Raw genomic sequence first — 56,612 nt, 5'->3', positions numbered from 1 at the left:
TCTTTTCCCTCGATGGCCTCGGCCTGCTCGGCTTCCGGTCGGTGGTCGAGCGCGACTATCCCGTGGTGTTCGCCAACCTCTACATCTTCTCGCTGCTCGGGCTGTTCGTCGGTCTCTTGTCCGACCTGCTCTACACCTGGGTCGATCCGCGCATCGATTTCGAGCGGAGAGACGTCTGATGTCGGAGGCTACAGTCCCCGTGGACGCGGCACCCGCGCGGATAAAGCGGCCGTTTCTGTCGCCGCTCAACAAGCGGCGCCTGCAGAACTTCAGAGCCAACCGGCGCGGCTACTGGTCGCTGTGGATCTTCCTCGTCCTGTTCGTGCTGTCGCTGTTTTCCGAGTTCATCGCCAACGACAAGCCGATCATCGCCTCCTACAAGGGCGAGATCCTGTTTCCGGTGCTGGTCGCCTACCCCGAGGAAAAATTCGGCGGTTTCTATGCCGTCACCGATTATCGCGACCCGGTCATCCAGGACGAGATCAACGCCAATGGCTGGATGATCTGGCCACCGGTGCGCTACTCCTATCAGACCGTCAACAACGCCATTCCGGAAGCAGCGCCGGCCAAGCCGTCGTGGCAGTATGACGCCACGAAGCGCTGCAACCAGTATCCGCAGGGTGCCGCCGACCCGGCCTGCATGGTCGGCAACTGGAATTGGCTCGGCACCGACGACCAGGCGCGCGACGTGCTGGCGCGCGTCATCTACGGTTTCCGCATTTCGGTGCTGTTCGGCCTGATCCTGACCGCCGGCTCGGCCTTGATCGGCGTCGCGGCCGGCGCCGTGCAAGGCTATTTCGGCGGCTGGACGGATCTCTTGTTCCAGCGTTTCATCGAAATCTGGTCCGCCATCCCGGTGCTCTATCTCCTGCTCATCGTCGCCGCCATCCTGCCGCCGGGCTTCTTCATCCTGCTCGGCCTGATGCTGCTGTTCTCCTGGGTGGCGCTGGTCGGCGTGGTGCGGGCCGAGTTCCTGCGCGCCCGCAATTTCGAATATGTCAACGCGGCCCGGGCACTCGGCGTGCCCAACCGCACCATCATGTTCCGGCACCTGCTGCCCAACGCCATGGTGGCGACATTGACCTTCATGCCCTTCCTGCTCTCAGGCTCGATCTCGACGCTGACCTCACTCGACTACCTCGGCTTTGGCCTGCCGCCCGGCTCCGCCTCGCTCGGCGAACTGCTCAAGCAGGCGCAGCGGAACCTCAATGCGCCGTGGCTCGGCATCTCCGGCTTCGTCGTCATCTCGCTGATGCTGTCGCTGCTGGTCTTCGTCGGCGAGGCGACGCGCGATGCCTTCGATCCGCGCAAGACCTTCAGATGAGCGAAGCCCCCTTGCTCAGCGTACAGGACCTCAGCGTCGCCTTCAGCCAGGGCGGTAGCCAGTCGACGGCCGTCGACCACATCTCGTTCGACATCGCCAAGGGCGAGACGGTGGCGCTGGTCGGCGAATCCGGCTCCGGCAAATCGGTCTCGGCGCTTTCGGTGCTGAAGCTGCTGCCCTATCCAAGCGCCAGCCACCCCTCGGGAAAGATCCTGTTCCAGGGCGCCGACCTGCTGGCGATGAGCGAGAAGCAGTTGCGGCAGGTGCGCGGCAACAAGATCACCATGATCTTTCAGGAGCCGATGACCTCGCTCAATCCGCTGCACACGATCGAGCAGCAGATCGTCGAGATCCTGAAGCTGCATCAGGGCATGGCCGACCGCCCGGCCAAGGAACGCACACTGGCCTTGCTCAAGGAGGTCGGCATCCGCGATCCGCACAAGCGCCTCGATGCCTATCCACACCAGTTGTCCGGCGGCCAGCGTCAGCGCGTGATGATCGCCATGGCGCTGGCCAACGAGCCCGAACTTCTGATCGCCGACGAGCCGACGACGGCACTCGACGTCACCGTGCAGGCGCAGATCCTCGAACTGCTGGCCGGCTTGAAGAGCCGCAAGGGCATGTCGATGCTGTTCATCACCCATGATCTCGGCATCGTGCGCAAGATTGCCGACCGCGTCTGCGTGATGACCAAGGGCAAGATCGTCGAGACCGGGCCGACCAAGGAGATCTTCGCCAATCCGCAGCATGCCTATACGCGGCATCTGCTGGCGGCCGAGCCGAAGGGCAAGCCGCCGGCCGCCAATGCCGGTGCCAAGCCTGTCATGACCGGCAAGGACATAAAGGTCTGGTTCCCGATCAAGCAGGGCTTCTTCCGCCGCACTGTCGACAATGTGAAGGCGGTCGACGGCATCGATGTCACCGTGCGCGCCGGCCAGACGCTTGGCGTGGTCGGCGAATCCGGCTCCGGCAAGACGACGCTCGGCCTGGCGCTGGCACGCATGATCTCGTCGACCGGGACCATCCAGTTCAACGGCCGCGATATCAACCAGCTGACCTTCAACGCCATGCGGCCGCTCAGGCGCGAATTGCAGATCGTCTTCCAGGATCCGTTCGGCTCGCTCAGCCCGCGCATGTCGATCGCAGAGATCATCGAAGAAGGCCTCAAGATCCACGAGCCGAAGCTGTCGCCCGACGAGCGCGACGACAAGGTGGCCGCCGTGCTGAAGGAGGTCGGGCTAGACCCTGCGACACGCAACCGCTATCCGCACGAGTTTTCCGGCGGCCAGCGCCAGCGCGTCGCCATCGCACGCGCCATGGTGCTCAACCCGCGCTTCGTCATGCTGGACGAGCCGACATCGGCACTCGACATGAGCGTGCAGGCGCAGGTCGTCGACCTGCTGCGCAGCCTGCAGGCCAAGCACGATCTCGCCTATCTCTTCATCAGCCATGATTTGAAAGTCATCCGCGCGCTCGCCAACGACGTCATCGTCATGCGCAATGGCAGGATCGTCGAAGCTGGTCCTTCCCAGCAGATTTTTGAAAATCCGCAAACCGACTATACTCGGGCGCTGATCTCGGCCGCCTTCAAGATCGAGACGGCACCGGTCGGCATCGTCAGCGAGTGATTTGCGTAGAGAGGGACTAAAAGACCGCAATGGAAAAAGGCCGTATCCTGCTTGCCGTCACCGGCTTTCATCCGCAGCGCTGGCGCGAGCTCCTGTCGGCCGAGCGCGAGGTGGTGCTGGAGCCCGGCGGCGCCAGCGACCCCTCGATCACCTATGCCGTGGTGTGGAAGCAGAAGCCGAACCTGTTGTCGTCGCTGCCCAATCTGCGCGCCATCTTTTCGATCGGCGCCGGCGTCGATCATATCTTCGCCGATCCCGGCCTGCCCGATGTGCCGATCGTCAAGGTCGTCGCCGACAACCTCACCCAGTACATGACCGAATATGTCGTCTGGCGGGTGCTCGACCATCACCGCCAGGGCCTGCTCTACAGGTCTCAGCAGCCGAAGAAGATCTGGCACGAGCCACAGCAAAGGCCGGCCGGTGACATTTCGGTCGGCATCATGGGCCTCGGCAGTCTCGGCCGCGCCGCGGCCTCGGTGCTTTTGTCGCTCGGCTTTGCCGTCAATGGCTGGTCGCGCACCGACAAGGCCATGGAAGGCGTCGCGACCTATTCCGGCGAGGCTGGACTGATCCCCTTCCTCAAGGCGACCGACATCCTGGTGGTGCTTTTGCCACTGACGCCGGAGACCAAGGGCATTATCAACTACGGCGTGCTGAAGGAGCTGCGGAAACGCAACGGCCTCGGCGGCTCGGTGCTGATCAATGCCGGGCGCGGCCGGCTGCAGAAGGACGCCGACATTTTACGGGCACTGGATGACGGCACGCTGAAGGAGGCAAGCCTCGACGTGTTCGAGGTCGAACCGTTGCCGAAGACCAGTCCGCTGTGGGGGCATCCAAAAGTGTTCGTGACGCCGCACGCGGCAGCGACCTCCGACCCGGTGCATCTGGCGCCGATCATGCTGCGCCAGATGGACGCCTTCGAACGCGGTGAAAAGCTCGACAATCTGGTGGACCGCAAGGCGGGATACTAGCCAGGACAGCCTCATCGGGCCAGGTCCCACTCCCGGAAGCATTTCTTGATTGCCCGCAGTGACGACAACTGGACCTTTGGCAGATCGAGTTGTTCGAACATTGCCCGGTACCGGTTGCGATTTTTCGGTGTGGCCACGGTGATATGGTGGATCATATCCCATTTGATGCTGTCGTGCCCGCCCTCCAAGGCACCGCGCCGTTCAATCTCAAACAGCGTTCGCCTGATATAGCGCAGCAGGCTTGTCGGCGTCGATATATCCAACAAGATCAATCCCGTCGCTCGCAGAAAGCGTTGGGGCATGCAAACCGAATAATTTCCATCCATCACCCAACGCTCGCCGGCGATAGCGGCGTCATGCAAGGCAATGAATTCGTCCCTTGGGCGCGCTTCCCAATCCGTGTTCGGGAGATGGAAGAGTTGATCTAGATGGATAGTCGCCAGATCACGTTTGCGGGCAATCGCGTTGGCGAGGGTCGACTTGCCACTGTTGGACGGCCCCAAGATACATATCCGGTCTCCGAGCTCCGAGAGATGCATCCGATCGTGCCCTGGTTTGTTGCCTGCGATTCTCAACCCGTGGCGGCCTCGGATCTTTAGCCAGGCAGGGCGAGTTTCTTCTGCTTGTCCGGCTGGCCGCATTCGCGGCGATCGATCGACCGGTTCATGGCATCGATCTCGCCGCTCGCCTTGTCGGTATCGCGTTTGGCCTTGGAGCGCATGTCAGGCGTGAACGGGCCGAAGCCCATCGCCGGGTTGGAGAAGGTCGGCTTGGCCCTCGTCGGAAGGTTGTATTGCTGCGCCAAGCCGTTGCGCTGCGCCAGCAACTGGTCGCAGGGCACGTTGTCATATTGCAGGGAGGACTGGACGTTCGCATCCTGCTGTTCCGACATCGAAGTGCCGCCGACGCAGCCGGCGGTCAGCAGGCAAGAGGCCAAGATCATCATGTTCCAGCGCATCGACTATGCTCCTCCTGATATCCCACCCTGATGCGAGCAGATCGCAAATATTAGTCGCGCATGCAAATCGGACTTTTTCACAGCAAGAATGTTTGCGAGGCGGCGACGGACCCCTCCGCCGGCAGCTTGCCTGCCACAACGGCAGGGCTGCGAGGTCGGGGCAACGGGTTCCTTCGGAGCCTTGGCCGGCGCGTGGCTGACGGAGCATCAACGAAAAACCCGCCTGTGCGGCGGGTGACTGGCACAAATCAGCACCATGGGCCAAAATGTACCATAGCTGAGGGCATGGTGTCAAGAAAAAATTCCTATCGCGCTGCCCGGCAAAAACGGCGGACACCGCCGAACTGGCTGTCGTCAGGTCTTTGCTAGGCTGAGTTCGGAGCCCCGGCCACAACGACCAGCCCGTTGACGTGTTCCCCGCGATCCTGCCGGATCACGGTTGGTTCCAGTGACAAGACCGAAAGCCCGTTGGCGGCCAGGACATCGCGCACATAGTGTTGCGCATGCGCGTAGCGGCGCGACGGCAGCAGCATGAAATCGCCGTCGCCAGCCAGCGTCTCCACGGAAAATGCGAACAGGCCATCCGTGGCCAGCAGCCCGGCAATCGTCTTCACCACGCCGTCCAGCGCGCCGACATAGATGAAAACATCGGCCACCGTCACCAGATCGGCTTTCGGCCCGGCATAGGGAAAATCCCGCAGATCGGCCTTATCAAGGAAATCGTAGACGCCCTTGGCCCGCGCCTTCCTCAGCATCCTGGCCGAAATATCATACCCCTCCAGCCGGTCGGCGATCGGCCGCAGCCTCTGTCCCGTCAGGCCGGTGCCGCAGCCAAGATCGAGCGCCAGCGCGAAGCGGCCTGGCCTTGCCGCTCGAATGGCCTGGTCGAGCATCTCAGGCAGCCGGTACCCCAGCCTGCCGACCAGGGACTCGTCGAAGCTCTCGGCATAATGGTCGAACAGTGTCTCGACGAAGGCGCTGGGGAGCGCGTCGAGCGCCGGCGCCTTGCCGATCAATTGCAGGTTCAATGCAGCGCCTTGACGATCCGATGGATCGAGTTGCAGCGACATCGTCCAGGCCTGGGCAGCCAGATCCGGCGCGCCCGCCGCCTGCTGCATTTCGCCGAGGCGAAACCAGCCCATCGCCCATTGCGGTGTCATTTCCAGCGCGCCGAGCAGCAATTCCGCCGCTGCTGCGTGATCGCCATCCGCGTGCAGCACCTCGGCATAATCGGCACGACGATCGGCGTTCAAGTCGCCGGACGAGGCCTGAAGCGGTTTCATGGCGATGGGTCCTGCCGGCGGATCGAGCCGGCGGTGCTCTATGCGGGAGTCAGCAGTGAGTTACAACAGGCTTCCCGCCGCGGAATTATATCCTATCTTGGGAATCATGCGCGCCAGCGACCTGCTTCATCCCCGGCCCGAGGGCCTCTATTGCCCGCCGGGCGATTTCTTCATCGACCCGGTGCGGCCGGTCAACCGGGCACTGATCACGCATGGCCATTCCGATCACGCACGTTCCGGCCACCGCTCGGTGCTGGCGACGCGGCAGACGCTCGACATTATGGGCCTGCGCTACGGCGAGAATTTCGCTGGCACGACGCAAGCGGTACAGCTCGGCGAGACGATTGCACTCAATGGCATCAGCGTCAGCTTCCATCCAGCCGGCCATGTGCTGGGCTCGGCGCAGATAGCGGTCGAGCATCAGGGCACGCGCATCGTCGCTTCCGGCGACTACAAGCGGCAGAGAGACGCGACCTGCGCGCCATTCGAGCCGATCCAGTGCGATGTGTTCATCACCGAAGCGACCTTCGGCCTGCCGGTGTTTCGCCATCCTCCCGACACAGAAGAAATCGCCCGCCTGCAGAAATCGGCAGCGCAGTTCCCCGAGCGCTCGCATCTGGTCGGCGCCTATGCGCTGGGCAAGGCGCAAAGGGTGATGCGGCTGTTGCGCGACGCCGGCTACGACAGGCCGCTCTACATCCATGGCGCGCTGGCCAAGCTCAGTGAATATTACCAGAGCCAAGGCATAGACCTTGGGCAACTGGAGCCGGCAACCGTCGAAAGCGGGGGCAAGGATGATTTTACCGGCGCCATCGTCGTCGGCCCGCCATCGGCCTTCGCCGACCGCTGGGCGCGGCGCTTTCCCGATCCGATCTCGTGCTTCGCGTCAGGCTGGATGCGCATTCGCCAGCGCGCCAAGCAAGGCGGCGTCGAACTGCCGCTGATCATCTCGGACCATGCCGACTGGGATGAGTTGACCGCCACCATCAAGGAGACCGGAGCCGAGGAGATCTGGGTGACGCATGGCCGCGAGGAAGCGCTGGTGCGCTGGTGCGAACTCGAAGGCATCGCCGCCCGGCCGCTGCATCTGGTGGGATACGAGGACGAGGGCGATTGATGCTAGTTGCTGATCCACCAATCACCGGCGCCGCGATCCTTCACACCCCCCTCTGGCCTGCCGGCCATCTCCCCCGCAAGGGGGGAGATCAGATGTCACCGCCGCTTTCGCTAATCACCAACCGCGCAAGGAGAGTGCTGGCATCGAAGCTGCCAATCTCCCCCCTTGCGGGGGAGATGTCCGGCAGGACAGAGGGGGGTGTGCCGAAGTGCCAAGCCCATCCAGTAGTGTCACCATGAACCGCTTCGCCGAACTACTCGACCGCCTGGTGCTGACGCCGTCGCGCAACGGCAAGCTGACCTTGCTGACCGACTATTTCCGCACGGTAGAGGATCCCGACCGCGGGCTGGCGCTGGCTGCCATCACCGGCGATCTCCACATTGCCGCGGTCAAGCCGGCGATGCTGCGCATGCTGGTCACCGAACGCATGGATCCGGTGCTGTTCGGCTATTCCTACGACTATGTCGGCGATCTCGCCGAAACGGTGTCGCTGGTCTGGCCGCAAACGCCCGGAAACATCGCGAACCGCGAGCCGACGCTTGGCGAAGTCGTGGCCAGACTGCAGGCGGCAAGCCGCTCCGACGGGCCGAAGGTACTGGCCGGGCTGCTCGACAGCGCCGGCACCTCGGCGCGCTTTGCCATCATCAAATTGGTCACCGGCGGGCTGCGCATCGGCGTATCGGCGCGGCTGGCCAAACAGGCGCTGGCCGATTTCGGCAAGGTCGAAGTGGCCGAGATCGAGGAGCTCTGGCACGGGCTGTCACCGCCTTACACAGCGCTGTTCGCGTGGCTGGAGGGCAAGGCCGAAAAGCCCAGGAACACGGCGTTGGCATTGTTTCGCCCGGTAATGCTGTCGAACCCGCTCAGTGAAGGCGATCTCGAAAAGCTCGATCCGGCGGATTATGCCGCAGAATGGAAATGGGACGGCATCCGTGTCCAGGCGGTGGCCGAGGGCGGCATCCGCCGGCTCTATTCGCGCACCGGCGATGACGTTTCGGGTGCCTTTCCGGACCTCGCCGATGCCATGCATTTTTCCGCAACGCTGGACGGCGAACTGCTTGTCGGCGATCCCCGGCAGGCGACGGGAACGTTCTCGGATCTGCAGCAGCGGCTGAACCGCAAGACGGTGACACCGAAGATGCAGCAGCAATACCCGGCCTTCATGCGCTGCTACGATCTGCTCCAGGTCGGCGGCGAGGATCTGCGCGCGCTGTCGTTTCGCGAGCGGCGCGGCCGGCTGGAAGCGTTTGTCGGAACGCTCGACCCGAGCCGTTTCGATATTTCGCCATTCGTCGACTTCACGGATTGGCAAACGCTGGAGGAACTGCGCCGGGTGCCGCCGCATCCGATCATCGAAGGCGTCATGCTGAAGCGCTGGGACTCAGCCTATGTCGCCGGCCGGCCGAAAGGTCCATGGTTCAAATGGAAACGCGATCCGCACACGGTGGACGCCGTGCTGATGTATGCCCAGCGCGGCCACGGCAAACGCTCGAGCTTCTATTCCGACTATACGTTCGGTGTCTGGACAGGTGCCGAAGGCGAGGAGGAACTGGTGCCGGTCGGCAAGGCCTATTTCGGCTTCACCGATGCGGAGCTGAAGCAGATCGACAAATATGTCCGCGACAACACGATCGAGCGTTTCGGGCCGGTGCGTTCGGTGCGGGCCGACCGCGACAACGGCCTGGTGCTGGAAGTCGCCTTCGAAGGGCTGAACCGCTCGACCCGGCACAAATCCGGCGTCGCCATGCGCTTTCCCCGCATTTCGCGGCTGCGCTGGGACAAGCCGGCCAACGAGGCCGACCGCATCGAGACGCTGCAGGCGCTGCTCGACCGCTAGCCGTTCAGCGCTCTTACGGCTCGATCGAAACGCGGATTTCGTAGATGTCCGCGGCCTTACCCTGCTTGTCGAAGTCGGAATTGATGGCAATGGTGCCGGCCGAGCCCGGATGCTTGTCCGGAAACTGCACATCGAACAGATATTCGTTCTGCTGCTGGCCGACCGCATAGCGCTTGCGGCCGCAGTCGCCGAGTTCGCCGAAATTGCAGTCGACCGAAATCTGCGTCTCCTTGCCTTCTTCGGAGCGGGCAATGATGTCGAACACGGCATGTTTGCCGGCGAGCTTCTCCAGCACGCCTTGTCCGACGTCGAAACTGATCGCCGAACCGGACGCGCCGGAACGGATGCGCAGGAACGAACCGGTATCGTCCTTCATCACCTCGGCCCTGGCGTCAGACGGCGCGCTGACATGGGATGCATCGGCCGGCGAAAACACATTGATCCAGTCGCGCGCCTGGTCCGCGGCGCCGGGTTTTGCCGGACCGCCGTCGGCCGGTGTGAAATCGTCGTCCTCGACGGTCGGCGGCGCCTGCGGCGGGGCGGTGTCGAGTTGCGCGGATGTCTTGAACACGCCGGTCTGCACGGCGAAGAACAGGCCGATGCCAACCGCGGCGAGCAGTGTCACGGTCAGGAAGATGGCGGTCAGCGGCAGGCGACGCCCCCTTATGCGCCGTTCATCGCGGTCAGGCGCCACTTCCGTGGTCGCGCCGGCCGAGGCCGGAACCGACATGTCGATGGCCGGAGCACCGGGAAGCGTGGCGTCCGGCATGATGTCGGGAACGACGGGCAGAACGCGCGAGCGCGGCGCATCGGCAGCGGATTGCACGGGTCCGTCGACGACGACGTCGGGGGACGATGCCTGTCGGCCGGTTTCGACCGCGGGCGCCGGGTCCGCTCCGAGTTCGACCGCCGGTGCATCGCCCTGCTGGCCGACATCCGGCACCGCCGGCAGGAACTCGGATTCGATTTCGGTGATTTTCGCCTGGACTGCCTTGCGGCGCTTGATGGCGATCTCGACGGTCACACCGGGATTGGCCTGGAGCGCGCGATCGAGCGCGGCAAAAGCCGAGCGATAGACTCTCTCGCGGAACGCGCGGTCCTCGGCATTGCCTTTCTCCAAGGCGTTCCGGATCGCTTTTTCGATTGCGTCCAAGCAGGTCCCTCTGTCTTTGCCAACCTTGCCGTGATCGTTAGCCGCAGGCGACCAATCAATCAACGGGCGAGCGGCGTATTCTGCCTTGCAGAGGTGTGCAAAGTCCATTCCGGCGCTGTTCCGGCAACAAAATCAGCATGTTTCGCCGATTTTCGCGCACAGGGAGCGCACGCACCGTGCGCCGCATTCCCTTGGCGATTGACTGGCGGACAAGACGGCGGCCGGCTTTCGAGGGTGCCATGACGCCGACGCAGGAATTGCCAAGTCGCATCTTGAATTCGCGCCCGGTTGCGTCTATCACCGCCGCATCTTGGAGGCCTTGGCTTCCTGGGCCGCTTTAGCTCAGTTGGTAGAGCACCGCATTCGTAATGCGGGGGTCAGGTGTTCGAGTCACCTAAGCGGCACCATTCCTCCTCCGTTTTGTCGTCTGCCCCTTCGCAGTTGGTGCAAAGGATTGCGACGCCGGCCTGGCAGATCTGCCATTGTCGAGACCCCGGTTTGGTGTGAGACTCATGGCCTCAGCATGGGAGGTCAAAAAATGCCCAACAATTTCAAGACCGGAGACGTCGTCAGGCTGAAATCCGGAGGCCCCAGGATGACGATCAGCGATGGCGCAGCCTCGGGCATGTATCTGTGCCACTGGTTCAATCGCGAGGGCGAGGTGTGGACCCCGCAACATGCCGGGTTCAAGCCCGAACAACTGATTGCGGCCGACCAGTCGGACTAGAGTTTCTTCCATCCCGATCAGGTCGGGATGGGCACCCTCTGTTGTCCGGGCATGAACGGATCAGCACGCGCGACCGACGGATTTTCCGGGTCGCGGCGTTTAACGGTTGAAGCGCGATTGCGGCACAAGCCGTCTGCGTCGCGCCAAGCTGGAGACGCACAACATGATCAGTCGTTCGATATCAGTCGTTGCCTTGAGTTTGCAGACCGTTGCGGCTTTCGCCCAGGCAGCGACGCCGCCTGCACCGCCAACGGCCGCGCCACTTGCCGCGCCAGGCGCTTCGGGGACCAGGTCCGACATCACGCTGGCCAAATTCCAGAAGCGGCGCGAGAAGGCGATCATGGCGGCCGATACCGACGCCGACGGCAAGATCAGCCTGCTGGAATGGGAGGCCTTTCAGACGAAGCGCAACGCCAAGGGCGACGCCGCCAAATCCTTCGCGCGGATCGATTCCAACCATGACGACTTCATCGATCGCGCCGAACTCGATGCATTCTTCGCCAAGCGCTTCGCCCGGCTGGACAAGAATGCCGACGGCATTTTAACGGCCGACGAACTGCCGGGCCACAAAACCGCTCCCAAGCAAGAACAATGACCAAGAGGCAATGACGCGCGATGAACATCGGGAGTGCGCCGACTGATGGCTGCGGATCCGGACGAGGAGCTGGTTCGCCGTGTTGGCGCCGGCGAGCCCGCAGCCGTGCAAACGCTCGTCGCGCGCAAGCTGCCGCGTATCCTGGCGCTTGCCGTGCGCATGCTCGGCGATGCGGCGGAGGCCGAGGATGTCGCGCAGGAAACCTTCGTGCGGATCTGGCGCCATGCCGCGAGCTGGCGGCGCGGCAATGCGCGCTTCGACAGCTGGATCCACCGGGTGACGCTCAACCTTTGCTACGACCGGCTGCGTCGCAGGCGCGAGTGGGTGACCAGCGACCTGCCGGAGATGGTGGACCCCGCAGCACTTCCCGACGCCCATCACCAAGAGGACGCGCTTCGGGTCGAACGGGCACTGCAAGCCATAGCGCCGCGCCAGCGCGAAGCGATCGTTCTGGTCTACTATCAGGAGATGTCCAATATCGAGGCGGCAGCGACCTTGCAGGTCAGCGTCGATGCCCTGGAGAGCCTGCTTGCGCGCGGCCGGCGGTCGCTGCAGGCGATCCTGACGGGGGATGGCGCCGATGAGTAAGTACCGGGCAAGCACCAACGCACTACGGCCATTGCGCCTTGCTGGTGCCGCCTGGCGCTCGGCGCCGACCGGCAAGGAGGAGACACATGGCTGAAGGGTCCAGAAACGAACCCGCAATGGATGCCAGCCGCTTCGCCGCCTTGGCCCAGGCCTATGGCGGCGACTTGCGGCGATGGCCCGAGGCTGAGCGAATGGCCGGCACGGTCTTTGCCGCGAGCGGCGCGGGCAAGGCCATCTTGAGGCAGGCCGGGGCACTTGACGCGCTGCTCGACAGCTACCGCGTCGACGCCACGGACAAGGCGCTGCACAGCAGCATTCTGCAGGCTGCCGGCCGGCACCTCGTCCAGCGCCGGCGTCAGTGGTTCTGGTGGCTGGGACTTGGACTTGCCGGTATTGGTCTGGCCGGTGCCGTGGCAGGACTGGCCCTGGTGACCATCGTCACGCCGGAGGTCCAGCCGGACCATTATGTGCTGGATGCCAATGTGACGGCGTTTGGCGATGCCGGCCCCGATGCCGAGAACGGTGAGGAAAACCTATGAGCCCGCGCTGGATCCGTGGCCTGGTCATTGCTTCCGTGGTGCTGAACGTCTTTCTTGCAGGCGCATTTGCCGGCGGTGCGGTCTGGCTGAGAAATGCCAAAGCGGGCGCGGGTGTCTCGCTGGAATCGGCTGGCCGACAGCTTCCCAACCAGGACCGCAAGGCGTTCCGCCTGGCGCTGCGCCAGGTTCGCGTGGAGTCCCGGCAGATCATTCTAGATGGCCAGCAGGCGAGGCAGGAGGCAGCGGACCTGTTGCAGCAGCCTGTCATGGACAAGGCCGCCTTGTCCGCCGCGCTGGAGCGGGCACGCAATGCCGATGTGACGGTCCGCAGCCGGCTTGAACAGGCCATTGTCGACTTCGCGGCGAACACGTCACACGAAAACCGGAGCGTGCTGGCACAGGCATTGCTGCGCCATATGGAACGCCGCGCCGCCGTTGCGCCGAAAAAATCGCCATGACGACCGACGGAAAAGGCCGGAGACGCCGTTTAACGATGCGAAGGGACAAGCCTGCCCGATCGCACCATGCAGGGCGGCCATCTTCAAACTCGAAAGCACTCGGAGTCCAATTATGAGTCGCCTGAAAAACTACGCAGCAGCCGCTATGCTGGCCCTCAGCGGAACGGTCGTGACAGCCACCGCGTCCAGCGCAATGCCTATCGTGTCCGTTGCCCAGCCGGCCGCCCAGGCATCGGTCGAGCATGTCCGCTGGGGCTGCGGCATCGGCTGGCATCCGAACAGATGGGGACGTTGCGTGCCGAACGGCGTCGTCATCGTGCGCCCGCGCTACCACTACTGGCACGCTCCGGTCCACGTCTGGCATCCGCACCATCGCTGGCATCGCTGGCACCACTACTGATCGAAGCACGGTAGGGCCAGGCGCTTGTGAAACCTGGTCCCGCCGTTGCGGACAGCGCGATCCCCAGAATTAAGGTTAAATTCACTATAGATTTGTTCTCAGCCCGCAAATAATCGAAGAGTTTCCCGAAACTATGCTCAGGCATATTCATGGGAAAATCTGTGGCTCAGCTTCAAATCCTTGGGCGGGTGCTCTGTCATCCGCTGACGCTGGTCGTGGTCAGCCTAGCCGGTGTCTTCGCCGCCGGACGGGCCGAGCACGAATGGCTGTCGGTGCCGTTCTCGCTGGCGCTGGTGGCTGCCCTTGCCGGACTTCTCTTCCTGGCTTCGGGGCGCCTTGTCTTTTCCGTCTATCTCGCCTGGATGGGCATCGCTTTCATCACAGTGGTGTCAGCGATCAAATTCAGGATGAAGGGGTTTTCGCTGCACTTCTACGACACGGTCTTCGTGTCGAAGGATCCGGAAGTGTACCGCTTCCTGCTCGGCTCCTACCTCCATCTGATCGCGCCGGTCGTTGTTGCCCTGGTGCTCGGCATTACGGCGGCGGTGCTTCTGTTCCGGATCGATCGAAAAATCGGCTGGCCGGTATCGGCACGCGTCCTGGTCATGGCGGCGCTCGTCGTTCTGGTGCCGCTGACCTTTCCGGCCGAGGCCTCGAAGGACCGTTATTTCTACTACATGCAGGGCCGGCACATATCGGCCTTCTTCGTTTCGCTGCTGGATTTGCACAACCTCGTTGTTGAATCGGGCTTCGAAAAGCGGCTGCAAGCCGTCGCGCCACAGCCGCCTTTTGCCGACACGGTCGATTGCGGCGACCGGGCTGATCTTCCCGACGTCTTTTTCGTGCTCAGCGAAAGCCAGTCCGATCCCGGCTATTTTCCGCAGGTCGGCAACGGCGCGGGATTCCTGCAGAGGTTCGCGCCGGGGGCCGGCACGCCGCATCCGATGCAGGTCGAGACGTTTGGCGGCGGCACCTGGATCACCAATCTGTCGCTGATGACAGGCCTGTCGGCCACCGATTTCGGCTGGCGAAGCCCCTATCTCACCATCACCCTGCAGGACAAGGTCGCCGGAGCCTTGCCAGAGGTGCTGGCGCGTTGCGGCTATCGGACTGTCGTGATGACGCCGATGGACTTTTCGTTCGTCAATGAAGGGCCGTTCCTGAAATCGATCGGTTTCGAGACCGTGCTCGACATCAAGGACATCGCCGCGCCCTTCTATCACCTGCGCGATATCTTTTATTACCAGGCGGCCGAGGCATTCATCGCCAGGCACCGCAAGGAAGACGGCCGGCCGCTGTTCCTCGAGATCCAGACCATGTTCCCGCACTCACCCTATGAGGGGCGGATGGAGCCCGAGTTGAAGGTGGCGGGCGAGCCTTTCTCGGACGACTTCCAGGCCAATGAGTATCTGCGCCGGATGGCGGTGGCGCGCGGGGATTTCCAGCATTTCCTCGACAAGAGGGAAGCGGATGCCGGTGAACGCGGCGCCGTGGTGCTCGAGTTCGGCGATCACCAGTCGTCGGCGACCAAGCCGTTCGTCGACGGGATCGCCGGGGACGACGCCTTGGCGACCCCTGGCTCGCTTGCCTACCGCACCTTCTACACGCTCACCACCTTCAACCATCCTTTGCGCCATCCGATGCCTGACCTGGCGCCGCTCGACGTCGGCTTCCTCAGCGCAAGCCTGCTCGACGCCGCCGGCCTGCCGATGTCGCCTGTCATGGCCGATCTCGTGCGCCTGCGGGACCATTGCGGCGGCAGGTTCCATGGTTGTCAGGATCGGGCCGAAGTGGATGCGCATTTGCGACGCCGTGTGGATTCAGGGCTGCTGCATCTGTTCCCGGAGGCGGTGCCGTTGCGTGGGCTGGTGCCGGTCCAATCTGTGGACGCCCGCTAGATCGTATCCGGCCCCAGCGTCGCCACGGTCTTCAGCGCGCCGTCGAGCATGTCGCCCTTCTCGTCCTTCAGTGCCATCTCGCGCAGGCGGCGGATCCAGTCGGCGGCATCCGTGCGGCCCTTGACCAGGTCGAGCGCGGACAGCACCCGGTCGAATTTCGACTGTGCCCGGACATGGGTGTCGCTGTAGCCCTTGATCAGCCGGCGGCAGTTGAGGATCTCGACGGCCAGTGCGTAATCCTGGGGCACATGGTCGAGAGCCCGCGCGTACCAGCGATCGAGGTGCGCGATCTCGACCTTGTGGCGCAGCAGACTACGGCGCCAGCGGCGCAGGCCGCCGATGAACCACAGAGCGGCAAAGCCGGCAAAACTGTCGGTGCGGATTCGCCGGCCATGGTTGATGCGGCGATCGAGAAAGGCGGCGAGCTTCGGCCGGTCCTCGATGTAGCTGCCCAGACCCGCCGGCAGCGTGCCGCAGAACTCTTCGATGCGCGGGTGGAAATACTCGGTCACCTGAAGGATCGAGCCATCCTTGACGCCAACCTCGCGGCGCACGCGTTTGCCGCGCGTCGAGCGCGTCTTGAGATCGGCGACGCGGATCATATCGTCGTAGCATAGCGCGTTGGCCAGATGCTTTGCGGCAGCGATCGACAGGCCGTAGCCCTGAACCGGCCCGTCCAGCGCGACGGCCTTGTCCAGCCGGTCGAGATACTCGCGCCCATAGGCGATGTCCTGATAGTCGACGACCTTTCTCAAGCCCCGAAGCGCCATGTCGCGCACGGCCACCGGCAACAGATCGATGCGGGCGGCCAAGGCCTGCCAGCCCTGAAGCAGGTTTTGCGGGCCACTCACCTGTCCTGTGCCCAAGGCAGATTCGACAATCGCGGGCTCAGCCGGCTTCGGCGCCGGTGCTGCCGTGCCGCGCGCGCGGTCAAACGCAGCACCGAAGGCGGGGAGGCTGGCCTTGACGCCCCGGCCGCCAGCACCGATCGCCTGTTCGTAGCTCTCGCGGGGGAAGGGCAGCGCATCGGACCCCGCCAGCGCGCCAAGCAGGCTGGCCGAGATCATCGAACCATTGTCGGCGGCGATCTTTTCCATGTCGAAAGCGATGAAGCGCTTCGATGCGGCTTCCGCCGTCGCATGCACCTTGGAGGACGAAGCCCGGCCGTCGCCCGGCTCGATCTTTTCCGACACGGCGGCGATGCGGTGCGACGAGGCAATCAGCGTGGTGCGCTCGGGCGTGACGAAGCCGCGAATGATGGCACGGCCGGCTTCCATCAATTCGGCGGCGATCAGGATGTCGACGTCGCCCTGCGACGGCGACAGGGCGAAGACCGGCAGCCGGCCGGTGTCGCGGGCCATCTCGACATAGTAGATGGTGGCACCGGTGCGCTGGGCGACGCCGGCGACCGAGGTCGATTGCGCGACAAAACCGTTGCGCTCGGCAACGTCGGTGATCCAGTCGGCGAGCACGCCACCGCCCTGGCCGCCGACCGCCAGCACTGCGAGCCTGATGACGCGCTCACTATCCTGAGCGCCGGCGTGGGCGCGAAGTGGGGGGACGGCGTCAAGCATCGGCGAAGGTCAGGCGCCGGCTTTCGCGGCGGCGCTGCAACAGGCTGATGGTGGCCCGGCGCGCGGCTTCCAGGAAGCGATCCCAGCGGCTCGGATTGTGCACGACGTCGGCGCGGTAGAAGGATGGGCACAGCACTGCCGCATCGGCGACCTCGCCGCAATTGCCGCAGCCGACGCAGCTCTGATCGATATGCGCCACCGGATCGTCGCGCAACGGGTCGTCGAGCGACTTCACCGACAGCGAGGGGCAGCCGGACAGACGCATGCAGGCATGGTCGCCGGTGCAGATATCCTCGTCGACACCGAACTTCGGTTTCACGACACGGGTCCCGCCCTTGATCGCCTTGTCGACCAGCGGCTTTTCGCGGCGCTGCCGGTTGAGCATGCATTCGGACGAGGCGACGATGACCTTCGGCCCCTTCTCGTCCGTCGTCAGCGCCTCGCGTAGCGTGTCCTGCATCTTGGTGACGTCATAGGTGCGGTCGACATGGCGCAGCCATTTGACGCCCATGCCTTTCACCGCCTCGGTGATCGGGTGCTTCGTCGACTTGGTCTTGTTGCCCGCGCGCGATGACAGGATGTCCTGCCCGCCGGTCGCAGCCGAATAGAAATTGTCGACGATGACGATGACGCCGTCGTTCTTGTTGAACACCGCATTGCCGATCGAGGAGGTCAGGCCGTTGTGCCAGAAGCCGCCATCACCGACGAAGGAGATCGAACGGCGCTTGGCATCAGGCGAATTGAACGCCGAGGCCGAGGCCGGACCCAACCCATAGCCCATGGTGGTGGCGCCGAGCTCGAAGGGCGGCATGATCGAGAACAGATGGCAGCCGATGTCGGAAGCGATGTGATGCTTTCCGAGCTCCTGCTCGACCAGCTTGGTCGCGGCAAAGATCGGCCGTTCCGGGCAGCCGATGCAGAAGCCCGGCGGACGGCCCGGCACGACATTGATCAGGTCGGCTGCGTCGACGCCATCGCCGACCTTGTTGGGCGCCCGCACTTCGCCGGGCAGCAGATGCGGCGCCTCGGCGCGCAGGAAGGCGCCGATGCCGTCGAGCATGACCTGGCCGGTGTATTCGCCGGCCATCGGCAGATGTTCCTTGCCGACCAGCCTGGTGCCGCGCCCGGCCTTGTGCAGCATCGAAGCAAAGGCCTGTTCAATGTAGTTGGGCTGGCCTTCCTCGACGACCAGCACCGACTGCTTGCCCTCGCAGAAGGACAGGAACTCGTCATCGATCAAGGGATAGACGGCGTTGAGCACATAGAGCGGCACGTCGGTGTCGCCATAAGTGTTGGCAAGGCCTAGCCGCTGCAGCGCGCGAATGACCGAATTGTACATGCCGCCCTGCATGACGATGCCGACCGAACCATGATCCGAGCCGAAGAACTCGTTGATCTTGTTCTTGCGGATGAAATCGACCGCTGCCGGCCAGCGCTTCTGCACCTTCTCCTTCTCATGCAGGAAGGAAGCAGGCGGCAGCACGATGCGGCCGGTGTCGCGGCGCGGTGCGTCTAGCGCATCGGCGACCGTCATAGGCGGCCGCTTGTTGTCCTTGGCGATGAAATGGCCATGCACGTGGCAGCAGCGGATACGCACCTGCAGCATGACCGGCGTGTTGGAAATCTCGGACAGTTCGAAACCGTCCTCCACCGACTTGACGATCGACGGCAGGTTGGGGCGCGGGTCGAGCAGCCAGACCTGGCTTTTCATGGCGAAGGCATGACTGCGTTCCTGCATGATCGAGGAGCCTTCGCCATAGTCCTCGCCGACAATGATCAGCGCGCCGCCGGTGACGCCGCCGGAGGCGAGGTTGGCCAGCGCATCGGAGGCGACATTGGTGCCGACCGTCGACTTGAAGGTCGCCGCACCGCGGATTGGGTAATGCACCGAGGCGGCCAGCATGGCGGTGGCGGTGGCTTCGGAAGCGCTGGCTTCGAAATGCACGCCGAGTTCGCCCAGAATGTCCTGTGCGTCGGCCAGCACGTCCATCAGGTGACTGATCGGAGCGCCCTGATAGCCGCCGACATAGCCGACGCCGCATTGCAGCAGCGCTTTAGTGATGGCGAGGATGCCTTCGCCGGCAAATTCCTCGCCGGCACCCAGCCGAAGCTTTTCGACTTCCTTGGCAAAAGAGCGTTCGGCCATTTTTTTCTCCTTCCGGTACCGCCCGAGGCTGGCGACGCGTAGGTCTAGATGTCGTGCTTGCGAATGTTCTTCAGCATCTTCAAAAGCGTGGCGATAAGTGCGGAATATTCGGCGTCGTCGATATCGTCGAACATCGCCTCGAACGCGTCATGCATGGCCGGCCAGGCGCGGGTAAACTCGGCGCGGCCCTCATCGGTCAGGAACACATGGCGGATGCGGCTGTCTGTGACGCCCTGCTCACGCCGCACGAGGCCTTGGCCCTCCAGCGAGTCGAGCGTCCGGCTCAAGGTCGACTGCTCGATGACCGTATAGACCGAGAGGTCGTTGACGGTGATGCCGTCGGTGACCGACAGCACGGCCAGCGTGCGCACCTGCGGAATGGTCAGGCCCTGCTTGCGGAAATCGTCGCGCAAGGTGGCGTTGTAGCGGCCCATGATGCGGTTCATCAGATAGGGCGCGAATTGCTGCAGGCCGATCTGCCCCAGGGTCGAAATGCGCTGGCGCTTCTCGGTGACCTTCTCTTCCATCACAGCCTCCCCGCAAGGAGAAAGCCGGAACCGCCGCCAAGGCCGGCCCCCGGGTGGGTCGAGGCGCCGATATGGTAGAGGCCCTTGATGCCGGTCTGATGGTTGCGGCTGCTCTTGAACGGCCGCCACAGGAACGACTGGTCGATGGTCGAGGAACCGCCATAGGGGTCGCCGCCGACCAGATTGATGTTCATCGCTTCGAGGTCAGCGGGCGAATAGGCGCGACGCGCAATGACGCTATCTCTGAAGCCGTCGATATGGCCGGCGAGGATGGCCTCGGCGCGATCGGCATAGGCTTCCCGCAACTCTTCGGTCCATTGCCCGTCAACCGGCGCCTGCAGGATGCCGGCGGCGTCGCCCTTGATGTGGCGGGGAGCCTCGGGCAATTGCAGCCACAGGATCGCCTTGCCTTCGGGGCAGCGCGACGGATCGAGCGCATGCGGCTGGCCGGCACAGATGGTCGGCACCTCCGGCAACATGCCGCGCGCCGCCTCGTTGCAGGCTTTCGAGACGCCATCCAGTCCCGGCGTCAGATGCAGCAGCGCCACCTTGTCCAGGCCTTCGCCGCGCCACGCGGGCGGCTTGCTCAGAGCATAATGGATCTGGAAATTGCCCTTGCCGTATCGGTATTTCTGCGTCGCCTCGACATCGGCTTGGGGAGCGTCGGCTCCAAGCAGCCTGCCGTAGAGCTGCGTCGGCGTGACTGAGCAGATGACGCTCTTGTTGGCATGGACCGTTTCGCCCGAGGCCAGTCGCACGCCGGTCGCGCGGCCATTGCTTTGAACGATCGAAGCGACATCGGCGCCGGTGCGGATGTCGCCGCCGCGTTCCCGGATCAAAGCCTCGAAGGCCGCCAGCAGGTTTTTTGCCCCGCCCTTGACGATCGGCGCGCCCGCCGCCTCAAGCGCGAAGGCGATAACCCTAGCGATCTGGCCGGAGAATGCATCTTCAGGGCCTAATCCAGCATGCAGCACCCAGGGCGCCCACAGCGCGCGGATGGTTTCGGACCGGTAGGTGTTTTCCAGCCAGCCGCGCGCCGGCACCAGTGCCTCGCCGAGAAAGGCGGCAAGACCGCGCGGGCCGCGCCGCCAGCCATCGCCGGCCAGCAGCTTGGCGGTCGGATAGGACCACAGGCTGCCGCCGAGCAAGCCGAACAGCAGGCCGGCATTGCGCTCGATGCCGCCGACATCATCCGCGTGCCGGTCACCGTCGCCTGCCGCGATCGCATTGAGGGCGGCGACGTTGGCGGCACGGTCGGTGCTGAGCACGGCATGGCTGCCATCCGGCCGCAGCACGCCGGTCGGCGTGCCCGTGTGGCAGAACTCCAGCCCGTGCCGTGCAAGGTCGGCGCCCAGCGCCGCAAAGGCCGGCGAGGTGATGAACAGCACGAAGGTCGTCGCCATCACATCATGGATGAAGCCGGGCGCGGTGATCTCCTCGGTGCGCATGCAACCGCCAATGCGGTCGTTGCGCTCCAGGACGAGCACACGCGCCCCTTTGCCGCCGAGCATCGCCGCGCAGACCAGCGCGTTGATGCCGCTGCCGACGATGATGTGATCCGGCTGGGTCACGGCAAACGCTTTCGCTTAGCCCTTCGACACCAGTGCCAGCGCGCGGATCGGGCTGCCGGTGCCGTGTTCGATCTTCAGCGGCGCCGCGATCAGGATAGCGCCCTTCGGCGGCAGCTGGTCGAGGTTGCAAAGGCTGGCAAGACCGTAGCGGTTGGCCTTGTGCATCAGCGTGTGCGCCGGGAATGGCGGCTCCATGCCGCCGGCCTTGCCGGCATCCGTGCCGATCGTCTCCGAGCCCCAGCCCTTGATGTCCTTGCTGATCAGGAACTGGATGGCTTCGGCCGTCGGGCCGGGCGTGTGCGGGCCGGTCTCGTTGGCGTTGAGGAACTCGGCTTCCGAGCCGTTGCGCTTGTACCAGTCGGTGCGCATCACCACCCATTCGCCGGCATTGATCGCGCCATGCTTGGCTTCCCATGCCTTGATGTGGTCGACAGTGAGCAGGAAATCAGGGTCGGCGGCGGCTTCCTTCGAGCAGTCGATGACATTGACCGGGCCGACGAAGTTCTGCGCCGGAATGGTGTCGGTGGCACCGTCCGGATAATCCTTGCCGGAGATCCAGTGCTGCGGCGCATCGAAATGCGTGCCCGAATGCTCGCCGAGCTTCAGCCAGTTCCAGGCCCACCACGGACCGTTCTTGTCGTAACGGGAGATGTTGTGGATCTCGACCTTCGGCGTGTCGACGGCCAATTCCGGCGGCAGCTTGATCAATGGCGTGTCCGGCCCGAGTGGCGCCGACAGGTCGACCACCTTGATGGCGCCTGAAAGAAGCTGGCTGGCGACTTCGCCGAGGAGTTTTTGGGTGTCCATGGTCTGAAGTTCCCTCTTTCGTGTGATGATCAAGGCTCGTGTCGGCCCTTAATATCCTACTAGACGAAAACATATGCATCTGCAATTATCTTTAAGCATAAAGGAAATGGGGACGAGGCGTGAGCGAGTTCGACGCCATCTTTGTCGGGGCGGGCCACAACAGTCTGGCATGCGCCGCGCATTTGGCGCTCAAAGGCTGGAAAACCGGGATTTTCGAGCGTAACGCAGCGATCGGCGGCGCCGTCCAGACGCGCGAATTCACCCTTCCCGGCTTCCGCCACGATTTCGGCGCGATGAATCTGAGCCTGTTCGCCGGCTCGGCCTTCCACCGGAAATATGCAAATGAATTGAAAGCGCAGGGGCTGGAGTTCGCGCCCGTTGCCGACTGTTTTGCCAGCGCGTTCCCGGACGGACGCTGGTTCGGCGTCAGCAACGATATGGAAAAGACCACTGCGCGCATGGCCGCCTTCTCCGCCACTGACGCCACGACATGGCGCAGGCTGGTCGCCGCCTTCCCGGCGGAGGCCGAACATCTGTTCCGGCTGCTGGGCTCGCCGATGAGCGCCCGCGCGCTTGCCGGCATCGCGTGGAACCTGTGGCGCAAGAAGGGCATGTCTGGGGCGCTCGATACAGGCCGGCTGCTGTTGTCCTCGCCCCGCGCCTGGCTGGAGGAAAATTTCCAGTCGCTGCATATCAGGGCAACGCTCGCCACCTGGGGCATGCATCTCGACTTCGCGCCCGACATCGCCGGGGGTGCGGTGTTCCCCTATCTGGAATCAATGGCCAACCAGAGCTTTGGCATGGTGCTGGGCAAAGGCGGCGCCGACACCATCATCCGCGCCCTGTCGGGCATGGTGACCTCCGCCGGCGGCAAGATTGTCACCGGCGCCGAAGTGGCCGAGATCACCGTTTCCGCCGGCAAGGCGACCGGCGTCCGGCTCGCTTCGGGCGAGACGCATACCGCCGCCAAAGCGGTCATTGCCGGCGTCGCGCCCAAGGCGCTGACCGGCAAGCTGCTGCCCAATGGTTCGGGTAACGCCGGCTTCGACACGGCGATGCAAAAGTTCCGCCACGCGCCGGGCACGATGATGATTCATCTGGCGCTCGACGATTTGCCCGAATGGCGCGCCGGAGCCGAGTTGCGGCAGTTCGCCTATGTGCATCTGTCGCCGTCGCTCGACGCCATGTCGCGCACCTATCAGCAGGCGATGGCGGGCATGCTGCCGGACGAGCCGACGCTGGTGGTCGGCCAGCCGACGGCGATCGACCCCTCGCGAGCGCCTCAGGGAAAGCATGTGCTGTGGGTGCAGGTGCGCATGCTGCCCGCCGAAATCACAGGCGATGCCGCCGGCAAGATCGCACCCGCGCATTGGGACGAGGTGAAGGACGCCTACGCCGAGCGTGTCCTCGACATCATCGAGACCTATGCGCCCGGCCTGCGCAACAAGATCCTCAGCCGCGCCGTCTTCTCGCCCATCGATCTTGAGCGCGAGAACCCGAACCTCGTCGGTGGCGACCAGGTCTGCGGCAGCCATCATCTGGCGCAGAACTTTTTATTCCGCCCGGCGCGCGGCTATGCCGGCTGGAACACGCCGGTGGCGCATCTGCACCTCACCGGAGCCGCGACATGGCCGGGCGCCGGCACAGGTGCGGCGTCGGGCTTTATGCTCGCACAACAGCTTGGCGGGAGGTAGGAGCCGGAGATTTCCTTGAGGCTACGAGGGGCAAGGCGCTGCTGCCCAAGAAGCCTGAACCAATGACCTAAGACGCGCAGAAACAGAAAACCAACAAGGGGAACGACCATGACAATCAACAGACGTGAATTGCTGGGATGCAGTGCCGCGGCACTCGGGGTGGCCGCCGTCGGCCTGCCGCAGATTGCCAAGGCGGCTGCCGGGGAACTGACCATCGCCTATAACGTCAACCTGCCGTCCTGGGATCCGACCACCGGGCCTTCGGCCGTCAACCCGACCATCCAGGGCCTCTACCAGTCGGTGTTCGACCAGTTCATCCCGCAGAAGCCCGATTTGTCCTTCGCGCCGGGCCTGCTGACCGAATGGGGCTGGAACGACGACCGCACCAAGATCACGATGACGGTGCGCGAAGGCGTGACCTGGCATGACGGCTCGCCGTTCACGCCAGAGGACGTTGTCTGGTCGCTGCAGCGGGCGGGTGACGAAAAGACCGGCAACCCGATCCAGTTCGTCTGGAAGAACGTCAACAATTTCAAGATCGACGGCAACAAGATCACCGGCGACGTCGTGCAGTTCGACCCGGTCTATTTCAAATGGATGTCGTTCCTGACCGGCTACATCATGCCGAAGGCCTACTACGAAAAGGTCGGCGCCGAAGGTTTCGAGAAGGCGCCGATCGGCACCGGCCCCTACATGGTGGAAAGGTTCGAGCGCAACGCCTTCCTGCGGCTCAAGGCAAACCCGAACTATTGGGGCGGCAAGCCGGCCTTCGAGAATGTGACGATCAAGTTCGTCGCCGACGCGGCAAGCCGCGTCGCCGAGATCGAATCCGGCTCCTCGCAGGTGACGCTCGAAATCCCCTATGAGGAGTATGACCGGCTGATCGCCAAGGACGGGCTGGCCGGCTCGTGCAAGAACGTTTCCGACATCGGCATGATCTTCTTCAACGATATCGAGGCGATGCTGGACAAGAACGTCCGCCAGGCCGCCGTGATGGCCATCGACAAGAAGCTGCTGGTCGATCGCCTGCTGCGCGGCTACGGCCAGCCGATCGATACGCTGGAAACGCCGGAATACGCATCCTACGACGCGTCGATCAAGGTCGAGCACAATCCGGAAAAGGCCAAGGAATTGCTGGCCGCTTCCGGCTATTCGCCGGAAAAGCCGGTCAAGTTCACCATCCAGACGACCAAGGGCTTCAAGCCCAAGGACTATGAGATGATCCAGGCGATCGTCGGCATGTGGCGCAAGGTTGGCATCGAGGCGACGATCGAAGTCTACGAGATCGCCAAGCACTACGAACTGCGCGCCGCCGACAAGCTGGCGCCGGCCGCCTTCTACAATTGGGGCAACGCCATCGGCGATCCGACCACCTCGACCGGCTTTGCCATGTACGGCCCGAGCCCGCATTCGGTGTGGGACAGCCAGGATTTGATCGACATGATCAATCCGCTGTGGGGCGAAAAGGACGAGGCCAAGCGCATCGCCGGCTGGAAGGCGGTCGACAAATACATCGCCGAGCAGGCCTATGTGCTGCCGCTGATGCAGTATGCGCAGCCGATCGTGCATGCCAAGGGCGTCAATGTGGTGCAGCATGTGTCCGGCGCGCTGCTGCCGGCCCTGATGACCCCGGCCTGATATCGGCCTGGAATTGCGGCGCGCCGTCCATAGCGACGGCGCGCATTTCTATCCGGGATACGAGCCAACAGGCTCCTGCAAAGATTTACATGCTCCTGCAAAGATTCCTGATCCGCCTTCTGACGATGCTGATCACGCTGTTCGGCGTGGCCGTCGTCGTCTTTGTCGTGATCCGCGTCGCGCCCGGCGATCCGATCGCCATGATGCTGCCGCCCGGCGCGACGGATGCCGACATCGCCCGGCTGCGGGCGCTCTATGGGCTCGACAAGACCATCGTCCAGCAATTCTTCATCTGGCTTTCCGGCCTGGCCAGGGGCGATTTCGGTACCTCGATCTCGCTGCGGCAAGACGTGCTCGGCCTCGTCTTCAACCGGCTGCCGGCGACGCTGGAGCTTGCCATCGTCGCGCTCATCATGGCGGTGGCGCTCGGCGGCACGACGGCGGTGATCGGCGCGCGCGAGCGCGGCACGGCGGTCGAGGCCGGCATCGACATCGCCAGTGGCGCGGCGCTGTCCATTCCCGATTTCCTGTGGGGTCTGGTGCTGATCCTTCTGTTCGGCGTTCTGGTGCCGATCTTCGACATTTCCGGCCGGGTGTCGCCACAACTGGACCTGCCCTTCGTCACCCAGTTCTATCTGTTCGAGAGCCTGTTGCGCCTGCGCCTCGACCTCACCTGGGATCTCCTGAAGCACATGCTGATGCCGGCCGTGGCGCTTGCGCTGCCGCTGGCGGCAATCATCTCGCAGCTCTTGAAACAGTCGCTGAAGGAAGTGCTCGATCTCGACTATGTCGTGCTGGCACGGGTGAAGGGTTTCTCGGAAACGCAGGTCATCCTGCGCGAGGCCTTGAAGAATGCCGCTTTGCCGACACTGACGCTGGTTGGCGTGCAGTTCACCTTCCTCATCGGCGGCACGGTCATCGTCGAACGGCTGTTTTCCTATGAGGGCCTCGGCAACATGGCGATCGACGCGGTCATCAACCGCGACCTGCCGCTGATCCAGGGCATCGTACTGGTCTTCGCACTGCTGTTCGTGCTGATCAACCTCAGCGTCGACATGATGTACGCGCTGCTCAATCCGAGGCTACGCCATGGATGAGGGTCGTGCTCAAAGGCGAGGTGTGTCGCCACGTTTGTGGCTTGCCGGCGGCTGGCTGCTGCTGGCGCTGCTGGCCGCGATCTTCGCACCGCTGGTCGGGCCGCAGGACCCACTGGCGCAGGATTTGATGCTGGAACGGCTGCCGCCATTCTGGATGAATGGCGCCGAACCCGGCTATTGGCTCGGCACCGACAGCCTCGGCCGCGATCTGTTGTCGAGGCTGATCTTCGGCGGCCGCATCGCCTTCATCGTCGCCTTTTCCGCAGCCATCGCTGCGTGCCTGGTCGGTTCGACGCTCGGCCTGATCGCAGGCTATTTCGGCGGTTGGGCCGACCGCATCATCTCGCGCATCGTCGATGTCTGGATGGCGTTTCCGCCGGTGCTGTTCGCCATATTGCTCGTGGCGGTGCTTGGCACGGGCTTGAGTTCCGTCATCCTGGCCATCGCCATCATCGACTGGACGCGTTTTTGCCGGGTGATCCGTGCCGAGACGATGGGTCAGTCGCGCATGGACTATGTCGAGAACGCCCGCATCGCCGGCTATGGCCGCATCGGCATCATGCTGCGCGAAGTGCTGCCCAATGTGGTGCCGTCGATCGTCGCATTGCTGTCGCTGGAAATGGGCATCGCCGTCATCGTCGAGGCGATCCTGTCCTTCGTCAATCTGTCGATCTCGACCGACGATCCGACCTGGGGCGGCATCATCGCCGAGGGCCGGCTGTCGATCCATCAGGCATGGTGGGTGCTGGTGTTCCCGCTGATCACGCTGATCGTGACCGTGCTGTCGTTCAGCCAGTTCGGCGAGGCGCTGAAGACGCGTTTCGATCCGGTGCTGCGATGAGCGCCTGTCTCGACATCAGGGATCTGAGCGCGGTGCTGCCCAACGGCCAGCGCGTGCTGCGATCGGTGTCGCTTGCGGTCCAGCCCGGTGAAGTCCGCGCGCTGGTCGGCGAAAGCGGCGCCGGCAAGACGATGATCGGCAAGGCGGTGCTCGGCGTCCTGCCTTCGAGTGTGCGCATTGTCGAAGGCGACATGCGGCTTGAAGGCGAAGACCTCGGCAAGCTTCCGCCCAAGGCACGGCGCACGCTGATCGGGGCACGCACGGCGCTGATCCCGCAGGACCCGCTGACAGCGCTCAACCCGTCGCGGCGCATCGACTCGCAGATGACCGACCGATTGGTGCGGATCCTCGGCTGGGCAGGGCAAAAGGCCGATAGCCGCATTCGCCAGTTGCTGGACGAGGTACAAATCCGCGATCCCGACCGTGTGCTGAAAAGCTATCCGCACGAACTGTCAGGCGGTATGCGCCAGCGCGTGCTGATCGCTGCCGCCTTCGCCGCCGAGCCAAGGCTGATCGTCGCCGACGAGCCAACGACGGCACTCGACGTCACCGTGCAGAAGCAGATCCTGCGGCTGATCGTGCAATTGCAGCGCGAGCATGGCACGGCGATCCTGTTCGTCACCCATGATCTCGGCGTCGTCGCCAAGATCAGCCAGAGGGTCTCGGTGCTTTATGCCGGCAAGGTGGTGGAGGAGGCCGACACGGCTGCCCTCTTCGCAGCACCGCAGCATCCCTACACGCGAGCGCTGATGGCGGCGACGCCACGCTACACCGATCCTTTCGCCTCGCTGAAGCCGGTGGACGAGGCGGTGCTGGCCGGGCTTGCTTCGGAGATCGCTGCCGCAGACCAGGCCTGGAGGCGGTCGCATGGTTGAACCGTTGTTCTCCGTGCGCGGGCTGAAGGTCGCGCTGCCCGACATGACGCGCAAGCCGCTGATCGGCCGCGCGCCCTTGGTCGAAATCCTGAAGGGCCTGGATTTCGACCTGCCCAGGGGCTCGGTGACCGGCATCGTCGGCGAATCCGGATCCGGCAAATCGACGCTCGGCCGTGCTCTGGTGCGGTTGCTGGAACCGAGCGCCGGCAGCATAACTTTCGAGGGCCGCGACATCACGCATCTGCCGGAGGCGGAACTGCGGCCACTGCGCCGCAATCTGCAGATGATTTTCCAAGATCCGATGTCGTCGCTCAACCCGCGCCGCACCATTGCAAGCATTATCGCCGCGCCACTCAAGCAAAATGGCCTCGGCGACAATCTCAAGGCGCGCGTCGCTGAGGCGCTGCAGCGTGTCGGCCTGCCGCAAAGTTTCGCCAGCCGCTATCGCCACGAATTGTCGGGCGGCCAGCGCCAGCGCGTCGGCATTGCGCGGGCGCTGGCGCTGTCGCCGAAATTCGTGCTGGCCGACGAGATCGTCTCAGGGCTCGACGTGTCGACGCAAGCGCAGATCCTGACGCTGCTGGAAAAGCTGGCGGCGGAAATGGGGCTGACCGTCGCTTTCATCAGCCACGATCTGTCGGTCATCCGGCGGCTGTGCCGGCAAGTGATCGTCATGCGCGAAGGCGTGATCGTCGAAGCGAGCGCCACCGACGCCTTGTTCGACAAGCCGCAGCAGGCCTACACGCGCGATCTCATCGCGGCCATTCCGCTGCCCGAGATCGATGCGAGCTGGCTGGACATTCCTTCCGCCGCCAAGGCGCCGACATGAATGCATACGCACGCCGAAGAGCGGGCCTCGGGCGTGCGACCAAAAGACCCAAGTCCCGCCAAATGGAGAGGACTGACATGAAGACCAAAATCGCAATTGCAACGCTGGCCGCCGCGGTGCTCGGCAGCGCCGGCATGGCCTCGGCGGATTCGATCCCGGGCATGCGCGGCCACGACCACACCGGCATCACCGTTCCCGACATGAAGCAAGCGGTCGACTTCTTCACCGAAGTGGTCGGCTGCAAGAAGGCGATGTCGTTCGGTCCGTTCGCCGACGACAAGGGCACCTTCATGCAGGATCTCCTGGGCGTCGACCCGAAGGCGGTGATCGAAGAGGTCACCATGGTCCGCTGCGGCTATGGATCGAACATAGAGCTGTTCAAATACACAGCACCGGACCAGAAGGACCTGACGCCGAAGAACAGCGACATTGGCGGCTTCCACATAGCCTTCTATGTCGACGACGTCGCTGCCGCCAAAGCCTATCTCGAAGGCAAGGGCGTCAAGACGCGGATGGGGCCGCTGCCGGTCAAGGAAGGGCCGGCCGCCGGCCAGACCATCCTCTATTTCCAGGCGCCGTGGGGGCTGCAACTGGAAGCGATCAGTTATCCCGACGGAATGGCCTATGAGAAGGACGCCGAGACGGTGCTGTGGAGCCCGAAGAACCCGGAAAATTGATCCGGCAGCGCGCTTGCGTGATCACACGCAGGCGCGCTTTCGCCATGTCAGGACAATCGTTTTGATATAAAACTTTAAGCTTGAAATATCTTGTCGCCGGCGCGATACTGAACTCCAGCAAGCGAAGAGGAGATCGCAGACATGAAGGTTGCGGTTCTCGGCGGCGGACCAGCCGGCCTCTACTTTGCCATTTCGATGAAGCTGAGGGACGCCGCGCATGATGTGACGGTGTTCGAGCGCAACCGCGCCGACGACACGTTCGGCTGGGGCGTCGTGCTTTCGGCCGAGACGCTCGACAATCTGTCGAAAAACGACCCGGTCAGCGCCGTCTGGATCAAGAAGCACTTTGCCTACTGGGACGACATCGCCGTCATCCATGACGGCGTGCGCACGGTCTCGTCAGGTCACGGTTTCTGCGGCATCGGCCGCAAGCGGCTGCTGGTCCTGCTGCAGCGCCGGGCGCGCGAACTCGGCGTCAAGCTGATGTTCGAGACCGACATTGCAGATCCCAAGCCCTACATGGAGACGCATGATCTGGTCGTCGCGGCCGACGGCCTGAACTCCAGGGCGCGCAACAGTTTCGTCGACATCTTCAAGCCCGACATCGACACCCGCAAATGCAAGTTCGTCTGGCTCGGCACCCAACAGAAATTCGACGACGCCTTCACCTTTATCTTCGAGAAGACCGAGCATGGCTGGGTGTGGGCGCACGCCTACCAGTTCGACAGCGACACCGCGACCTTCATCGTCGAGTGCAGCGAACAGACCTGGACTGCTTTCGGCTTCGGCGCGATGTCGCAGCAGGAATCGATTGCCGTTTGTGAGCGGATCTTCGAAAAACATCTCGGCGGCCACGCGCTGATGACCAACGCCAACCACATCCGTGGTTCCGCCTGGATCAATTTTCCGCGCGTGCTGTGCGAGCGCTGGTCCTACAAGAATCTGGCACTGATGGGCGATGCGGCGGCATCGGCGCATTTCTCGATCGGCTCCGGCACCAAGCTGGCGCTGGAAAGTGCTGTGGCGCTGGCCGAATATGTCGAAACCGAGCCGAACCTTGAGGCCGCGTTCCGCAGATATGAGGATGCCCGCCGCACCGAGGTGCTGAAGCTGCAATCGGCGGCGCGCAATTCGCTGGAATGGTTCGAGGAGGTCGAGCGCTATCTCGGCCTCGATCCGGTGCAGTTCAACTATTCGCTCTTGACCCGCTCGCAGCGCATCAGCCATGAGAATTTGCGGCTGCGCGATGCCGAATGGCTGGGCGGCGCGGAGGAATGGTTCCAGCGCCAGGCGGGCGCCGGCGGCATGCGCCGCGCGCCGATGTTCGCGCCGTTCAAGCTGCGCGACATGAGGCTGCAGAACCGCGTCGTCGTCTCGCCGATGGCGCAGTACAAGGCCGTCGACGGCTGTCCGACCGACTGGCATTTCACCCACTATGCCGAGCGGGCCAAGGGCGGCGCCGGCCTCCTCTATATCGAGATGACCTGCGTCAGCCCGGAAGGGCGGATCACGCCCGGTTGTCCGGGCTTCTATGCGCCCGAGCATGAGGTGGCGTGGAAGCGGCTGGTCGATTTCGTCCATACCGAGACCGAAACGAAGATCTGCGCCCAGATCGGCCATTCCGGCGCCAAGGGCTCGACCCGGCTCGGCTGGGAGGGCACCGACGTGCCGTTGGTCTCAGGCAACTGGCCTGTGATGGCGGCCTCGGCCGTTGCGTGGTCGCCGCAAAACCAGGTGCCGAAGGCGATGGATCGCGCCGACATGGACAAAGTGCGCGACGAATTCGTGGCCTCTGCCGAGATGGCCGATCGTTGCGGCTTCGACATGCTCGAGATCCACGCCGCGCACGGCTATCTCCTGTCGTCCTTCATCACGCCGGTTACCAACCGGCGCACCGATGCCTATGGCGGTTCGCTGGATAATCGCATGCGCTATCCCCTCGAAATCTTCCGCGCGGTGCGCTCCGCCTGGCCGGCGGAGAAGCCGATCTCGATGCGCATTTCGGCCAATGACTGGGTCGGCATCGAAGGTGTGACGCCAGCCGATGCGGTCGAGATCGCGCGGCTGCTGCATGAGGCCGGCGTCGACATTTGCGACGTCTCGGCCGGCCAGACCTCGGCACTGGCGAAGCCGGTCTATGGCCGCATGTTCCAGACGCCGTTTTCCGACCGCATCCGCAACGAGGTCGGCATGGCCACCATGGCGGTCGGCAACATCTACGAGCCGGACCATGTCAACTCGATCCTGATGGCCGGCCGCGCCGATCTGGTGGCGCTGGCACGGCCGCATCTCGCCGATCCCTACTGGACGCTACATGCCGCCGTCACGCTCGGCGACCGTGGCGTCAAATGGCCAGATCCCTATCTGCCCGGGCGCGACCAGCTCTACCGTCTGGCCGAGCGCGACGCGGCAGCGGGGCTGAAAGTATGATTGTTTTTCATTTGCCACGTCAGCGCTATACCCCCACCCCTAGCCCCTCCCCACAAGGGGGAAGGGGACCAAGTCGCAATCGGCTCTGGAACCGCAGAAGTTTGCAATGGATGGGCGCTGTCGTAGCCTTCTCCTTCTCCCTCCCCCTTGTGGGGAGGGTTAGGGGTGGGGGCACTTGGCGCCAAGTTTCGAGGATTGGCGCATGATCGCGGGCAAGCATGCGCTGGTCACAGGCGGTGGGTCCGGTGTCGGCCGGGCCGTTGCGCTGGCGCTGGCTGCTGCCGGCATCGACGTGACCATCTGCGGCCGCCGGGAAGCGGAGCTCACTGAGGTGGCCGGCGAGAACGACCGCATCTTCGGCATTGTCGCCGATGTCACCGACGAGGCGGCAATGGCGACGCTCTACGAGAGGGCGCAAGCCGCGCGCGGACCGTTCGACATCGTCGTCGCCAATGCCGGCATGGCCGGCAGCGCGCCGGCGCACAAAACCACCCTTACCGACTGGCAGCGAACACTCGACGTCAATTTGACCGGCGCCTTCCTGACGGTGAAGCCGGCGCTGGCCGGCATGGCCGCGCGGAAAACGGGACGAATTGTTTTCATCGCCTCGACCGCCGGCCTGAAAGGCTACGCCTACGTCGCGTCTTACGTCGCCGCCAAGCATGGCGTCATCGGCCTGATGCGGGCTCTTGCCGCCGAAACAGTGAAATCCGGCGTCACCGTCAACGCGGTGTGCCCAGGCTTTGTGGAAACCGAAATGCTGGAAGAGTCCATCCAGCGCATCATCGAGAAGACCGGCCGCTCGGTCGAGCAAGCGCGGTCAAGCCTTGCCTCGACCAACCCGCAAGGCCGCTTCATCCAGCCGCAGGAGGTCGCCGCCGCCGTGCTGTGGCTGTGCGGCGACGCCGCCCAATCGATCACCGGACAGGCGATTTCCATCTCAGGAGGCGAAACATGGTAGCCGGCCCCCTGCCCGCGCCGTCGGGACCCGGCAAGGACCGCTTGCGGCTGTGGATCAGGCTGCTGCGCGCCTCGCGCACGATCGAGGCCGAGCTGCGCGAGCGGCTGAAGAAGGAATTCAACACGACGCTGCCGCGCTTCGACGTGATGGCCGCCCTCTATCGCGCGCCGGAAGGCATGCTGATGAGCGACCTGTCGCGTTTCCTGCTGGTCTCCAACGGCAATGTCACGGGCATCGTCGACCGGCTGGTTTCGGAAGGACTTGTCGCCCGCGCGAGGCGCAATGGCGACCGCCGCACGTCGATGGTGCGGCTGACCGAGGAAGGCACGCAGGCCTTCGCCACCATCGCCGCGGCGCATGAAGGCTGGATCGGTGAATTGCTGGGCAAGGTCAGCGAGGACGACGCGCGCCGGCTGACCGGCATGCTGACCTCGTTCCGCAGCAACTGGGAGGGACGCGAATGACCGCAATGGCCGGACGCAAGCCGAAGCATTTCCTCTGGGAGGTCGAGGGCAGGATCGCAAAGGTCCGGCTCGACCGGCCCGAGCGCAAGAACCCGCTGACCTTCGACAGCTATGCGGAACTCCGCGACACATTCCGCGACCTGGTCTATGCCGATGACGTCGACGCCGTGGTGTTCCTGTCCAATGGCGGCAATTTCTGCTCCGGCGGCGATGTCCACGACATCATCGGCCCGCTGGTCAAGATGGACATGAAGCAGCTTCTCGCCTTCACCCGCATGACCGGCGATTTCGTCAAGGCGATGCTGAATTGCGGCAAGCCGATCATTGCGGCGGTCGACGGCGTCGCGGTCGGCGCCGGCGCCATCATTGCGATGAGCTCCGATATCCGCATCGCCACGCCGGAAGCCAAGACCGCTTTCCTGTTCACCCGCGTCGGCCTCGCCGGCTGCGACATGGGCGCCTGCGCGATCCTGCCGCGCATCATCGGCCAGGGCCGCGCCGCCGAACTGCTCTACACCGGCCGCACCATGACGGCGGCGGAAGGCGAACGCTGGGGTTTCTACAACCGGCTGGTCGATGCCGCCTCGCTGGAGGCCGACGCGCTCGATATGGCGGCGCGCATCGTCTCCGGCCCGACCTTTGCGCACGGCATCACCAAGACGCAGCTCAACCAGGAATGGTCGATGGGTCTCGACCAGGCGATCGAGGCGGAAGCGCAGGCGCAAGCGATCTGCATGCAGACCCGCGACTTCGAGCGCGCCTACAAGGCGTTCGTGGCCAAGGAAAAGCCGGTGTTCGAGGGGGATTGAGGATGAGCGGTTTGCGCCCAGGCACCCCCCTCTGCCCTGCCGGGCATCTCCCCCGCAAGGGGGGAGATCAGCGGTTTCGTTGGCAGCGCCCATACTGCAATTTTGGAGATTGGCGAAAGCCAAAACAACGTCCGATCTCCCCCCTTGCGGGGGAGATGCCCGGCAGGGCAGAGGGGGGTGTGAAGGATCGCTGCGCGGAAGGAGGCGCCCATGCCTGACCGTTCCTTCCTCTCCTGGCCGTTCTTCGAAGACCACCACCGCCAGCTTGCCGAGCGCCTCGAGGCATGGTGCGCTAAAAACCTGCCAGTCGATCACCATGATGTCGACGCCGCCTGCCGCGAGCTGGTCAGCAAGCTCGGCAGGGACGGCTGGCTGAAGCCGACGGCGCTCGACACGGACAATCCTGGCCCCCTCGACGTCCGCACTTTGTGCATCACGCGCGAGACACTCGCCCGTCATGACGGGTTGGCCGATTTCGCCTTCGCCATGCAGGGGCTCGGCACCGGCGCGCTCAGCCTGTTCGGCACGCCGCAACAGCAGCAATGGCTTTCGAAGACGCGCGCCGGCAACGCGATATCAGCCTTTGCCCTGTCGGAGCCGCGCTCGGGATCGGATGTGGCCAACACGGAGATGACGGCGATCCGCGACGGCGACAGCTACGTCTTGTCCGGCGAGAAGACGTGGATCTCCAATGGCGGCATCGCCGACCTCTATGTCGTCTTTGCCCGCACCGGCGAGGCGCCGGGCGCCAAGGGGCTTTCCGCCTTCCTCGTGCCTGGCGACGCCAGGGGCCTTGGCATCGCCGAACGGCTGGAAGTAATCGCGCCGCATCCGCTGGCGCGGCTGTCTTTCGACCAGGTCCGCCTTCCCGCCTCTGCGCTGATCGGCAAACCGGGCGATGGCTTCCGCATCGCCATGTCGGTGCTCGACGTGTTCCGTTCGACCGTCGGCGCGGCGGCGCTCGGCTTTGCCCGCCGCGCACTGGACGAAAGCATCAAACGCGTGGCCGAGCGCAAACTGTTCGGCGCGCCGATGGCCGAATTGCAGATGGTGCAGGGGCATATCGCCGATATGGCGCTCGACGTCGATGCGGCGGCGCTTCTGGTCTACCGCGCTGCGTGGACCAAGGACATGGGTGCCGCGCGGGTCACACGCGAGGCGGCGATGGCCAAGCTGTTTGCCACCGACAAGGCGCAAGAGGTGATCGACAAGGCTGTGCAACTGCATGGCGGCGACGGTGTCCGCAAGGGCCACATCATCGAAAGCCTGTATCGCGAGATCCGCGCGCTGCGCATCTATGAAGGTGCCTCCGACGTGCAGAAAGTGGTGATTGCACGGCAAGTGATGGGCGCGGCCTGACGGCAGAGATTTTGACGAGCGTTCGATTTTGAAAATTGGGTTTTGGAATACCGGGAGGTTTTGAATGCACAGGATTCTGCAGCCCGAAGGCTGGGCAAAACCTGTCGGCTACGCCAATGGCGTCGCGGCACGCGGGCAGCTCGTCTTCGTCGGCGGACAGGTCGGCTGGAACGGGCAATGCCAGTTCGAGACCGACGATTTTGTAGGCCAGGTGCGGCAAACGCTTCAGAACATCGTCGCGGTGCTGGCGGAAGCCGGTGCCGGGCCGCAGCACATCACCTCGATGACCTGGTATTTCACCGACAAGGCCGAATACCTCGCCAATCTCAGGGGCATCGGTGAGGCCTATCGCGAGGTGATCGGCCGGCATTTTCCGGCGATGGCCGCCATGCAGGTGGTGGCGCTGGTCGAAGACCGGGCCAAGGTGGAGATCCAGGCGACTGCCGTTATTCCGGAATAGGGAATTCGTTCGTCCGGAGTAAACGCCCATTACTTCGTCATCCACGGGCGAAGCAAGGAGCGAAGCGACGCGGCGCAGACCCGAGGATCCATGCCGGGACTCCAAAGCGTCACCACGGTCCAGAATTCTGCACCGCTGCACTCCACGGCCGAAGTCGCGGCATGGATCCCAGGGTCTCCGCGACGGGAGCTGCGCTCCTGCTTCGCCCAGGGATGACGACGTTGGGGAGGCTTCGGCTAATTCCGAATATCCGCGATGATCCACCGCAACTGATCACCACTACTATGCGCGAAGCCCCGCCTTCCGCAAAATCGGCAGCACGTGATCGCAGAAATAGGGCAACTCCCTGGTGTAATTGACGAAGGACAGCGCGATGCCCTGGTAGCCATGCCCGGCAATGGCGACCATGTCGGCGGCGATCGTTTCCGGCGTTCCGATCAGCGGGTAGGTGCCGGCGCCGCCGGCGAAACGCTGCCGGTAGCGGTCATAGGCGTGCGGGTCGTGCGACTGCGAGAATTCCTTCTTGCCGGCCATGTGGGCATCGACGGCGTCGTGGTCGGCCATATGGACCGCATAGCGCGTGTAATATGCCCGCGCCTCTTCCATCGTCGGGCGGCAGACGACATGCGCCACGGTGTAGACGCCGACATCACGGCCCACCTTGTCTGCCCGCTCGCTGATGTCGGCGACATGTTTGCCGGCATCGCCCATTTCGGAAAAGGTCGTGAACAGATAGTCGCATCTCGCGGCGGCGAAATCGCGGCCGGGCCCGCCGAAAGCGGCGTTCATGGTCACCGGGCGCGGCACCTGCAGACTGGCCGGACGGCTGACGGCTTCCTTGAGGCGGTAGTAGGTGCCCTCATAGTCGAGCGGGTCGGGCGAGGCATAAAGCTTTTCGAGGATTTCGATCCATTCCGCTGCCTGGTCGTAGCCCTTCTCGACCAGAGGCGTGCCGAACATGCCGAATTCCTTCGGATTCCAGCCGCAGACGATATTCAGGCCGGCGCGACCCTGGCTGATGTGGTCGACCGTCGCTAGCGCCTTGGCGGCATAGAGCGGATGCACCAGCGGCACATGCACGGTCATGAACAGGCCGATCTGCTCGGTGGCCATGGCAAGGGCCGCCGCCCAGGTGAAGGTCTCGAACGACCATTCCCGCACCTTGTTGCGGCCGCCAAAACCGCGCCAGCGGGCGATCGGCAGCATGAACTCCAGCCCGGCACGGTCGGCGATCTGGGCTGCGGTCAGATTGTCCTGCCAGCTTGCCGTCCAGCGTTCAGGCACATCGGTTATGGCCAGCCCGCCATCGGCATTGGTCGAAAAGACCCCCAGCTTCAATCTGTTCGGGCCGTGCAAGGGGTGTGGTTTGTTCATGTCGCGACCTCCCGGCGAGAGAGCACACGCTAGGCCCGCGCGGAGATATTTCAAGCCTGAAATAGCTTCGCGTCGCCATCGCTCGCGGGTATCGGTTCCAGCGGGCCGCACCGTGTCGGCCACGCAACGGACACCGCAGCTTTTTAAGCTTAAAACTTTCGCCTTGAAAAGCGCCGCACTTTGGATAAGCATTCCAGAGTCGATGGCGATTGCCGTGCCGGACGGGCTTGCCGGCCAGTCCATCGTGCAGACCAGTTCATCGTGCCGGCCAGTCCATCGTGGGTGCTCCGGGTGGGAGTCTCAGTTCTTGTCGTTCATACTGCCCCAGTCATCATCCAATGCGCGCCATGCCTTCGATGAAGTGCGCGCGCAGATCCGCGATCTGCAACACAAAACGTCGCCAACCATGACCGCATGGTCGCTGCCATGAATTGACGTCCTGCGTGAAGCGGGGCGGCAAAAAACCGTGCGGGAGCAACCCGCCCGATCAACAACAGAGGGAACACAAATGAGCTTCACGCGCCGCAAATTGCTTCTTCTTGCCGCCGCCGTCGGCATCGCCGCCGGCCCCGCCACCGCCTATGCCGCCGATGTGCTCAATGTCGGCGCCTATCCGACCAACCCGCCCTTCGAATTCAAGAACGAGAGCGGCACCTTCGAAGGCTTTGAAGTCGACATCGTCAACGAAGCCGCCAAGCGCATCGGCATGACCACCGACATCGCCGATCTCGGCTTCCAGGCGCTGTTTGCCGCCACCACGTCGAAGCGCATCGACGTCGCCATCTCGTCGATCACCATCACGGCCGAGCGGCTGAAGTCGCAGTCGTTCACGCAGCCCTATTATGATTCCGACATGGGCATTGCCACCAAGGCCGACAGCCCGATCAAGGCCGAGGCCGACCTCAAGGGCAAGATCGTCGGCGTGCTGTCCGGCTCGACCGGTGAAACCTGGGTCAAGGCACATCAGGAAGCCGGCGGCTTCAGCGACGTGAAGGGTTACGACACGCAGCAGAATTTGCTGCTCGACCTCAGCGCCGGCCGCGTCGATGCCGCCGTCAGCGACATTCCAGGCATGGAGTATTCCTTCACCAAGATGAAGGACCTGGTCGTCAAGGAGCGCATCAAGACCGGCGAACAATACGGCCTGATGATGAGCAAGGACCACCCGCTGCTCGGCAAGCTGAACGACGCGCTGAGCGCTATGAAGAAGGACGGCACGCTGGCCGCCATCCACAAGAAGTGGTTCGGCAGCGACGCGCCCGCCGACTCTTCGACCATGAAGGAAATGCCGCTGCCGAAGGCCTGAGCTGAAAGCTGCGCTGACATCGTGCCGGCTTTCCAGGCCGGCACGATTCATTTCATGCGCCAGCGCCGGCTTCCGCGCAGACCGTCTCGCCATTGGCGAGGTCGATTGGTTTTAACCTGAGCATCCTTGCTCTCGGGTTCGGGAACGCTCCCATGTCGCTGCTGGATACCTTCTTCAATCCCGATGTCATCATGTCCAGCCTGCCGGCGCTGCTGCGCGGCTTCCTGAACACGCTGCTGCTCGGCATTTTGAGCATCGGCATCGGCATCCCCATCGGCCTGGGGATCAGCCTGGTGCGGCTCTATGCGCCGAAGCCGCTGCGGTGGCTGGCGGTCGGCTACACCGACATCTTCCGCGCCCTGCCGGTGCTGGTCGTGCTGATCCTGATCTACTATGCACTGCCGTTCCTCGGCATACGCCTGTCGTCCTGGGCCTCCGCCGTGACTGCTTTCGCCTTCATCATGTCGGCCTACTCGGCGGAGGTGTTCCGCTCCGGCATCGAGAGCATCCCGCGCGGCCAGTTCGAGGCGTCGCAGGCGCTTGGCCTGCCGTTCCTGCTGACCTTGCGCAAGGTGGTGCTGCCGCAAGCGATCCGCGTCGTCATCCCGCCGATGACCAGCAACTGCGTCTCGATGTTCAAGGACACTTCGCTCGCCTCCACCGTGGCGCTGCCGGAACTCTTGAAGGAAGCGACCAACGCGCAGTCGCTCTACGCCAACCCCTCGCCGCTGATCGGCGCAGCGCTTGTCTACCTCATCTTCCTCTGGCCGATGGTCCGCCTCGTCAGCCTGCTTGAAGAGCGCTTCAAGACCGAAAAGAAGCGCTGACCTCCACTACCCCGCTCAAGTCCTTTGCAGGAGCCTACCCGTGAACAAGCATCAAACCGACAATGCAAACGCCACCGCGTTCCCCGTCGACGCCATCCGCGCCATGTTTCCAGCCTTGCAGCGGGCTGGCGACTTCATCTTTTTGGACAACGCCGCCGGCGCGCAGATCCCGCAAAGCGTGCTCGACGCGGTGACCAACCATCTGGTTTCGCACAATGTGCAGCGCGGCGGCCGCTATGGCCGCAGCGTCACCGTCGACCAGTCGGTCGCCGATGCTCGGACAAGCGTAGCGCTGCTCATCAACGCCTATAGCCCGGCGGAAATCTGCTTCGGCATGAACGCCACCTCGTTCATCCGCCTGGTCAGCCTCGGTATCGGTCAGATGCTTCAGGAGCGTGACGAGATCGTCATCACCGACATGGACCACGACGCCAACATCGCGACCTGGCTGGCGCTGGAATCCGCCGGTGCGAAATTCAAATGGTGGCGGATGCGCGAGGACGGTAATCTGCATGTCGACGATCTGCGCCCGCTGGTTTCCGACCGCACCCGTCTCGTCGCCTGCACGGTCACCGCGCACTCGATCGGCTCGATCGTCGATGTCGCCGCGGTGGCCAAGATCGCGCACGCGGCCGGCGCCGAAGTGTTCCTCGACTGCGTGCATTACGGACCGCACGGGCTGATCGACGTGCAGGCCTGGGACTGCGACTATCTCGTCTGCTCCGGCTACAAGAATTTCTCGCCGCATATGGGCTTCCTCTGGGGTCGTTTCGAAACGCTGAAACGGCTGCCGACCTTCCGCGAGGATTTCATCCCCAACGAGCCGCCCTACAAGGTCGAGGCAGGCACGTTCATCTACGAGAACGTCTCCGGCATGGATGCCGCCGTGCAGTACCTGGAACTGATCGGCCGCAATCTCGCACCCTCCAACAACCGCTCGCGGCGCGACAACATCGTTGCCGGCATGGGCGCCATCCGCGACTACGAATTGGTGCTGGCGCGCGAGATGCTTGCGGTGCTGAAAGGTTGCGGCGCGACCATCTATGGCGTCGCAGACGAGGCCCGCATCACCGAACGCGTGCCGACGTTCTGCTTCAACATCGGCACACTGTCGCCGCAGCGGATCGTCGAAGAGATGGCCGAGATGCAGATCGGCATCCGCGACGGCCACATGTATGCGCCGCGGCTGATGAAGCGCCTCAACCTATCGATGGACAGCGGCGCCATCCGCGCCTCACTGGTCCACTACAACACAGTCGAGGAAGTCCGGCGCTTCGGCGAAGCGTTGCGCGCCATCATCGCGAAGTTGTCCTGAGCGGCGGCCTCTCCAGCGTCGTCATCCACGGGCGGAACAAGGAGCGTAGCGACGCAGTGCAGACCCGAGGATCCATGCCGTGACGTTCGAGTGTTGCCACGGTGCAGAATTCTGCTCCGCTGCACCTTTCGGCTGAGGTAAACGGCATGGATCCTAGGGTCTGCGCGACGCTTCGCGCCGCTCCGCCCTAGGATGACGAAGAGACGTTAAGCCGCTTTCTTCTTCGCTAGCCTCGCCTTGATCGAGGCGACGTCGGCGCGCGGGGTCGCCGCGAACAGCGTCCTGGTGTAGCTGTGCTTGGGGTCGGCGAAGACCTCGTCGCGCGAGCCGTATTCGACCGCTTCGCCGAAATACATCACCATCACATCGTCGGCGATGTAGCGCACCACGGACAGATCGTGGCTGATGAAGACATAGGTCAGCTGGAACTCGTCCTGCAGGTCGGCGAGCAGGTTGAGCACCTGTGCCTGCACGGAAAGATCGAGCGCCGAGACCGGCTCGTCCAGCACCAGCAGGCTTGGGTTGAGCATCAGCGCACGGGCAATGGCAATGCGCTGGCGCTGGCCGCCCGAGAACATGTGCGGGTAGCGGTTGTAGTGCTCGTGACCGAGGCCGACCTTCTTCAGCATCTTCATCGCCAGGTCGCGCCGCTCGGCCGCCGGCTTGTCGGTGTTGATCAGCAGGGGCTCGCCCAGCACGTCGCCGATCTTCTGGCGCGGATTGAGCGATCCATAGGGGTTCTGGAAGACGATCTGCACCTTGCGGCGCATCTCTTTGGTCAATCCGCCCTTGGCGATGTCGACCTTGTTGCCGTCGATGAACAGGTCGCCTGACGTCGCCGGATCGATCAGCGTGATGATGCGGGCGAGCGTGGACTTGCCGCAGCCGCTTTCGCCGACGATGGCCAGCGTCTTGCCCTTGTCGACCTTGAACGAGACGCCCTTGACCGCGTGCACTGTGCGCGGCCCGGTGAACAGGCCACCACCGACATGGTAGTCGCGGACGATGTTCTTGCCTTCGAGGACCGTGGTGCTCATCAGGCGGCTCCAACTGCCGAAGGCGCCGGCTCGAACATCATGTCGGAAACGGTAGGCAGCCGGTCGCCGACGGCGTTCTCCGGCAGCGCCGACAAAAGCGCCCGCGTGTAATTGCTCTTCGGCGATTCAAACAGCGACAGCACGTCGGCCTCTTCCATCTTGCGGCCCTTGTACTGGACGATGACACGGTCGGCGGTCTCGGCCACCACGCCCATATTGTGGGTGATCATGATCAGGCCCATACCGTATTTGGCCTGCAGCGAAACCAGCAGATCGAGGATCTGCTTCTGGATGGTGACGTCGAGCGCCGTCGTCGGCTCGTCGGCGATCAGCAGCTTCGGATTGCAGGCGATGGCGATGGCGATCATGACGCGCTGGCATTGGCCGCCCGACATCTGGTGCGGAAACGAGCTAAGCCGTTCTTCCGGATCGGCGATGCCGACCAGCTTCATCAACTCGATGGCCCGCGCGCGCCGCTGAGCGCGATCCATACCCATATGGAAGCGCAGCACCTCCTCGATCTGGAAGCCGACGGTGAAGCACGGATTGAGGCTGGCGATCGGCTCCTGGAAGATCATCGAGATGTCCTTGCCGACGATCTTGCGGCGTTCGGACGGGCTGAGCTTCAGGAGATCGACGCCGTCGAAGGCCATGCGGTCTGCCTTGACGGTTGCGGTGTTGGGCAACAGGCCCATTACCGCGAGCATCGCCACAGACTTGCCGGAACCGGACTCGCCGACGATCGCCAGCACTTCGCGCGGCTCGATCGAGAGGTCGATGCCTTGCACGGCCATGAACGGTCCGGCCGCGGTGTCGAAGGAAACGGTGAGGTTCTTGATCTCGAGCAGAGGCATGCTCACGACCTCTTCAGCTTGGGGTCGAGCGCGTCGCGCAGGCCGTCGCCGATCAGGTTGATGGCGAAGACGGTGATCAGGATGGCGAGACCCGGGAAAGTAACCACCCACCAGGCACGCAGGATGAACTCGCGCGCCTCGGCCAGCATGGTGCCCCACTCCGGCGTCGGCGGCTGCGCGCCCATGCCGAGGAAGCCAAGGGCCGCCGCCTCGAGGATGGCGTTGGAGAAGGACAGCGTCGCCTGCACGATCAACGGCGCGATGCAGTTGGGCAGGATGGTGACCAGCATCAGCCTGAGATGACTGGCGCCGGCGACCTTGGCGGAGACGACATATTCGCGGGTCTTCTCGGCCATCACGGCGGCGCGGGTGAGCCGGGCGAAATGCGGCTGCAGCACGAAGGCGATGGCGATCATGGCGTTGACGAGGCCGGGGCCAAGCACCGCGACCAGCACCAGGGCCAATAGCAGCGACGGGAAGGCCAGGATGATGTCCATGATGCGCATGATCAGCGTGTCGACCCAGCCGCGGCAGTAGCCGGCGAGTAGGCCGAGAATGACGCCTGAAATCAGCGCTGACGTGACGACGACGAAGCCGATGGCGAGCGAGAACCGCGAGCCGTAGATCAGGCGCGACAGCATATCGCGGCCGACAGCGTCGGTGCCGAGCAGGAACTGCGCGTTGCCGCCCTCCTGCCAGGCCGGCGGCGTCAGGAAGAAGTCGCGGAACTGATCGTCCGGCGAATGCGGCGCCAGCAGCGGCGCGAAGATGGCGATCAGGATCAGCAGCGCAAAGACGAAGAGCCCGATCACCGCGCCCTTGTTGACGGAGAAGTAGTGCCAGAACTCGCCGAACATCTGCAGCCTGGCATCCTGCGGCTTGACGACGGTCGCGGCTTCGATGGTGGCTGGGCCTTCATTGCTCATGTCAGTTGGCCCGGATGCGTGGGTTGATGACGGCGTAGAGCACGTCGACGATGAGGTTGACCGACATGACGATCAGCGCGATCAAAAGCAACCCGCCCTGCACGGTGAAATAGTCGCGCTTGGAAATGGCGTCGATCATCCATTTGCCGATGCCGGGCCAGGAGAAGATGCTCTCGGTCAGGATGGCGCCGGTCAAAAGCGTGCCGACCTGCAGACCGATGGTGGTGACGACCGGGATCAGCGCGTTGCGGAAGGCATGCAGGCCGATGACGCGGCGCGGCGCCAGGCCCTTGGCGCGCGCGGTGCGGACATAGTCCTCACCCAGCACTTCGAGCATCGCCGAGCGCGTCTGCCTGGCGATGACTGCGAGCGGGATAGTGCCGAGCACGATGGTCGGCAAGATCAGGTGCGACAGCGCCGAGCGGAATGCGCCCTTCTGCCCCGAGATCAGCGAATCGATGGTCATGAAGCCGGTCACCGGCTTGAAGAAATAGAGAAGGTCGATGCGGCCGGAAACCGGCGTCCAGTGCAGCGTGCCGGAGAAGACGATGATCAGCAGCAGGCCCCACCAGAAGATCGGCATGGAATAGCCCGCCAGCGCCGTGCCCATCGTCAGCTGATCGAACCAGGAGCCGCGGCGGATGGCGGCGAAGATGCCGGCGGCGACACCCAGGACAACGGCAAAGATCATGGCGAAGATGGCGAGTTCGACCGTTGCCGGGAAGCGCACCAGGAAATCCTTGAGCACCGGCGTCTTGGTTGAAAACGAGGTGCCGAAATCGCCGCTCAGGACATTCGTCAGATAGGTCAGGTATTGTTGCCAAATCGGCAGATCGAAACCGAACTGGTGCATCAGCGCCGTGTGGCGTTCGGGCGACAGGCCGCGTTCGCCCGCAAGCACCAGCACCGGATCACCGGGCAGGATGCGCACGAAGCCAAAGGCGAGGATGGTTATCCCGATGAAGGTCGGGATGATGAGGGCGAGCTTGCCGAGGATATAACGCAGCATGGCGGGCGAGTGGGGGCGTCACCACATGGTGGCGCCCCCGTTTCGCAACCTTATTCGGCGATATCGACGCCGTCGAAGCGGTGGATACCGAGCGGATCCATCGCAAAGCCGGTGACGGTCTTCTGCATCGGCATGAACACCTTGGAGTGAGCGAGCGTCGCCCAGGGTGCCTGTTCCTTGAAGATGACCTGTGCCTGTTCATAGAGCTTGGTGCGCTCGGCCTGGTCCGAAACGGTCTTAGCCTTGTTGATGAGCGCATCGAAGTCCTTGTTGCACCATTCCGCGCGGTTGTTCGAACCGACGGAAGCGCAGCTCAGGAGCACGCCGAGGAAGTTGTCCGGATCGCCATTGTCGCCGGTCCAGCCGACGATGACGGCGCCGTCGTGATCGACCGCGGAAGCGCGCTTAAGGTATTCACCCCAATCGTAGCTGACGATCTCGACGGTGACGCCGACCTTGGCGAAGTCCGCCTGGATCAGCTCGGCGGTGCGACGCGCATTCGGCATGTAGGGGCGCGACACCGGCATGGCCCAGACGTTCATCTTGAGGTCCTTGACGCCGGCTTCTTCAAGCAGCTTCTTGGCTGCATCCGGATCGTAAGGATCGTCCTTCACTTCCTTGTTGTAGGACCACATGGTCGGCGGGATCGGATTGATCGCCACCTGGCCGGCGCCCTGGAAGACGGCATCGATGATGGCCTTCTTGTTGATGGCCATGTTGAGCGCCTTGCGAACGCGCACGTCGTCGAACGGCTTCTGCTGGGTGTTGTACATCAGCGCGCCGACATTGAGGCCTTCCTGCTCCTCGACCTTCAGGTTCGCATCGGCCTGCAGGCCGGCGATGTCGGCCGGTGCCGGGTACGACATGATGTTGCATTCGCCGGCCTTGAGCTTCTGCGCGCGCACCGCCGGATCGGTGGTGATGGCGAAGACCAGATCGTCGATCTTCTGCTTGCCGCCCCAATAGTCCGGGTTGGCCTTGTAGCGGATGGCGGCGTCGGTCTGGTAGTCGACGAAGATGAACGGGCCGGTGCCGATCGGCTTCTGGTTGAACAGCTCAGGCGTCTTGTCGGCCTGCAGCTTGTCGGCATATTCCTTGGAGACGACCGAGGCGAAATCCATGCCCAGCGTCGGAATGAAGGTGATCGCCGGCTCCTTGAGGGTGAACTTCACCGTCAGGTCATCGACCTTCTCGACCTTGGTAATGTTGTCGCCGAACTGGTCATTGTAATACTGGTAGGCAATGCCCGGAATGTACTGGAACCAGGGGCCGTTCTTGTCGACCTGGCGTTCGAACGAGAACACCACGTCGTCGGCGTTGAAGTCGCGCGTCGGGGTGAAATAGTCGGTTGCGGCGAACTTGACGCCCTTGCGCAGCTTGAAGACATATTCCTTGCCATCGTCGGAGATCGTCCAGCTCTCGGCCAGGCCCGGCGAGGTCGTCGTCTTGCCGTGATCGAATTCGACAAGGCGGTTGAAGACGGTGCGCGATGACGCGTCGAACGTCTGGCCTGCGGTATACGGCGCCGGATCGAAACCTTCCGGCGAAGCTTCCGCGCAGTAGACCAGAGTTTTCGCATTGGCCATGCCGCTCAGGACGCTTGCAGCCAGCAACGCGGCTGCAAAAGTCAGCTTCTTATTCATTGAGCACTCCCTGATGTTCTTCCAAGCCCCTCTATCAGGCTCGCGAAGCGCGCATATAAGCACCGTTTTTCCGGCTTTGGAACACCCCGTTTGCTTACCCCGCGGGAAGCAGGAAAAAAATCCGCTATTTTGCCAAATTGCAGAAAAATTAACAGTTTTTTCCATTCACGAGATTATTAACAACCGAATTTTTTTATTGATCGCCAAGCTGACGATATAAATGTTCCCGGCGCTTCCGAGCGGCCGAGGGATGCGCCAGGACACCGCCTGGGAGCGCTGGCGGCGGCAAAGACTTTCGACGGCAAATCTTTCGCCATGTTGCCGCAAGGGCAAGACTTGCACGGTCACCAACGGAGGCAATACATAGGGTGTAGCGGCCGCAGCGGAGGGCGTCCTTGTCAATTCAGGGGCGAGCGCGGCGCGGATGAACAAGACTTGTCCAGGGAGGAACGGTTGGCAAAAGCATCAAGGACGACGGCGCCGGTGAAACCGGGAGCCAAGGCGCCGTCGAAAGCAGCCGGTACTGCCAAGCCGAAAGCACCCGTTTCCAAAGCCGCCACGCCGAAGGCGGCCGCGGCGCCCGTAAGGGCAAGCACAAGGCCAGTGGTGAAAGCCCCGGCCAAGGCTGCGGCCGGAAAGACGGCGTCGGGAAATAAAGCGGGGGCGGCAAAGCCCGCTGCCAGGCCGGCATCGAAAGCCGCCGCGGCGATGAAGACCCCACCGGCGGCAAGGCCGGCCGACGCCACCGCCAACCGATTGCCGAAAACGCTGACGGCGCTGGCCGCCGGCTTGCCGGAAAAGCCGTGGCTCAAGAGCTATCCGAAAAACGTGCAGGCCGAGATCGGCGCCCTGCCCTACAGCTCGATCGGCGATTTCCTCGTCGCCGCCTGCAAGCAGTTTTCCGCGCAGCCGGCCTTCACCTGCATGGACAAGTCCATCAGCTACACCGATGTCGAGCGGCTGTCGGCGGCCTTCGGCGCCTACCTGCAATCGAAAGGCCTGCGGAAAGGCGCGCGCGTCGCGCTGATGATGCCGAACGTGCTGCAATATCCGGTGGCGATGATGGCGATCTTGCGAGCGGGTTATGTGGTGGTGAACATCAATCCGCTCTACACGCCGCGCGAGCTCGAACACCAGTTGAAGGATTCCGGTGCGCAAGCCATCGTCATCCTGGAGAACTTCGCCAACACCTTGCAGGCGGTGATCGCCAGGACCACGGTCAAGCATGTGGTGGTCGCCGCGATGGGCGACATGCTTGGCGGCCTGAAGGGCACGATCGTCAATTTCGTCGTGCGCCGCGTGAAGAAGATGGTGCCGGCATGGTCCTTGCCCGGCCATGTCAAGTTCAATGCCGCCATGAAGGCCGGCGCCGGCATGGGCTTCAAGCCGGCCAAGGTGGAAGCCGACGATGTCGCCTTCCTGCAATATACGGGCGGCACCACGGGCGTGTCGAAGGGCGCCACACTGCTGCACAGAAACGTGCTCGCCAACGTTGCGCAGAACGCGCAGTGGATGGAGGATGCCTACACGATCAAGCCGAAACCGGCGCACCCCAACTTCATCTGCGCGCTGCCGCTCTATCATATTTTCGCGCTGACCGTGAACGCGCTGATGGGCATGCAGCAAGGCGCCCGCAATGTGCTCATTCCCAACCCGCGCGACATTCCCGGCTTCGTCAAGGAATTGCAGAAATATCCGGTGCACATCTTTCCCGGCCTCAACACGCTTTTCAACGCGCTGCTCAACAATGAGGATTTCCGCAAGCTCGACTTCAAGCCGCTGGTGCTGACGCTGGGCGGCGGCATGGCGGTGCAGAAGGGCGTCGCCGAACGCTGGAAGACGCTGACCGGTTGTTCGGTCACCGAAGGCTACGGCCTCTCGGAAACCTCGCCGGTGGCCACCGCCAACAAGTTCACCGCCGGCGACTTCACCGGCACCATCGGCTTGCCGCTGCCCTCGACCGAGATCGCCATCCGCGACGACGACGGCAACAATTTGCCGCTCGGCGAGGTCGGCGAGGTCTGCATCCGAGGACCGCAAGTGATGGCGGGCTACTGGAACCGGCCCGATGAGACCGCCAAGGTGATGACCAAGGATGGCTACTTCAAATCCGGCGACATGGGCTTCATGGACGAACGCGGCTACACCAAGATCGTCGACCGCAAGAAGGACATGATCCTGGTCTCGGGCTTCAATGTCTATCCGAATGAGCTCGAGGAAGTCGTGGCGATGCATCCGGGCGTGCTCGAAGTGGCGGCGGTCGGCGTGCCGGACGAGCATTCGGGCGAGGTGCCGAAACTGTTCGTGGTCAAGAAGGATCCGGCGCTGACCGCGGAGACGCTCACCGCCTTCTGCCGCGAGAACCTGACCGGCTACAAGCGGCCCAAATACATCGAGTTCCGCACCGAGTTGCCGAAGACACCGGTCGGCAAGATCCTGCGTCGAGCGCTGCGCGAATGATCGCAGCCGGCGGCGCGGAGGCGGTGGATGCACCTTGCCGTCCTGACCCGGCAGAATTCATCAGGGCGAACATGCGCCTCGCCCCGGTGCCGTCGGTGCCTGAGATCCAGCTTTATACACCGCATCCGGCCAGTGGCCTGAGACGGCTCATAGATCCGCACCAAAGCGCTGGCGACGATGACGACACGATCGAGGCGGACAACGATGGACCCGAGCCGCAGCCGCCTTACTGGGCTTATGTGTGGGCCGGCGGCGCGGTGATTGCGCGCCACATACTGGATCATCCGCAAACGGTAGCCGGCCGCCGCGTGCTCGACCTCGGCGCCGGTTCGGGTCTTGTCGGCATTGCCGCCGCCAAGGCTGGGGCACGCGAAGTCATCGCCGCAGAGATCGACCGCAACGGCGTTGCCGCGCTCGCTCTAAACGCGGCGGCCAACGGTGTCGCCATCACCGTGATCGGAGACGACATCACCAGGGGTCCGCCGCCGGCCCTCGACCTCGTGCTTGCAGGCGATGTCTTCTACAGCCAAGGCGTCGCCGACCGCGTCATGCCTTTTTTCGAACGCTGCCTGAATGCCGGCATCGAGGTCCTGGTCGGCGATCCTAGCCGCGCCTATCTGCCACGATCACGGCTGCGCCTGCTCGCCGAACATAAGGTGCCGGATTTCGGCCAGGCGAAAGACAGCGCGCTGCAGCCAAGCGGCGTCTTTCGCTTCGAAGGCTGACGAGGCGGCCGCGTCTACCGACGGGATCAGATCGTCTCCTTGACCCGCGCCGAGAGAAAATCCGGCAGATCGGCAACGGAATCCAGGATGGCGTCGGCAATGCCGGCCAGCGATTCGCGGGTTCCGGTGCCGGAGAGCACGCCGACCGCCAGCCCGCAGCCGCCGGCACGCGCCATTTCGAGGTCGTGGCGGTTGTCGCCGACCATGGCGATTTCCGCCGGCCTGAGGCCGGTGAGATCGCTGAAGGCCAGGATCGTGTCGGGCGCCGGCTTCGGATTGGCCACCGCGTCGTAGCCATAGGCCGCGTCGAACAATTGGGCGACGCCGAGCGTGACAAGCGTCTTTTCCGCGCCGCTGGTCGAATCGTTGGTGGCGACGCCAAGCCGGTAGGACTTCCTGTGCAGTGCCGTCAGCGTGTCGACGATGCCCGGCAGCGCCACGGCCATCGCCGAGCCTTGCACCGAGGTGATCTCGTTGAAGCGGGCGACCGCCAGCATCTGGTCCTCGTTGGAGAGGCGCGGAAACCACAATTCGACGACGTCGAGATTGGTGCCGGAGGCAAATATCGAGTCAGGCTTAAAGCGCTTGTTGGCGAAATCGAAGCCGGCGGCGGCCAGCAGCCTGTCGGCTTTCCAGCGATCGCCTTCGGACGCATCCATGGCCATGAAGTCGGCAACGCCGAGCCAGGTGGCGTTGAAGTCGACAAGCGTGCCGTCCTTGTCGAACAATATTCCCTTGATGTCTGCCAAGCTTTTCACTCCGAGCCACGCAAATGGTGGATGAATCCCACAAGGCCTGCGGTCGATGCGTCCCGCTTGGCGGCACTTTCCTTGCCCTCCACGACAGGCAGAAGGCCGGTGGCCAGTTCCTTGCCGAGTTCGACGCCCCACTGGTCGAACGAGTTGATGTTGAACAGCGTGCCCTCGACGAAGACGCGGTGCTCGTAGAGCGCGATCAGCCGGCCGAAGGTGCGCGGGTCGAGTTTGCGGTAAAGGATGGTCACCGAGGGGCGATTGCCGGAGAACACGCGGTGCGGGGCTATCTTGTCGACCTCGGCCGGCTTCATGCCCTTGGCCAGCATCTGGGCGCGGGCTTCGTCCAGCGTGCGGCCCTTCATCAGCGCTTCCGACTGCGCCAGGCAGTTGGCGAGCAGCAGATCGTGCTGATGCTTGAGATCGGGCTCGTGGCCGACGGCCGCGGCGAGGAACTCGACCGGGATGAAATCGGTGCCCTGGTGCAGCAGCTGGAAAAAGGCATGCTGGCCGTTGGTGCCGGGCTCACCCCAGACCAGCGGTCCGGTCGGCGTCGTCACCTCTGTGCCTTCGAGGGTGACGCTCTTGCCGTTCGATTCCATGTCGAGCTGCTGCAGATAGGCCGGCAGCCTGGACAGGCGCTGGTCGTAAGGGATGACGGCGCGCGCCGGGTAGCCGCAGATGACGCGATGCCACCAGCCGACCAGCCCCAGCAGCGCCGGCAGGTTCTCCTGCACCGGTGCGGTACGGAAATGCTCGTCCATCTCATGCGCGCCATCGAGGAAGGCGCGAAAATTCCGCGGGCCGACAGCGATCATCACCGGCAGGCCGATGGCGCCCCAGAGCGAATAGCGGCCACCGACCCAATCCCAGAAGCCGAAGACGCGATCGGGCGCGATGCCGAACTTGGCGACCAGATCGAGCGCGGTCGACACGGCGGCGAAGTGCTTGCCGACCGCTTCCTTGCCGAGCGCCTTCTGCACCCAGTCGCGCGCCGTCTGCGCATTGGTCATCGTCTCGACGGTGGTGAAGGTCTTGGAAGCGATGATGAAAAGCGTGGTCTCGGCGGACAGCCCCTTCAGCGTGTCGTGGATATGGGCGCCGTCGATGTTGGAAACGTAATGCGCGCGCGGCCCGTCATGATAGGGCGCCAGCGCCAGCGTCGCCATGGCCGGGCCGAGATCGGAACCGCCGATGCCTATGTTGACGATGTCGGTGATCTTCTTGCCGGTGGCGCCGGCCGCCTTGCCGGAGCGCACGGCATCGGCAAAGGCGCCCATGGCGTCGAGCACGGCGATGACGTCAGCCTTGACATCCTGGCCATCGACGGTGACGCCCTTGCCGGTCAGGTTGCGCAGCGCCGTGTGCAGCACGGCACGGTCCTCGGTGACGTTGATCTTCTTGCCGGCGAACATAGCGGCGCGACGACCTTCGAGATCGGCGGCCAGGGCGAGCTTTTCCAGCAGTTCCATGGCGGTCGCATCGACCGCGCATTTCGACCAGTCGAGCAGCAGATCGCCATCGGTGGCGGAGAATTCCACGAACCGCTTGGGATCGGCGGCGAAGGCCTGGCGCATGCTGGCGGGCGCTGCAGCGCGGTGATCGCGCAAGGCGGCGAGCTGTTTTTGAAAGGACGATTGATCCACTGCCAAACTCCGAGACCTCGAGCCATCATTACGGACCGGATGTTTCCGGCGCGTGTCGTCGCGACAATCTATCGGGCCGAACTCCACCCGTTTCAATGCGCAGCGATGACGCACAGAGTCACGCAGCTCTGCCGCGGCGCAGCATCAAAATGGCGTGAAGGATCACTGGCATAAATCCCAACGATCAGAAAAATTGATTGGCGCAACCCCTTGTGCCACGGTTACGTTCGGCTGGTCCAGCCAAACGAAAAAGGCTGGCCATCAAGGAAATCTCCCATGCCACAGCGAAACGATACGGCGATATGGTCCGGCCTGTTCCGGATTTCGGCTGAATCCGGCCAAACCCTGCAGGCGCAGATCCGCCAAGCCATCGTGGCCGCCATTCTCGACCGCCAGATCGCCGCTTCGATGCCGCTTCCTTCCTGCCGGATCCTGGCCGAAAAACTTGGCGTGGCGCGCGGAACCGTGGTGCTGGCGTTCCAGCAGCTCGTCGACCAGGGTTTCCTGGTGGCGCGCGAGCGGCGTGGACATTTCGTCAATCCCGATGTGCTGGCGACACCGGCCAAGCCGCACCAGAAGGCGCCCGACCAGGCCAACGAGATCGACTGGAAGGCACGCCGCAAGATCTTCGCCAGCGACATGCCGCCGCCGGCCAAGCACGAGAACTGGATCAAGTCGTCCTACCCCTTCGTCTACGGCCAGTTCGATCCGGCGCTGTTCCCTACCGCCGAATGGCGCGAGTGCAACCGCATGGCGCTGGCGGTGTTGGAAATCCGCAACTGGGCGTCCGACATGGTCGACCGTGACGATCCGCTGCTGATCGAGCAGATCCAGGCGCGGCTCCTGCCCCGGCGCGGCATCTTCGCCAATCCCGACGAGATCATCGTCACGTTGGGCGCCCAGAACGCGCTCTACATGCTGGCGACGCTGCTGATGTCCAAAGGCTCCAAGGTGGCGATGGAGGACCCCGGCTACCCCGACGCCCGCTCGATCTTCCGCCTTGCGGGCGCGGAGATACAGCCGGTGCCGGTCGACCAGTCCGGCATCGTAACCGCTTCTATTCCCAATGATTCCGGCTTCGTCTTCGTCACGCCCAGCCATCATTGCCCGACCATGGTGCCGTTGTCGGCTGAGCGGCGGCAGGATCTTCTGGCGCGAGCCAACCGCTACAACCAGATCATCATCGAGGATGGCTATGACAGCCAGCTTCTCGACGAGGCACCGCAGCAAGCGCTGAAGAGCCTCGATCGCTCCGGCCGCGTGGTCTATGTCGGCTCGATGTCCAAGACGCTGGCTCCCGGCCTGCGGCTCGGCTACATCGTGGCGTCCGCGGGACTGATCGCGGAACTCAGGGCGCTGCGCCGCTTCATGCTGCGTCATCCGCCGGCGAACAACCAGCGCGCCGTCGCGCTGTTCCTGTCGCTCGGCCACCACGAGGCGCTGGTGCGGCGGCTGTCGTCGGCCTTCGACGAACGGCGCAAGCGGCTGGTCCATGCGATTTCCGCCTTCCTGCCGGAATGGCGCTCGACCGATTCGGCCGGCGGCACGTCGCTGTGGCTCGAAGGGCCGCGCGGCACCGATTCGCGCGGGCTGGCCGAGGCAGCGGCCTCGCGCAGCGTCATCATCGAGCCAGGCGACCGTTTCTTCGATCGCACTGAAAAGCCTTCGCGTTTCATGCGGCTGGGCATCTCGTCGATCGCACTGCAGCACATCGAGCCAGGCATTCGCGAACTGGCCACGGCCGCCGGACGCAGACCCGCAGCCGCCTGATCCATCGTTGATCTCTCGTGACCGGAGCCGCTCGCAGCGGCTCCGGTATTTTAGTTCTGGCACATGGAACTGGGCCAGCTGGCCCATAGGATGGGCCAGTGCCGGCGGCATAGTCGGCGTCAGGGGAAGAAGCAGGCCGATGGTGGACCAACCGCCACGAGTTCCTGCCGACGAAGGTGGAGTGCTTCCATGCCAGTGGCTGTCGAACAGCAGGACACGCCGGCGAACCGTCGTCCACAACGCTCCGGTCTTCGCGAAACAGGACATGCCATGCGATCATCTCCCCTAGTGGAGGATACCAGACCACAGCACAAGGCCATCGAGGGCGGCGGCTACGGGCCGCTGCGCGGGGATGACCGCGAGCGTATCCACGAAGGCGTGCTGACGCTTCTGGAGACAGTGGGTTTCGCCAACGCCATTCCTTCCTGCATAAAGGTACTGACCAAGGTGGGGGCGGTCCATGGCGACGATGGCCGGGTCCGCTTTCCGCGCGCGCTCGTGCTCGACACCATCAAGCGGGCGGCACGACATTTCACACTTCATGGCCAGGCCCCCAGGCACGACATGGTGGTCCAGGGCAAGCGCGTGCACTACGGCACGGCAGGCATCGCCGTGCACCTGGTGGATATCGAAAAGCGCGAGTACCGCGAGTCCAAGCTGCAGGATATTTATGATGCCGCCCGCATCGTCGATGGGCTGGACAACATCCATTTCTTCCAGCGGCCGATGGTGGCGCGCGACATCGCCGATCCGCTCGAGATGGATTTCAACACGCTTTATGCCTGTGTGATGGGAACATCGAAGCACGTCGGAACATCCTTCACCGTGCGTGAGAACGTGAAGCCTGCGCTTGAAATGCTGTACGCCATCGCCGGCGGCGAGGAGAATTTCCGCGCCCGGCCATTCGTTTCCAACTCCAACTCATTCGTCGTGCCGCCGATGAAATTCGCCGAGGATGCCTGCGGCGTGCTTGAGGCCTGCGTTGAAGGCGGCATCCCGATCCTGCTGCTGTCGACCGGCCAGTCCGGCACCACGGCACCCGCGGCGATGGCCGGCGCCGTCATGCAGGCGGTGGCCGAAGTGCTGGCCGGCCTGGTCTATGTCAACGCGCTCAAGCCCGGCCATCCGGCGATCTTCGGCGCCTGGCCGTTCATGTCGGACCTGCGCACCGGCGCCATGGCGGGCGGGTCGGCCGAGCAGTCGGTGGCAACGGCGGCCTGTGCCCAGATGGCGCAATTCTACGACCTGCCCGGCGGCTCCGCCGCCGGCATGACTGATTCGAAATTGCCCGATATTCAGTCCGGCTACGAAAAAGGCATCACCAATGTGATGGCCGGCCTCTCCGGCCTTAACCTCGTCTACGAGGCGGCCGGCATGCATGCCTCGCTGCTCGGCTTCTGCCTGGAGAGCCTGGTCATCGACAACGACATGCTCGGTCATTGCCTGGGCTGCGCGCGTGGCATCGACGTGACCGACGAGGCCCTGTCGATCGACAGCATCGCCGAGGTCTGCCTCAAGGGTCCGGGCCACTATCTCGACAACGAACAAACGCTCAAGCTGATGCAGACCGAGCACTTCTATCCCGCCCTCGGCGATCGTTCCTCGCCGAAGGAATGGAACGAAAAGGGCCGGCCTGATATATTGCTGCGTGCGATCACCGAGAAGAAACGCATTCTTGCCGAACGATTTCCGCGCCATGTGCCAAAACAGGTCGACGACAGATTGCGTGCCCGTTTCGGCAACCTGATCCACCTGCCGCGCACGCAAATGGGCGGCTGACCGGAGACGAGTTCGTGCAGCCATGCAGCCACCACCCAGGATCAACCATCGGGCAGAACGACAAATGAGTGTGCATCCTATCCAGCAAGCCCACACAGACGGCGACGCGATCGATCGGCTGGTGGCATCTCATCGGCCAGGTCACGGCCTGGTGCGTGCCTTCTATCATGACCAGGCAATCTTCGAGCGCGACATGGAACGTGTCTTTCGCCGCCACTGGCACTGCCTGGCCCATGCCAGCGTCATCGCGAACCCGGGCGATTTCGAGCTGTTCAAACTGGGCGACGAGGCGGTCATCCTGACACGCGGCATGGATGGCACCGTGCATGCCATGCTCAATGTCTGCCGCCACCGCGGCGCCGAGGTCTGCACCAAGGAAAAGGGCAACGCGAAGATGTTCGTGTGCCCCTACCACGCCTGGAGCTATTCCAATGACGGCTCATTGCGCGCTGCCCGCCTGATGTCGAAGGATTTCGACCGCTCGGCGCACGGGCTGAAGAAGCTTCATGTCCGCGTCGCCTCCGGGCTGGTCTTCATTTCCTTCGCCGAGACGCCGCTCGATTTCGATCCGATCGAACAGTCGCTGCGCACGAGTTGCGGCCAATATGGCTGGGGCGACGCCAAGGTGGCGTATCGTCAGTCCTATCCGCTCGACGCCAACTGGAAGCTCGCCGTCGAGAACTATGTCGAATGCTACCATTGCGGACCGGCGCATCCGGAATATTCGCAGACGCATGCGCTGGAAAAACCGGCCGAGATGATCGAGCAGCTCAATGCGGCGATGGAGCAGCGCACCTGCGCGCTCGGCATCGAGATCGGCAGCGCCAACCGCTGGCAGAACTCGGCGGCCGGTCAGGAAGCAATCGACACCTTCCGCTACGCGCTCTATGACGGCGTTTCGAGCGGCAGCCAGGACGGCTCTCCGGTGGCCCCGCTGATGGGCCGCTTCACCGA

52 protein-coding genes and 1 tRNA gene (2 of these 53 running past the window's edge) are annotated in these 56,612 nt (G+C 63.7%); 36 read left to right on the top strand and 17 right to left on the bottom strand.

Annotation, left to right across the window (positions count from 1 at the left end):
* The 4 genes in view from NKI69_RS01295 to NKI69_RS01280 are tightly spaced (at most 29 nt apart) and all read left to right on the top strand, a layout consistent with a single transcriptional unit that may run on beyond the window.
* Positions 1-179: the final stretch of a microcin C ABC transporter permease YejB gene (locus NKI69_RS01295; RefSeq protein ID WP_352719666.1), read on the top strand. It extends 919 nt beyond the left edge of the window; only the last 179 of its 1,098 coding nucleotides appear in the window; its start codon lies off the left edge, out of view; the stop codon is at positions 177-179.
* Positions 179-1,324: an ABC transporter permease gene (locus tag NKI69_RS01290; protein WP_023811446.1), complete on the top strand. Its 1,146-nt coding sequence runs from the start codon at positions 179-181 to the stop codon at positions 1,322-1,324. Before NKI69_RS01295 ends, NKI69_RS01290 begins: the two co-directional genes overlap by 1 nt.
* Complete coding sequence (locus tag NKI69_RS01285; protein ID WP_352556144.1) at positions 1,321-2,952, top strand: ABC transporter ATP-binding protein; 1,632 nt, start codon at positions 1,321-1,323, stop codon at positions 2,950-2,952. Before NKI69_RS01290 ends, NKI69_RS01285 begins: the two co-directional genes overlap by 4 nt.
* Positions 2,953-2,981: 29 nt before the next feature.
* Entirely contained in the window at positions 2,982-3,923 is a 942-nt protein-coding gene (locus NKI69_RS01280; RefSeq protein ID WP_352556146.1) for a 2-hydroxyacid dehydrogenase, read from the top strand.
* Positions 3,924-3,934: 11 nt separating this feature from the next.
* Here NKI69_RS01280 and NKI69_RS01275 read toward each other — a convergent pair whose 3' ends face one another.
* The 3 genes from NKI69_RS01275 to NKI69_RS01265 form a co-directional block, all read right to left on the bottom strand.
* On the bottom strand, positions 3,935-4,462 hold the full coding sequence (locus tag NKI69_RS01275) for a P-loop NTPase family protein (protein ID WP_352610773.1): 528 nt from the start codon (positions 4,460-4,462) through the stop codon (positions 3,935-3,937).
* 56 nt (positions 4,463-4,518) lie between these two features.
* Positions 4,519-4,881, bottom strand: coding sequence for a hypothetical protein (locus NKI69_RS01270; protein ID WP_352556147.1), 363 nt, complete (start codon positions 4,879-4,881; stop codon positions 4,519-4,521).
* A gap of 365 nt (positions 4,882-5,246) precedes the next feature.
* Entirely contained in the window at positions 5,247-6,164 is a 918-nt protein-coding gene (locus NKI69_RS01265; RefSeq protein ID WP_352719663.1) for a class I SAM-dependent DNA methyltransferase, read from the bottom strand.
* 106 nt (positions 6,165-6,270) lie between these two features.
* Between NKI69_RS01265 and NKI69_RS01260 the strand changes: the two genes are divergently transcribed.
* Positions 6,271-7,281: a ligase-associated DNA damage response exonuclease gene (locus tag NKI69_RS01260; protein WP_352719661.1), complete on the top strand. Its 1,011-nt coding sequence runs from the start codon at positions 6,271-6,273 to the stop codon at positions 7,279-7,281.
* A gap of 235 nt (positions 7,282-7,516) precedes the next feature.
* Positions 7,517-9,118: a cisplatin damage response ATP-dependent DNA ligase gene (locus tag NKI69_RS01255; protein WP_352719659.1), complete on the top strand. Its 1,602-nt coding sequence runs from the start codon at positions 7,517-7,519 to the stop codon at positions 9,116-9,118.
* A 13-nt stretch (positions 9,119-9,131) separates the two neighbouring features.
* Here the strand turns inward: NKI69_RS01255 and NKI69_RS01250 are convergent, their stop codons facing one another.
* Positions 9,132-10,271 carry a hypothetical protein gene (locus tag NKI69_RS01250; RefSeq protein ID WP_352719657.1) on the bottom strand — a complete coding sequence of 380 codons (1,140 nt, stop codon included), beginning with the start codon at positions 10,269-10,271 and terminating at the stop codon, positions 9,132-9,134.
* A 331-nt stretch (positions 10,272-10,602) separates the two neighbouring features.
* Between NKI69_RS01250 and NKI69_RS01245 the strand changes: the two genes are divergently transcribed.
* The 8 genes from NKI69_RS01245 to NKI69_RS01210 all read left to right on the top strand — a co-directional run bounded on the left by NKI69_RS01245 (position 10,603) and on the right by NKI69_RS01210 (position 15,476).
* Positions 10,603-10,678, top strand: a tRNA-Thr gene (locus tag NKI69_RS01245).
* Between the two features lie 131 nt (positions 10,679-10,809).
* A complete protein-coding gene (locus NKI69_RS01240) occupies positions 10,810-10,998 on the top strand; it encodes a YodC family protein (RefSeq protein WP_023811455.1) in 189 nt (62 codons plus the stop codon).
* 163 nt (positions 10,999-11,161) lie between these two features.
* Positions 11,162-11,593, top strand: a complete 432-nt coding sequence (locus NKI69_RS01235; RefSeq protein WP_352719655.1) for an EF-hand domain-containing protein — start codon at positions 11,162-11,164, stop codon at positions 11,591-11,593.
* Between the two features lie 45 nt (positions 11,594-11,638).
* Positions 11,639-12,181 carry an RNA polymerase sigma factor gene (locus NKI69_RS01230; protein ID WP_352719653.1) on the top strand — a complete coding sequence of 181 codons (543 nt, stop codon included), beginning with the start codon at positions 11,639-11,641 and terminating at the stop codon, positions 12,179-12,181.
* An 86-nt stretch (positions 12,182-12,267) separates the two neighbouring features.
* Positions 12,268-12,720 (top strand): hypothetical protein, encoded by a 453-nt coding sequence (locus NKI69_RS01225; protein ID WP_352719650.1) that lies wholly within the window; start codon positions 12,268-12,270, stop codon positions 12,718-12,720.
* Positions 12,721-12,755: 35 nt separating this feature from the next.
* Positions 12,756-13,178 (top strand): periplasmic heavy metal sensor, encoded by a 423-nt coding sequence (locus NKI69_RS01220; RefSeq protein ID WP_245273219.1) that lies wholly within the window; start codon positions 12,756-12,758, stop codon positions 13,176-13,178.
* 112 nt (positions 13,179-13,290) lie between these two features.
* Entirely contained in the window at positions 13,291-13,578 is a 288-nt protein-coding gene (locus NKI69_RS01215) for a GCG_CRPN prefix-to-repeats domain-containing protein (protein ID WP_352719648.1), read from the top strand.
* 161 nt (positions 13,579-13,739) lie between these two features.
* Positions 13,740-15,476, top strand: coding sequence for a sulfatase-like hydrolase/transferase (locus NKI69_RS01210; RefSeq protein ID WP_352719646.1), 1,737 nt, complete (start codon positions 13,740-13,742; stop codon positions 15,474-15,476).
* Here NKI69_RS01210 and NKI69_RS01205 read toward each other — a convergent pair.
* The 5 genes from NKI69_RS01205 to NKI69_RS01185 are packed head-to-tail and all read right to left on the bottom strand — an operon-like array spanning position 15,473 to position 22,101.
* The gene (locus NKI69_RS01205) at positions 15,473-17,050 is read right to left on the bottom strand and encodes an indolepyruvate oxidoreductase subunit beta family protein (protein WP_352719644.1); all 1,578 of its coding nucleotides are present in this window, start codon (positions 17,048-17,050) and stop codon (positions 15,473-15,475) included. The two genes, NKI69_RS01210 and NKI69_RS01205, sit on opposite strands and share 4 nt — an antisense overlap.
* Entirely contained in the window at positions 17,043-19,196 is a 2,154-nt protein-coding gene (locus NKI69_RS01200; RefSeq protein WP_352719642.1) for a thiamine pyrophosphate-dependent enzyme, read from the bottom strand. Before NKI69_RS01200 ends, NKI69_RS01205 begins: the two co-directional genes overlap by 8 nt.
* Positions 19,197-19,240: 44 nt before the next feature.
* On the bottom strand, positions 19,241-19,723 hold the full coding sequence (locus NKI69_RS01195) for a MarR family winged helix-turn-helix transcriptional regulator (protein WP_127270494.1): 483 nt from the start codon (positions 19,721-19,723) through the stop codon (positions 19,241-19,243).
* On the bottom strand, positions 19,723-21,294 hold the full coding sequence (locus tag NKI69_RS01190) for a phytoene desaturase family protein (RefSeq protein ID WP_352719639.1): 1,572 nt from the start codon (positions 21,292-21,294) through the stop codon (positions 19,723-19,725). Before NKI69_RS01190 ends, NKI69_RS01195 begins: the two co-directional genes overlap by 1 nt.
* A 15-nt stretch (positions 21,295-21,309) precedes the next feature.
* Entirely contained in the window at positions 21,310-22,101 is a 792-nt protein-coding gene (locus NKI69_RS01185; protein ID WP_128305660.1) for a cyclase family protein, read from the bottom strand.
* A 119-nt stretch (positions 22,102-22,220) separates the two neighbouring features.
* Between NKI69_RS01185 and NKI69_RS01180 the strand changes: the two genes are divergently transcribed.
* The 13 genes from NKI69_RS01180 to NKI69_RS01120 all read left to right on the top strand — a co-directional run bounded on the left by NKI69_RS01180 (position 22,221) and on the right by NKI69_RS01120 (position 36,235).
* The gene (locus NKI69_RS01180) at positions 22,221-23,795 is read left to right on the top strand and encodes a phytoene desaturase family protein (protein WP_352719637.1); all 1,575 of its coding nucleotides are present in this window, start codon (positions 22,221-22,223) and stop codon (positions 23,793-23,795) included.
* 108 nt (positions 23,796-23,903) lie between these two features.
* Positions 23,904-25,433, top strand: a complete 1,530-nt coding sequence (locus tag NKI69_RS01175) for an ABC transporter substrate-binding protein (RefSeq protein ID WP_352719635.1) — start codon at positions 23,904-23,906, stop codon at positions 25,431-25,433.
* A gap of 89 nt (positions 25,434-25,522) precedes the next feature.
* Positions 25,523-26,530 carry an ABC transporter permease gene (locus NKI69_RS01170; RefSeq protein ID WP_352719633.1) on the top strand — a complete coding sequence of 336 codons (1,008 nt, stop codon included), beginning with the start codon at positions 25,523-25,525 and terminating at the stop codon, positions 26,528-26,530.
* Positions 26,523-27,371, top strand: a complete 849-nt coding sequence (locus tag NKI69_RS01165; RefSeq protein WP_128305664.1) for an ABC transporter permease — start codon at positions 26,523-26,525, stop codon at positions 27,369-27,371. The genes NKI69_RS01170 and NKI69_RS01165 overlap by 8 nt, the downstream gene beginning before the upstream one ends.
* Positions 27,368-28,246 (top strand): ABC transporter ATP-binding protein, encoded by an 879-nt coding sequence (locus NKI69_RS01160; RefSeq protein WP_128305665.1) that lies wholly within the window; start codon positions 27,368-27,370, stop codon positions 28,244-28,246. Before NKI69_RS01165 ends, NKI69_RS01160 begins: the two co-directional genes overlap by 4 nt.
* On the top strand, positions 28,239-29,075 hold the full coding sequence (locus tag NKI69_RS01155; RefSeq protein ID WP_128305666.1) for an ATP-binding cassette domain-containing protein: 837 nt from the start codon (positions 28,239-28,241) through the stop codon (positions 29,073-29,075). The genes NKI69_RS01160 and NKI69_RS01155 overlap by 8 nt, the downstream gene beginning before the upstream one ends.
* Positions 29,076-29,152: 77 nt before the next feature.
* Positions 29,153-29,752 carry a VOC family protein gene (locus tag NKI69_RS01150; RefSeq protein WP_128305667.1) on the top strand — a complete coding sequence of 200 codons (600 nt, stop codon included), beginning with the start codon at positions 29,153-29,155 and terminating at the stop codon, positions 29,750-29,752.
* 141 nt (positions 29,753-29,893) lie between these two features.
* Positions 29,894-32,182 carry a bifunctional salicylyl-CoA 5-hydroxylase/oxidoreductase gene (locus NKI69_RS01145; RefSeq protein ID WP_352719630.1) on the top strand — a complete coding sequence of 763 codons (2,289 nt, stop codon included), beginning with the start codon at positions 29,894-29,896 and terminating at the stop codon, positions 32,180-32,182.
* A 202-nt stretch (positions 32,183-32,384) separates the two neighbouring features.
* Positions 32,385-33,143 (top strand): SDR family NAD(P)-dependent oxidoreductase, encoded by a 759-nt coding sequence (locus NKI69_RS01140; protein WP_023811474.1) that lies wholly within the window; start codon positions 32,385-32,387, stop codon positions 33,141-33,143.
* Positions 33,137-33,607 carry a MarR family winged helix-turn-helix transcriptional regulator gene (locus tag NKI69_RS01135; protein ID WP_023811475.1) on the top strand — a complete coding sequence of 157 codons (471 nt, stop codon included), beginning with the start codon at positions 33,137-33,139 and terminating at the stop codon, positions 33,605-33,607. The genes NKI69_RS01140 and NKI69_RS01135 overlap by 7 nt, the downstream gene beginning before the upstream one ends.
* Complete coding sequence (locus NKI69_RS01130) at positions 33,604-34,416, top strand: enoyl-CoA hydratase family protein (RefSeq protein WP_023811476.1); 813 nt, start codon at positions 33,604-33,606, stop codon at positions 34,414-34,416. Before NKI69_RS01135 ends, NKI69_RS01130 begins: the two co-directional genes overlap by 4 nt.
* A gap of 210 nt (positions 34,417-34,626) precedes the next feature.
* Positions 34,627-35,775, top strand: a complete 1,149-nt coding sequence (locus NKI69_RS01125; protein WP_023811477.1) for an acyl-CoA dehydrogenase family protein — start codon at positions 34,627-34,629, stop codon at positions 35,773-35,775.
* 64 nt (positions 35,776-35,839) lie between these two features.
* Entirely contained in the window at positions 35,840-36,235 is a 396-nt protein-coding gene (locus tag NKI69_RS01120) for a RidA family protein (RefSeq protein ID WP_023811478.1), read from the top strand.
* A gap of 282 nt (positions 36,236-36,517) precedes the next feature.
* On the opposite strand, the gene NKI69_RS01115 is transcribed toward NKI69_RS01120, so the two are convergent.
* Positions 36,518-37,609: an LLM class flavin-dependent oxidoreductase gene (locus NKI69_RS01115; RefSeq protein ID WP_023811479.1), complete on the bottom strand. Its 1,092-nt coding sequence runs from the start codon at positions 37,607-37,609 to the stop codon at positions 36,518-36,520.
* Between the two features lie 112 nt (positions 37,610-37,721).
* Here NKI69_RS01115 and NKI69_RS01110 point away from each other — a divergent pair, with 112 nt between their 5' ends.
* The 4 genes from NKI69_RS01110 to NKI69_RS01095 all read left to right on the top strand — a co-directional run bounded on the left by NKI69_RS01110 (position 37,722) and on the right by NKI69_RS01095 (position 41,057).
* Positions 37,722-38,039, top strand: coding sequence for a hypothetical protein (locus NKI69_RS01110; RefSeq protein ID WP_164893002.1), 318 nt, complete (start codon positions 37,722-37,724; stop codon positions 38,037-38,039).
* A gap of 78 nt (positions 38,040-38,117) precedes the next feature.
* Complete coding sequence (locus NKI69_RS01105) at positions 38,118-38,915, top strand: ABC transporter substrate-binding protein (RefSeq protein WP_023811480.1); 798 nt, start codon at positions 38,118-38,120, stop codon at positions 38,913-38,915.
* Positions 38,916-39,067: 152 nt separating this feature from the next.
* Positions 39,068-39,742: an amino acid ABC transporter permease gene (locus tag NKI69_RS01100; RefSeq protein ID WP_023811481.1), complete on the top strand. Its 675-nt coding sequence runs from the start codon at positions 39,068-39,070 to the stop codon at positions 39,740-39,742.
* Positions 39,743-39,782: 40 nt separating this feature from the next.
* Positions 39,783-41,057 carry a cysteine desulfurase-like protein gene (locus NKI69_RS01095; protein WP_352719627.1) on the top strand — a complete coding sequence of 425 codons (1,275 nt, stop codon included), beginning with the start codon at positions 39,783-39,785 and terminating at the stop codon, positions 41,055-41,057.
* A gap of 206 nt (positions 41,058-41,263) precedes the next feature.
* Here NKI69_RS01095 and NKI69_RS01090 read toward each other — a convergent pair whose 3' ends face one another.
* The 5 genes from NKI69_RS01090 to NKI69_RS01070 all read right to left on the bottom strand — a co-directional run bounded on the left by NKI69_RS01090 (position 41,264) and on the right by NKI69_RS01070 (position 46,526).
* Positions 41,264-42,094, bottom strand: a complete 831-nt coding sequence (locus NKI69_RS01090; protein WP_352719625.1) for a dipeptide ABC transporter ATP-binding protein — start codon at positions 42,092-42,094, stop codon at positions 41,264-41,266.
* Positions 42,094-42,948 (bottom strand): ABC transporter ATP-binding protein, encoded by an 855-nt coding sequence (locus NKI69_RS01085; RefSeq protein WP_023811484.1) that lies wholly within the window; start codon positions 42,946-42,948, stop codon positions 42,094-42,096. The genes NKI69_RS01090 and NKI69_RS01085 overlap by 1 nt, the downstream gene beginning before the upstream one ends.
* Before the next feature lie 2 nt (positions 42,949-42,950).
* Positions 42,951-43,805, bottom strand: coding sequence for an ABC transporter permease subunit (locus tag NKI69_RS01080; RefSeq protein ID WP_224618710.1), 855 nt, complete (start codon positions 43,803-43,805; stop codon positions 42,951-42,953).
* Positions 43,806-43,875: 70 nt separating this feature from the next.
* Positions 43,876-44,883 carry an ABC transporter permease subunit gene (locus NKI69_RS01075; protein ID WP_023811485.1) on the bottom strand — a complete coding sequence of 336 codons (1,008 nt, stop codon included), beginning with the start codon at positions 44,881-44,883 and terminating at the stop codon, positions 43,876-43,878.
* A 50-nt stretch (positions 44,884-44,933) separates the two neighbouring features.
* Positions 44,934-46,526, bottom strand: coding sequence for an ABC transporter substrate-binding protein (locus NKI69_RS01070; protein WP_023811486.1), 1,593 nt, complete (start codon positions 46,524-46,526; stop codon positions 44,934-44,936).
* A 453-nt stretch (positions 46,527-46,979) separates the two neighbouring features.
* Here NKI69_RS01070 and NKI69_RS01065 point away from each other — a divergent pair, with 453 nt between their 5' ends.
* Complete coding sequence (locus NKI69_RS01065; protein WP_352719622.1) at positions 46,980-48,986, top strand: long-chain fatty acid--CoA ligase; 2,007 nt, start codon at positions 46,980-46,982, stop codon at positions 48,984-48,986.
* Positions 48,983-49,711 (top strand): class I SAM-dependent methyltransferase, encoded by a 729-nt coding sequence (locus tag NKI69_RS01060; RefSeq protein ID WP_352719620.1) that lies wholly within the window; start codon positions 48,983-48,985, stop codon positions 49,709-49,711. The genes NKI69_RS01065 and NKI69_RS01060 overlap by 4 nt, the downstream gene beginning before the upstream one ends.
* A 26-nt stretch (positions 49,712-49,737) precedes the next feature.
* Here the strand turns inward: NKI69_RS01060 and NKI69_RS01055 are convergent, their stop codons facing one another.
* Both NKI69_RS01055 and pgi read right to left on the bottom strand, forming a co-directional pair.
* On the bottom strand, positions 49,738-50,460 hold the full coding sequence (locus NKI69_RS01055) for an HAD family hydrolase (RefSeq protein WP_128304850.1): 723 nt from the start codon (positions 50,458-50,460) through the stop codon (positions 49,738-49,740).
* A gap of 5 nt (positions 50,461-50,465) precedes the next feature.
* Positions 50,466-52,115, bottom strand: a complete 1,650-nt coding sequence (pgi, locus tag NKI69_RS01050) for a glucose-6-phosphate isomerase (protein WP_502900142.1) — start codon at positions 52,113-52,115, stop codon at positions 50,466-50,468.
* Positions 52,116-52,385: 270 nt separating this feature from the next.
* On the opposite strand from pgi, the gene pdxR reads away from it, so the two are divergent.
* From pdxR to NKI69_RS01035, 3 genes are all read left to right on the top strand, one after another.
* Positions 52,386-53,879: a MocR-like pyridoxine biosynthesis transcription factor PdxR gene (gene pdxR / locus NKI69_RS01045; protein ID WP_023811490.1), complete on the top strand. Its 1,494-nt coding sequence runs from the start codon at positions 52,386-52,388 to the stop codon at positions 53,877-53,879.
* Between the two features lie 189 nt (positions 53,880-54,068).
* Positions 54,069-55,658, top strand: a complete 1,590-nt coding sequence (locus NKI69_RS01040) for a trimethylamine methyltransferase family protein (protein ID WP_352719616.1) — start codon at positions 54,069-54,071, stop codon at positions 55,656-55,658.
* Positions 55,659-55,722: 64 nt separating this feature from the next.
* Positions 55,723-56,612: the 5' portion of an aromatic ring-hydroxylating oxygenase subunit alpha gene (locus tag NKI69_RS01035; RefSeq protein WP_352719614.1), read on the top strand. 340 nt of this gene lie beyond the right edge of the window; 890 of the gene's 1,230 nt are visible here — the first part of the coding sequence; its start codon is at positions 55,723-55,725; its stop codon lies off the right edge, out of view.

Source organism: Mesorhizobium sp. M0491 (assembly GCF_040321265.1).
GTDB lineage: Bacteria > Pseudomonadota > Alphaproteobacteria > Rhizobiales > Rhizobiaceae > Mesorhizobium.
The sequence above is the reverse complement of the archived record's forward strand: the minus strand, read 5'-3'. Positions and strand labels throughout refer to the sequence as shown.

What these genes read in the sequence shown, in the direction of transcription:
- NKI69_RS01290 (WP_023811446.1), top strand. Translation starts at nt 179, where the DNA reads ATGTCGGAGGCTACAGTCCCCGTGGACGCGGCACCCGCGCGGATAAAG.
- NKI69_RS01285 (WP_352556144.1), top strand. Translation starts at nt 1,321, where the DNA reads ATGAGCGAAGCCCCCTTGCTCAGCGTACAGGACCTCAGCGTCGCCTTC.
- NKI69_RS01280 (WP_352556146.1), top strand. Translation starts at nt 2,982, where the DNA reads ATGGAAAAAGGCCGTATCCTGCTTGCCGTCACCGGCTTTCATCCGCAG.
- NKI69_RS01275 (WP_352610773.1), bottom strand. Translation starts at nt 4,462, where the DNA reads ATGCATCTCTCGGAGCTCGGAGACCGGATATGTATCTTGGGGCCGTCC.
- NKI69_RS01270 (WP_352556147.1), bottom strand. Translation starts at nt 4,881, where the DNA reads ATGCGCTGGAACATGATGATCTTGGCCTCTTGCCTGCTGACCGCCGGC.
- NKI69_RS01265 (WP_352719663.1), bottom strand. Translation starts at nt 6,164, where the DNA reads ATGAAACCGCTTCAGGCCTCGTCCGGCGACTTGAACGCCGATCGTCGT.
- NKI69_RS01260 (WP_352719661.1), top strand. Translation starts at nt 6,271, where the DNA reads ATGCGCGCCAGCGACCTGCTTCATCCCCGGCCCGAGGGCCTCTATTGC.
- NKI69_RS01255 (WP_352719659.1), top strand. Translation starts at nt 7,517, where the DNA reads ATGAACCGCTTCGCCGAACTACTCGACCGCCTGGTGCTGACGCCGTCG.
- NKI69_RS01240 (WP_023811455.1), top strand. Translation starts at nt 10,810, where the DNA reads ATGCCCAACAATTTCAAGACCGGAGACGTCGTCAGGCTGAAATCCGGA.
- NKI69_RS01235 (WP_352719655.1), top strand. Translation starts at nt 11,162, where the DNA reads ATGATCAGTCGTTCGATATCAGTCGTTGCCTTGAGTTTGCAGACCGTT.
- NKI69_RS01230 (WP_352719653.1), top strand. Translation starts at nt 11,639, where the DNA reads ATGGCTGCGGATCCGGACGAGGAGCTGGTTCGCCGTGTTGGCGCCGGC.
- NKI69_RS01225 (WP_352719650.1), top strand. Translation starts at nt 12,268, where the DNA reads ATGGCTGAAGGGTCCAGAAACGAACCCGCAATGGATGCCAGCCGCTTC.
- NKI69_RS01215 (WP_352719648.1), top strand. Translation starts at nt 13,291, where the DNA reads ATGAGTCGCCTGAAAAACTACGCAGCAGCCGCTATGCTGGCCCTCAGC.
- NKI69_RS01205 (WP_352719644.1), bottom strand. Translation starts at nt 17,050, where the DNA reads ATGCTTGACGCCGTCCCCCCACTTCGCGCCCACGCCGGCGCTCAGGAT.
- NKI69_RS01200 (WP_352719642.1), bottom strand. Translation starts at nt 19,196, where the DNA reads ATGGCCGAACGCTCTTTTGCCAAGGAAGTCGAAAAGCTTCGGCTGGGT.
- NKI69_RS01195 (WP_127270494.1), bottom strand. Translation starts at nt 19,723, where the DNA reads ATGGAAGAGAAGGTCACCGAGAAGCGCCAGCGCATTTCGACCCTGGGG.
- NKI69_RS01185 (WP_128305660.1), bottom strand. Translation starts at nt 22,101, where the DNA reads ATGGACACCCAAAAACTCCTCGGCGAAGTCGCCAGCCAGCTTCTTTCA.
- NKI69_RS01175 (WP_352719635.1), top strand. Translation starts at nt 23,904, where the DNA reads ATGACAATCAACAGACGTGAATTGCTGGGATGCAGTGCCGCGGCACTC.
- NKI69_RS01170 (WP_352719633.1), top strand. Translation starts at nt 25,523, where the DNA reads ATGCTCCTGCAAAGATTCCTGATCCGCCTTCTGACGATGCTGATCACG.
- NKI69_RS01165 (WP_128305664.1), top strand. Translation starts at nt 26,523, where the DNA reads ATGGATGAGGGTCGTGCTCAAAGGCGAGGTGTGTCGCCACGTTTGTGG.
- NKI69_RS01160 (WP_128305665.1), top strand. Translation starts at nt 27,368, where the DNA reads ATGAGCGCCTGTCTCGACATCAGGGATCTGAGCGCGGTGCTGCCCAAC.
- NKI69_RS01155 (WP_128305666.1), top strand. Translation starts at nt 28,239, where the DNA reads ATGGTTGAACCGTTGTTCTCCGTGCGCGGGCTGAAGGTCGCGCTGCCC.
- NKI69_RS01150 (WP_128305667.1), top strand. Translation starts at nt 29,153, where the DNA reads ATGAAGACCAAAATCGCAATTGCAACGCTGGCCGCCGCGGTGCTCGGC.
- NKI69_RS01145 (WP_352719630.1), top strand. Translation starts at nt 29,894, where the DNA reads ATGAAGGTTGCGGTTCTCGGCGGCGGACCAGCCGGCCTCTACTTTGCC.
- NKI69_RS01140 (WP_023811474.1), top strand. Translation starts at nt 32,385, where the DNA reads ATGATCGCGGGCAAGCATGCGCTGGTCACAGGCGGTGGGTCCGGTGTC.
- NKI69_RS01135 (WP_023811475.1), top strand. Translation starts at nt 33,137, where the DNA reads ATGGTAGCCGGCCCCCTGCCCGCGCCGTCGGGACCCGGCAAGGACCGC.
- NKI69_RS01130 (WP_023811476.1), top strand. Translation starts at nt 33,604, where the DNA reads ATGACCGCAATGGCCGGACGCAAGCCGAAGCATTTCCTCTGGGAGGTC.
- NKI69_RS01125 (WP_023811477.1), top strand. Translation starts at nt 34,627, where the DNA reads ATGCCTGACCGTTCCTTCCTCTCCTGGCCGTTCTTCGAAGACCACCAC.
- NKI69_RS01120 (WP_023811478.1), top strand. Translation starts at nt 35,840, where the DNA reads ATGCACAGGATTCTGCAGCCCGAAGGCTGGGCAAAACCTGTCGGCTAC.
- NKI69_RS01115 (WP_023811479.1), bottom strand. Translation starts at nt 37,609, where the DNA reads ATGAACAAACCACACCCCTTGCACGGCCCGAACAGATTGAAGCTGGGG.
- NKI69_RS01105 (WP_023811480.1), top strand. Translation starts at nt 38,118, where the DNA reads ATGAGCTTCACGCGCCGCAAATTGCTTCTTCTTGCCGCCGCCGTCGGC.
- NKI69_RS01100 (WP_023811481.1), top strand. Translation starts at nt 39,068, where the DNA reads ATGTCGCTGCTGGATACCTTCTTCAATCCCGATGTCATCATGTCCAGC.
- NKI69_RS01090 (WP_352719625.1), bottom strand. Translation starts at nt 42,094, where the DNA reads ATGAGCACCACGGTCCTCGAAGGCAAGAACATCGTCCGCGACTACCAT.
- NKI69_RS01085 (WP_023811484.1), bottom strand. Translation starts at nt 42,948, where the DNA reads ATGCCTCTGCTCGAGATCAAGAACCTCACCGTTTCCTTCGACACCGCG.
- NKI69_RS01080 (WP_224618710.1), bottom strand. Translation starts at nt 43,805, where the DNA reads ATGTTCGGCGAGTTCTGGCACTACTTCTCCGTCAACAAGGGCGCGGTG.
- NKI69_RS01075 (WP_023811485.1), bottom strand. Translation starts at nt 44,883, where the DNA reads ATGCTGCGTTATATCCTCGGCAAGCTCGCCCTCATCATCCCGACCTTC.
- NKI69_RS01070 (WP_023811486.1), bottom strand. Translation starts at nt 46,526, where the DNA reads ATGAATAAGAAGCTGACTTTTGCAGCCGCGTTGCTGGCTGCAAGCGTC.
- NKI69_RS01060 (WP_352719620.1), top strand. Translation starts at nt 48,983, where the DNA reads ATGATCGCAGCCGGCGGCGCGGAGGCGGTGGATGCACCTTGCCGTCCT.
- pdxR (WP_023811490.1), top strand. Translation starts at nt 52,386, where the DNA reads ATGCCACAGCGAAACGATACGGCGATATGGTCCGGCCTGTTCCGGATT.
- NKI69_RS01040 (WP_352719616.1), top strand. Translation starts at nt 54,069, where the DNA reads ATGCCAGTGGCTGTCGAACAGCAGGACACGCCGGCGAACCGTCGTCCA.